Source organism: Duganella sp. GW821-FHT01E12 (genome assembly GCF_059422325.1).
The window spans coordinates 1-57671 of the sequence record NZ_JBWKWR010000005.1; the positions used below are offsets into that span (position 1 = coordinate 1).

A 57671-nucleotide genomic window follows, 5' to 3' on the forward strand; every position below is an offset into this window, starting at 1 on the left:
TCCAGCTTGAATTGCGTCGTGTACTTCGCCAATGAAAAACCCCTAAAGTTGGCGTCCAACTTTAGGGGTTCAGTTCACAGCAGTTGGCTTTTTTTGCTCTTAGCGATCAAAAGGAGCGGAGGGGAACGTAGGGTAAAGCCGAAATTATCCCAGAATTATGCCCAGAGACCAGAAAACCGCCCGAAAATGAAAAAAGCCAGCTGTTTAGGCTGGCTTTTTTTCATTGCAAATCAATGACTTGCGTATCCTTGGCGGAGAGAGGGGGATTCGAACCCCCGATAGGCTATGAACCTATACACGCTTTCCAGGCGTGCGACTTCAACCACTCATCCACCTCTCCTGCATCACTTTCCCCTTTCGGAGAAGCCGCGAATTATAGCAAAGATTCCAGAGAGTACCAACATTATTTACCCATCCAGCATCTTTAGCACCTTCAGCACCACTCTTGTGCGTCCGACGGCAGCGAACTCAGCATGGATCCCCGCTCTCGCGGGGACGACGGAACGCTGATCAGGAAGCTTCCTTCAACTGCTCCAGAATCGCCGGATTCTCCAGCGTGGACACATCCTGCGTAATCACCTCGCCCTTGGCCAGCACGCGCAGCAAACGCCGCATGATCTTGCCCGAACGCGTCTTAGGCAGGTTATCCCCAAACCGAATCTCCTTCGGCTTGGCGATCGGACCAATCTCCTTGGCGACCCAGTTCCGCAACTCCAGCGCCAGCTTCTTGGCCTCCTCCCCAGTAGGACGCGCCTGCTTCAACACCACAAACGCACAGATCGACTCACCGGTCGTATCGTCCGGCTTGCCCACCACCGCAGCCTCAGCCACCAGCGGATTCGCCACCAGCGCCGACTCGATCTCCATCGTGCCCATGCGGTGACCCGACACGTTCAGCACGTCATCGATACGTCCGGTGATGGTGAAGTACCCCGTATCCTTGTTGCGGATCGCGCCGTCGCCAGCCAGGTACATCTTGCCGCCCAACTCCTCCGGGAAGTAGCTCGACTTGAACCGCTCTGGATTGTTCCAGATGGTGCGGATCATCGAAGGCCAAGGACGCTTGACGACCAGGATGCCGCCCTGCCCGTTCGGCACGTCCACGCCAGCCTCGTCCACGATCGCGGCCATGATGCCGGGCAGCGGCAAGGTGCACGAACCAGGCACCATCGGCGTCGCGCCCGGCAGCGGGGTGATCATGTGGCCGCCGGTCTCGGTCTGCCAGAAGGTGTCGACGATCGGACACTTCTCGCCACCCACCTGCGTGTAGTACCACATCCACGCTTCCGGATTGATCGGCTCGCCCACCGTGCCCAGCAAACGCAGCGACGACAGGTCGTAGTTTTTCGGATGCACTTTCGCGTCGACGTCCGACGCCTTGATCAGCGAACGGATCGCGGTCGGCGCGGTGTAGAAGATGCTGACCTTGTGCTTGGCGATGGTGTCCCAGAAGCGGCCGGCGTTCGGGTAGGTCGGCACGCCTTCGAACACCACCTGCGTGGCGCCCACCGCCGTCGGGCCGTAGGCGATGTAGCTGTGGCCCGTTACCCAGCCGATATCGGCCGTGCACCAGTAGACGTCGTCCGGCTTGATGTCGAACGACCACTTCATCGTCAGCGCGGCCCACAGCAGGTAGCCGCCGCTCGAATGCTGCACGCCCTTCGGCGTGCCGGTCGAGCCGGAGGTGTACAGGATGAACAGCGGATGCTCGGCATCGACCCACTCCGGCTCGCATACCGACGATTGGTTGGCGACCAGCTCGTGCAGCCACAGGTCGCGCCCGGCCTGGAAGTTGATGTTGCCGCCCGTGCGTTTGTAGACGATCACGTCCTTGATGGTGTCGCAGCCGCCCAGCGCCAGCGCTTCGTCGACGATGGCTTTCAATGGCAGGCTTTTGCCGCCGCGCAGTTGCTCGTCGGCGGTGATGACCGCCACCGCGCCGGCGTCGATGATGCGCTCCTGCAGCGATTTGGCGGAGAAGCCGCCGAACACCACCGAGTGCGTGGCGCCGATGCGCGCGCAGGCCTGCATTGCGGCCACGCCTTCAACCGACATCGACATGTAGATGATGACGCGGTCGCCCTTCTTGATGCCGCGCGATTTCAAGCCGTTGGCGAATTTGCAGACTTTCTCGTGCAGCTCTTTGTAGCTCACATGTACCGACTTGCCGTCGTCCGCTTCGAAGATGATGGCGGTCTTGTCGGCGTTGCCGTTCTGCAGATTGCGGTCCAGGCAGTTGTAGGAGACGTTCAGGTGCCCGTCCTCGAACCATTTGTAGAACGGCGCGTTGTCTTCGTTCAGGACTTTGGTGAACGGCTTTTGCCACACCAGGTTTTCCTTCGCCAGACGCGACCAGAAGCCTTCGTAGTCGGCCGCCGCCTCCGCGCACAATGCGTTGTAGGCGTCCATGCCGGCCACGGTGGCTTGTGCTGCAAACGCCGCCGGTGGCGTGAAGATGCGGGATTCCTGCGGACCTTGTTGGGTAGTAGTGCTGCTCATGCTTGTCTCCAGTGTTTGTAGTCGTTTGTCATAAACATAAACTTCATCGCTTACTGAGCCCTTACAGATTGGACGTCCCCGGCGGAGGATGCGGTGCTCTGTGTGATTTTACCAATATTTCTTCAGCCATACGTAGTGTCCCGCCGCTGCGATTGCTGAGCAGCACGTGTAAAATGTCGCCATCTCGTTAGTCTGCACCAATTCAAGGAGTTCCGCCGTAATGACCCAGCCACCACCGAAGCTGCGCCCGCTGCCCGCTTTTATCTTCATGACGCGCTGGCTGCAGTTGCCGCTGTATCTGGGCTTGATCCTGGCGCAGTGCGTCTACGTCTTCCATTTCTGGGTCGAGCTTAAAGACTTGATCGGCGCGGTGCTGGGCAACGAGACGGCGCTGCAGCACATCTTCCAGGCCGTCGCCGTGCCCGGCGCGCCGGTGCCGGAAAAACTCAACGAAACCACCATCATGCTCGTGGTGCTGGGCCTGATCGACGTGGTCATGATTTCCAACCTGCTGGTGATGGTCATCATCGGCGGCTACGAGACCTTTATCTCGCGCATGAACCTCGACACGCACCCGGACCAGCCGGAGTGGCTCTCGCACGTGAACGCCTCCGTGCTCAAGACCAAGCTGGCGATGGCCATCATCGGCATCTCGTCCATCCATTTGCTCAAGACCTTCATCAATGCCAGCGTCTACGACGAGAAAACGTTGATCGCACAAACCAGCATCCACGCGGTGTTCCTGCTGTCGGCATTGGCGATCTCCTATACCGACCGCATCACCACGCTCACCCACAACGAATCCCACTAACCCTCGCGAGAACATCATGACCATCATAAAGCAAGAAGACCTGATCGAATCCGTTGCCGCCGCGCTCCAGTACATCAGCTACTACCACCCCGCCGACTATATCCAGCATCTGGCGCGCGCCTATGACGCCGAGCAAAGCCCGGCCGCCAAGGACGCGATCGCGCAGATCCTGACCAACTCGCGCATGTGCGCCGAGGGCAAGCGTCCGATCTGCCAGGACACCGGCATCGTCAACGTCTTCCTGAAGATCGGCATGGGCGTGCGCTTCGAGGGCTTCACCGGCACCGTCACCGACGCCGTCAACGAGGGCGTGCGCCGCGCCTACAACTACGATGACAACAAGCTGCGCGCCTCCATCGTGGCCGACCCGCACTTCGACCGCAAGAACACCAAGGACAACACGCCGGCCGTGGTCCACATGGAACTGGTCGAGGGCAACACCGTCGACGTCAAGGTCGCGGCCAAGGGCGGCGGCTCGGAAAACAAATCCAAGATGGTCATGATGAATCCTTCCGATTCGCTGATCGACTGGGTGCTGAAGACCGTGCCGACCATGGGCGCCGGCTGGTGCCCTCCTGGCATGCTGGGCATCGGCATCGGCGGCACCGCCGAGAAGGCGATGCTGATGGCCAAGGAAGTGCTGATGGAAGACATCGACATGTACGAGCTCAAGCAGCGCGGCCCGCAGAACAAGCTGGAAGAGCTGCGCATCGAACTGTGCGACCGCATCAACGCGCTGGGCATCGGCGCGCAAGGCCTGGGCGGCCTGACCACCGTGCTGGACGTGAAGATCATGACCTACCCGACCCACGCCGCCTCGAAGCCGGTCGCCATGATCCCGAACTGCGCCGCCACCCGCCACGGCCACTTCGTGCTGGACGGCTCGGGCCCCGCCTACATGACGCCGCCTCCGCTGTCGACCTGGCCTGACGTCAGCTGGGCGCCGGACACCGAAAAATCCAAGCGCGTCGACCTGAACACGCTGACCAAGGAAGAAGTCGCCTCGTGGAAGCCGGGCCAGACCCTGCTGCTGAACGGCAAAATGCTGACCGGCCGCGACGCCGCGCACAAGCGCATCCAGGACATGCTGGCCAAGGGCGAGCCACTGCCGGTGGACTTCAAGAACCGCGTGATCTACTACGTCGGCCCGGTCGATCCGGTGCGCGACGAAGTGGTGGGCCCGGCCGGCCCGACCACCGCCACCCGCATGGACAAGTTCACCGACATGATGCTGGAGAAAACCGGCCTGATCGCGATGATCGGCAAGGCCGAGCGCGGCCCGGTCGCCATCGAGTCGATCAAGAAGCACAAGTCGGCCTACCTGATGGCGGTCGGCGGCTCGGCCTACCTGGTGTCGAAGGCGATCAAGGGCGCCAAGGTGCTGGGCTTTGCCGACATGGGCATGGAAGCGATCTACGAGTTCGACGTGGTCGACATGCCGGTGACCGTGGCGGTGGACGCCGCCGGCACCTCGGTGCACGAGACCGGCCCGAAGGAATGGAAAGCCAAGATCGAAGCGCTGAACGTTCCGGTCGTGACGGCCTGATGCACGGCGCCCGCTCTCCCGGCGCCCCCATCGGCGTCTACGATTCCGGCGTGGGCGGGCTGTCGGTGCTGCGCCACATCCGGGCGCAGCTGCCGGCCGAGGACTTGATCTACTTCGCCGATTCCGGCCACGCGCCCTACGGCGAAAAGACCGAGCAATACGTGGTCAACCGCGCGCTGCTGGTGGCCGCCTTCCTGCTGGAGCGCGGCGCCAAGGCGCTGGTGGTGGCCTGCAACACCGCCACCGTGGCCGCCATCAAGGCGGTGCGGGCGCGCTATCCGGACCTGCCGGTGGTCGGCGTCGAGCCCGGCCTGAAGCCGGCCGCCGCCGCCACGCGCAGCGGCAAGGTGGGCGTGCTGGCGACGGCGCGCACGCTCAAGGGCGAAAAATTCCTGCAGTTGCGCGAGCAGATCAGCGCCGCCACGCAGGCCGAATTCCTGCTGCAACCGTGCGTGGGCCTGGTCGACCAGATCGAACTGGGCGACCTGGAAACGCCGGCCATCGCCGCGCTGCTGGAGCGATACGTGGCGCCGCTGCTGGACCAGGGCGCCGATACGCTGGTGCTGGGCTGCACCCACTACCCCTTCGTGCAGACCGGCATCGAACGGGTGCTGCGCGGCCACGGCCACCCGGACGTCACGCTGATCGATACCGGCGACGCCGTGGCGCGCCAGCTGGTGCGCCTGCTGGACGCCGGCGGCCTGCTGCACCCTGGGCGCGGCGACGGCGAGGCGCCCGCCTCCCTGCGCGGCTACACGACGGCGGACGTGAGCGCGCTGGCGCCGGCCTTCGCCAACCTGCTGGGCCTGCATCCGCCGGTGGAAAAGGTTGACGTTTGAGCAAGCCGGTATATTTTGAAAAAAACTTTGCATTTAGATTTGCAGGATTCAAAACTGGCTTGTATAATTCGGCACCTGTCTACGAAACAGTAGACAAAGCGAAGTAAATCAGTGGTGGCTGTAGCTCAGTTGGTAGAGTCCAGGATTGTGATTCCTGTTGTCGTGGGTTCGAGCCCCATCAGCCACCCCACCGAATTCGCAGTAAAAACATAAAGCTTACAAGCGCGTGCTTGTAGGCTTTTTTGTTTTGGGCGCACCGCATGCGCACACCTCAGTGCAGCCTGAAAAATCTCCGTATCCCCTCCAGGTAGTTCGCTTGCTGCGCTTGTTCGGGCTCGGCATGGTCGCTGCGGATGGCGCTCAGCACTTCGTTGCGGTCGCTGAGCACGTGGGCGAATTCATCGGCCAGCTCGGGACGCTCGTGCAGGATGGTTTCAAAATTTTCCTTGTCCAGCCGATAGCACAGCACGTCGCTCCGGGCGGTGACGGTGGCGCCGCGCGGCGCGCCGGTCAGCAGGCCGATCTCGCCGAACACGTCGCCGGCCTTGAGGGTGGCGCAATAGACGCGCTCGCGCCCCTCGGCCTCGAACCACACATCGGCCTCGCCGCCGACCAGCAGGTACAACCAATGCGCCACCGCGCCCTGCCGCGTGATGATGTCGTCCTTGACGAAGGGCGTGTGGCGCAGCGCCCTGGCCAGCTTGGACAGCTCCTCCTCGGTGAGGCTGGAAAACAGCGCGACCTTGCCCAGCGCCTTCCTGCGCGCGTCCATTTCCGCCGACAGCCGGGCGCTCGAACGCCGCTCCGAATCCGCGTTCAGGCGGATGTCCATGCACGGATGGGCCAGCGACAAACTCTGCCGCTGCAGGGCGCTGTAGAAATGGATGCGCACGGCCGAATCGGTGCCGTCGTCGTGGGCCGGATTGGTGAGCCAGTAGCGCACGGCATACTGGATCAAGCCTTCGCGGTAGTCGGTGACGATGCATTCGGGCGGCCGGGCAACTGACAGATGCTCGATATGGGTCTGGCGCAGCGCCGTCTGGACGGTGGCGATGACCTGCTGCGGCGGCACCGCGTCGTCGATCCAGAAATGCACCCAGCGCCGGAACTCCGGCTTGCTCTCGCGGCTGTACACCTCCACTTTCGATTTCATCAGCACGCTGTTGGGAATGACGATCAGGTTGCAGTTGTTGGTATGCACGGCGGTATGGCGCCAATGGACTTCCACCACCTTGCCGCGCACGTCGTCGATCTTGATCCAGTCGCCGATGCGCACCGAGTTGTCGAACTGGAGCGCGAGTCCGCCCAGGATATTGCCCAGCGTTTCCTGCATCGAGAAGGCGACCACGCCGGTGATGACCGCCGACGTCGTGACCAGTCCGCTCAAATCCAGGCCGGCCACGCGCAGCCACACCAGGCCCCAGACGATGTAAGTGATCACCAGCAGGATGTCTTCCATGATGCGCGGCGGATGCATGCGCAGGGCCGGCAGCAGCACGCGGAAGGCGGTCAGGCCCAGGATGCGTATCAGCAGCAGCCCGAAGCCGAGCATGGAGGCGCTTTCGAACAGGCCGGCGGCCTGGCGCTGGTCCATGTCCAACATCAGTTTGCTGGAGAGGCTGAGGATCAGGCACAGGCCGCCGAACACCAGATTGTTGCGGAACATGTGCTGGCTGTCCGGATCGGAGCGGGTCAGCAGCAGCTGCATCACGCTGCAGAAGAGAACGGCGGCAACCAGACCGGCGTGCCAGGGATTGATCCACGGGCCATCTATCGTCAGCATCCTGGCTCCTCATCCGTTGCTAGCTTGCATGTATTGTGAACTGATCGCCACCCGTGCGCAACGTGATAACGAGATAAACTATTTAGACCGATTTTTAGCGGGCAACGACGGCTGGGCTTTGCAATTATTTAAATATAAATAATCGAGTTATCCGCCCTACCACCCGTTACAAAATTTTGTTGACGGCGTTGCCTAACAGAACTAGTTTGGCGCTACAATGGTCGTCTGTGCATCCGCATGCAACGCCTCCCCCTTTCACGATTAAGCCCAGCCATGTCCCAAGAGAGAACACCCCTGCACGAAGTCAGTACCTATAGCAAGGACACGCCGGTCGGTTGTCCTGATATCAACGGACGCGCCGCCGTGTTTGTGCCGACCGCGCTGTTTGACGTGAGCAACTCCACCACCATCCGCAAGGGCGCCGGCATCGTCGGCTACGGCAACCCGGACGGCTCGCTGACGGTCTATTTCGAGGCCAACCGCTTCGACGAGACCAGCCTGCACAAGTGGGAAAACAAGGCCCGCAAGGCCTATGACCGCATGGTGGCCAGCGCGCCGACCGTGTCCAAGGCCAAGATAGACCCGAAGATGCTCGAGCAGATCGGCTACATCGACGGTTCCGGCATTCAGCTCAAGCACCCGGAACAACTCCAGCACTGGTTGCAAGTGTCGAACGCCCTGGACACCGCGCCGGCCGACGCCATCATCGTCTGGAAAACCAAATAAAGTTGGTACAAAGATAGAGACGGGCAGTTGTCCTACAAAGTATCGGACGTTCGGCTGATGCCCGTCCGACATCCCCTGCGCTATTCTGGACTCACTGGAAGTCCAACCGCACAGGGAGTTTGTCATGGCACGCTATCTCCACATCGCCTTCGGCACATTGCTGCTCAGCCTGGCCTGCGCGTCGACCTATGTGTTGTGCTCGGAAAACGTCCTGCAGGATCACACCACCTCGGTCTACCAGCTGCGCTGAGCCTCACTCGCGCAATCCCAGCATATTCACCAGACGGTTCAAATCCCCCTCTTCCCGGATAATCTCGGCCATCAGCTCGGGCAGCGGCATGCGCCCCCAGTTGACCGCGCGGCGCAGCAGGTAGGGCGTCGGGCTGTGCGGCTCCACCAGGCTCAGATAATCGGCGATCGCGCCCAGCGTCGCATAGGCTTCGTCGCGGTTCTTCCAGCCGGACAGGGCCACCGCAGGCGGCGCCTGGTCCGCCGCCACGCCCGCCACTTCCTCCTTGCCTTGCGGCTGATCCGGGATCGTCATTTCTTCTTCCTTTTGCTCGGGCACCAGCTGTTGCAGCACGCGCTCCACCGCCACCAGCGCCCCCTTCAGTTTAGACAGATTCGGCGCCTGCGCGCCCAGTTGCAGGTCGACGAAGGCCAGCATGGTTTCCAGGCAGTTCAGGCAACGCTGCACCACCTGCAGGCGGTTGGCCAGCTCGCGCCCCAGCCGCTGGTGCGCGTAAGCGATCACTTCGATGCGGGTCAGCGGCGCTTCGCCGTCGGGCCCCGTGTGCGGCTCGCCCTGACGGCCGGACAGTTCGCGCGCCGTCATGTGTTCCCAGTCGGCCAGGCTCTGCGCCGGCGGCTTGCGGCCCGGGATCTTCAGCAGCGGCACATGCAGCCGCACCGTCGCCGAGAACGATTCGTTGATCCACTCCAGCGGCGCCACGCGGGCGTCGGCGTCGCCGTCCTGGATCACCGGATGCAGCGGCTCCCAGTACTGCCGCAGCAGCCGGTCGACCAGGCTCAGGCCGCGATACAGGCCGTCGATGCCGTGCTGCCGCGTCCATGCCTCCAGCAGCCAGGCGGCGATCTGCAAATCCTTGGAGCGGCTGGTGAGCATGGCCTTGCAGCGCGTTTCGATCAATGGCCAGTCGGCCTTCTGCAGCGGCCGCTCCCACTGCCGCATCGGCAGGCTGGGGTCGTCCTCCTCGCGCGCCAGCCGGATCTCGGTGAAGATCGGGTCGTAGCGCAGCGCCGGGCCGCAAGGCTGGTCCTCGCTTATGGGCTTGAGCAACAGTTCCAGCTCCTCCTGATGCTCCATGCTCATCAGGGAAAGCGGTATCGGCAGGCTGGGTGCGTTCATAGGGGCGGTCGGGGTCGGGAAACTGGGTGCTCGTTCATCGGAAATCAGTAGGCGCGCCTTGTCGACCAGGTTGCGCAGATTGCTTTTTATGGTCGCCATGCGCCGCTCCGCCTACGGTAGCATCTTGCCGGGTTCGCGCGCAAAAAACTTGGCGGCGACCGGCGAAGAATGCAGGATGTAAAAGCCCGGCCGCGGCCACGGCTGACGTGCTCCGACTCGACGTCGTCGGTGGCCACGCCGGCCACCTGCACGCGCTGCGCCAGCGGCCCCTTGAGCAGTTCGCTCAGCACGTGAAAGCCGCGATGTAAGCTGCCGAACACGGCAACTCGCACGAGTGGAGGCAGGGTGGACATGGCAGCACCTCGTTAAAACCGGCCTACCAGGCCGGCGCCTTGACGGGAAACACCGGCGGCCACACCAGCGGCGTGCGCTTGCCGGCAGCGCTCACGGTCAGCCGCACATACACCCTGGCGCGGCTGTCGCGGGTCGGGATGCGGCCGTCGCCGAGCACACTCATCGGGAACTCGAACTTGAGCAGCTGCGAGCGCGCGCCGGAGACCGCCGCCAATCCTGCGTCCGTCTCGCGGTAGGCCGACACAAAGCTGAACAGCGCCCACGGGTCGTCGAAGCGGTAGCTGATGGTGCGGCCGTCGACCGCCATGCCGGGATGGCCGGGCTCGGCCTTCGGGATGGCCGGGCCGTCCTGCGCCACGCGCAGCGTCAGCACCAGCGGCAGGCCCGGCTCCCAGCGCAGCGCGCGCGGGGCGTCGCGCTGGTGCTGGGTCTGGCCGCCTATGGTCAGCGACCAGTCGATGATCTGGTTGCCCTCGCTTTCGACGGCGGTGTTGGCGCGGAACTCGGCCATCACGTCCAGCCCGGCGGCCTGCCCCTCCTCGCCCGGATACAGCGGCGCCAGGAACTCGCGCACCTTTTGCATCTGGTCGTCCACCTTGCGCACCGTGCTGGCCGGCGACGGCCGCGTCGGGTCGCGATCCGAGGCCAGCGCCAGCACGTGCACGCGGTCGAACAGCTTGAGCACGGAGCCGACCTCGTCGACGTCGGCCGGCACCTTGTCGGCGGCGCCGCCCTTGGCGTTGGCGTCCGGCGCCAGCGCGCGGAACGGCGCGCGGTTGGCCAGGCCGGCGTTGAAGGCGTCTGCGAAGCGGGTCCAGGCGTCCTGATAGCCGGTCTGCAGCAGCTCGCGGCAGCGCGAGTACAGGCCGGCCTGCAAGCCCTGCATGCGCTCGGAGAACACGTCGGTGGCGCGGCGCTGGGCGGCGCGGGCCGACAGCTTGTCCAGGCAGTTGCCGATGTCGAGGTCGGCCGCGCCCGACAGCACGAACTGCTCCAGCGCGCTCAGGCTGCTGGTCGGACTCTTCAGCTTGTAGCGGTTCAGGTCGGCCACCGTGGCTTGCCAGCGCGTCACCAGCGGATTGCCGGCGCCGGCGCCGCCCAGCTGCATCAGCAGCGTTTCCGCATCCTTGCCGGTGGCCTCGATGAACGCTTGCTGCTGCTGGACGTAGGCCGCCAACGCGCCGGCGTCGGCCGCGCCGAAGGCGTCCAGCAGCGGCGCCTTCTCGCCGTTCCACGCGCGGAAGGCGCGGTCGCGCGGCACGAACACCTCGGCCCGCGTCAGCGTCTCGTCGAGCAGCTGCAAACGGGTCAGCGCGTCGCGGCTGAGCACGGCCGTGAGGTTGTCGGCCACGCCGGCCGCCGCGATGTCCTGCAGCCACGAGCGGATGCGCAGCGCCTTGGCGCGATCGGCCTCGGCGGCCGGCGCCTGCACCTCGCGCGTCGAGACGATGTAGGCCTGCGACAGCAGGTCGCGCGCGGTCTCGGCCAGCGCGCCGTCGGCCAGGCGCGCGGCCGGCGCCTGCAGCATGTTGGGGAACTTGGGCAGGAAGTCGGTCTGCACCCGCTTGCGGGCGTCGCCCAGCGCCAGCACCTGGTCCAGCCGCGAGCCGTCCCAGCTGACGGTGGAGCCGGCCGGCACCTCCGGCAGGCGGCTCAGGTGGTTGACCTTCATGAACGGCTGCGACAGCAGGCCGTTCAACGCGTCCAGCAGCGCCTTGCGGTCGGCCGCGAAGGCCCAGGCGGAATTGGCCTCCGACCATTCCAGGCCGGAGCTCAGGCCCTGCGAGTGGCTGTCGGCCGACAAGGTCGCGTCCCACAGCGAGATGAACTGGTTGAAGCCGTCGTCGGTCTGCTTGCGGGCGTCGTCGGCGGCGGCCTTGCCCAGCAGCGACACGCTCTCGACCTTTTGCAGCAGGTTGTCCCAGGCCGGGCCCAGGTCCGGCGTGTTGCGGTGCATCCAAGCGCCCTTGCCGGTGGTCAGATAGGCTTCCTGCGCGCGCAGCGCGGTGCGCAGCGCCTGCCAGATGGCGATGTTGGTGGCGGCGTCGGCCTTGGGATCGGCCTCGTACAGCGCGGCCGAGGTTTCGCCTATGGTCTGCTCGGCCTTCAGCAAGCCGTTGTTGACGAACATGCGCTTGGCGGTGGCCTTGACCGCCAGCTTGAACGAACAGCTGGCCGCCTCCTGCAAGGGCTCGACGGTGAGCGACTGCACCTCCTTGGCCACCTGCCGGAACAGCGCGGCGGTGCGCGCCGGATTGCCGTTGAGCTCGGTGCCCAGCAGCACCCGCACCACCAGCCCCAGGTCGTCGCCGGACGGCGGGCCGGAGCTGGCCAACTTCAGCCTCATCATCGCCTGCTGCACCTGGTCGAGCTGCTCCATGCGCGCCACGTATTGCAGCAGCGCGGAAAACTCCGGCAAGCCCTCCATGTTCAGCGCGGTGTTCGGCGCCGCCGTCATCTCGTTCCAGCGCGCCGGCAAGGTGCAGCGGCCGCCGATGATCAGGCTGCCCGAGATCGGGTCGATGGGCACGCCGGTCAGCTCGCTCACGCGGCTGTACATCGAGCGCCGCAGCGGGTCGAAGGCGTTGTCGGCGAAGCCTTTTTCCATGCGGTTCTGCACCCGCTGGTGCAGGTTGTCGAACCACGGCCAGGAGCCGGGCATGAACAGCGAGCCCAGGCGGGCGTTGCCCATCTGCTCGATGTTCTGCAGCGCCTCCATCGCGCGCTGGCGGCTCTGCGCCGGGTCGACCACGTTGCGGCTGCTGGCCTGCAGGCTGGCGCGCGAGTCGCGGTCCAGCTTGTGCAGATAGACCACCACGTCGGAACTGAGCCGGTGCAGGTTGAGCGTGCCGAACAGCAGGCCCAGCACCCACACCGCCGGAATGCCGACGGCGCTCCAGCGCGCCATGCGGTTCATCGCCGGCCGGCGCATGCGGTGCACCGACGACGAGCGCACCAGTCCGGCCTCGGCAAATATCTTGCGTTCGAAGATGTCGCGCAGGAAGGCCGGCACGGCGCTGCCCTGCCCCGGCACGTAGGCTGGCGGCGCGCCGCCGGCCAGCGTCGGCTCGGCCCATTCAGGCAGCGTGGCGGGCGGCGCGGCGGCGGCCTGCTCGACCGGCTTGAAGCCGTCGTCGGCAGGCGCGGCGTGCTCGCCCAGCAGGGCCGCCTCGTCGCTGCAATCGCCGGTCAGGTAGATGCCGCGCAACAGGAAGGGCTCGTGGTAGGCACTGGGCCGCATCAGTTCCTCGGTGAACAGCTTCAGGCCGGCGCGCAGGCGCTCGACCTGGTTGGGCAGCAGGAAGTATTCGCTGCTGTCCGAGTCCGACGGTTCCAGCGCGCACAGCTCGGCGCAGCTGTCGGACAGCGTGCGGACGATCTCGTTCATCGCCGTCTCCATCCACTGCGCCTGGAACGGCGCGGCCAGCTCGTGCGGCGACGACCAGCCCAGCATCGAGCGGCGCAGCGGCTCCGGCAGCGCGGCGGCGAAGCGCGCGAAGCCGGGGATGGTTTCGCAATCGGTGATCGTCAGGTAGACCGGGAAGCGCAGCGCCAGCCGGTTCTGCGCCAGCCACAGGCGGCGGTGGATGGCCTTGGCGCGCGCGGCCAGGTCCAGCTGGCCGGCGCCGTCGGCGTCGAGGAAGGCGCGGGCCGGGATCGCCAGGACGATGGAATCGAACGGCCGGTCGGGACGGTAGTTGCGGCACAGGCCGAGGAAGTCGTCCCAGGTGGTGTTGGTGTGGCCGCCGGACGCCTCGGGATCGGGCGCGCCCAGGTAGTCCGACTGCAGCTGCACCGCGATGCCCTGGTCGAAGAAGTTCCAGTTGATGCCCTGGGCGCCGGCGGTCAGCGTGCTGTCCGCGCTGAGCGCGCTTTGCAGGCCCGATTGCAGCAGCGGCAGCTCGCGTCCGGCGCTGTCCTCGTTGAGCACCAGCGTCCAGGCCAGGCTGTAGCGCTCGGAGCGGGCCGCGATATTGTTTTCGATCAGCTCCACCGCCACGCGGAACGATTGCCTGAGCGAGTCGGTGCTGATCAGGCGCGGTTTCTGGTCGGCCGGCTTGTCGGCTTTTTCCGCGCCCTTCATCGCCGCCCAGATGACGACCGCGAACAACAGCATGACGAGCAGCGTCAACACCAGCAAGGTGGCAATGGCCGTGTTATCTGACAAGAAGTTCAACACTATGCGCTCGTCCCGAATGGTTGGTTACACGGTCGTGGCGAGCGCGGCGCGTACCGGCCACGATTGCCACAGCCACAGCAGTTCAGACAGTCCCAGCAATATCAGCAGCGCCAGCACGAACATCATGCCGCTGCGGTTAAACTTGGGCAGGCGCCGCGCCGCCAGGTGCGACAGCGTGCTGGCGTACGCCTGCTCGGACAGCGTGCGGTCGCGCCCCTGCAGGTCGGCCGGCCGCAGGTAGACGAACTGGAACAGCTCGCGCCGGTACTCGGCGATCTTGTCCTGCTTCTGGCCGCGGTAACGGCCCTGGAAGCCCAGCGACAGCAGATACAGATACAGCCGCCCGACGTTGCGCCGCGCGGCCTCGCGCTCGCGCAGCAGCTGATCGAGGTCGTCGAACACGCGCTCGCCGGCAAAGCTGGACTTGAACAGCGTGGTCTCGATCAGCACATGGCGCCAATAGCCGCGCCCGGCCCACTCGGTGTTGAGCAGCACCTCGTCGGCCAGCGCCGCCTTCAGGAAGCGGCCCTGCACCTCGGCCTCGATGCCGGCCTTGCCGACGATGCGGCGCGCCTCCAGCGACTGCAATTCGATCAGCTGGCACAGCTGGCGACTGAGCGCCTCGGCGGCCGCCCTGGCCTCGCCCTCGCCCACCCGCGTGGCCGCCTGCGCCGAGCGCGACAGCACATCGTAGAAGTCGCGGAACTGCACCGAGGCCAGGTCCACGCCCTCGCTGATGCTGCCGCTCCAGGCCGCCGGAGTCTGCGCCGGCGCCGCGTTGTTGGTTCCAAAGTTCACGGCATCATCCCTTTATGAACAACACCACTTCCTGCGGACGCTGCGTCTGCAGGCTTTCATTGGCGTTGCTGATCAACAAAGCCTGACCGGCCACGATGAATTCGTCCGACACTTCCACGCTGAACAGGGTGTAGCCGGCGCTGGCGCGCAGGCCCAGCTCGGGCGCGGCGTCGATGCGGCTGCGCGGCGCGCCCAGCACGCGGCGGTCGGTCAGCGAGGTCCATACCGTCTGCGAGCCGATCACCGCGCCCGCCATCCACTGCGTGGCCTCGCGCTCGGGCTGGCCGCGCAGGCCGACCACCAGCCGCGCGCCCAGCCACTCGGCCTGCATCGCCAGCGAGAACGCCTGGCCGTCGTAACCGAACACGCAGGTCTTCCACTCCTGGCTGACCTCGCCCACCAGGTCGGCCAGCGCGCTCAGCACGGCGTCGAAGGCCGGCTCGGTGTCGGCGTGCTCGTAGGCCGGCGGCATGATGGGCACGGCGCCGGGACGCAGCGTCGCCAGCGGCCCCAGCTGCGCGCACAGCGCCAGGTACAGCGGCAGCGGATGCACGGACGGGCTGCGCAGCAAGGCTTCCAGCACCGGCAGGTTGAGGATCAGGCTCGACAGCCGGGCCTTCTGTTCCAGCAGGTTGATGCGGTCCTCGGTGCGCGACGACGGCTGCGCGGTCTGGCGCGCCAGGAACACCGCCTTGTTGCGCATCTGCGTGACCAGCTGCTGCGCGCGCTGGCGCACGCCGGACGCGGCCGGCACCTCCAGCATGGCAGGCAGGTAGGCGCCGCGATGCACGATCTCGTTGCCCTTGTTGACCGTCATCAGCTGCAGCGCGGTGTACGCCGCCGACGGCACCGGCCCGGCCGCCAGCCCCAGGTTGACCGCCATGCGCGGCACGTCGGCCGGCAGCGCCTGCGACACCTCGTCCTCCACGGTCGGGCTCTCGACGCCGCGGAACATGGCCGGCTGGCCCGGCTGGCGCAGCGAGCGCGTGTTGCCCACCACCAGATACACCGCCAGGTCCTGCTGCGCCATCGCCTCGGCCCACGGCCCCAGGTCCAGCTCCAGCGGCTGCCCTTGCGCCAGCGCGCTGTCGTAGGTCACGGCCATGCCGTTGGGCAGGATCGCTTCCAGCTGCTGGATGCGCAGCAGGCCGGTGGTCAGCAGCGCCTCGTCGATGGCGAGCTCGCGCAAGCCCCAGCCGTAGGGATTGGTCGCCATCGACTGCCAGGCCAGCAGCGCGTCGATGCGCGCGCCCTCCTGCTGGAAGTGCTGCGGCGTGAGCATCATGCCCTCGTGCCACTGGATGCGATGTGAAAGTTGAGGTACGGTCATTGAGTCGCTTTCATAATCTACTGCGCCGCGCCGGCCTTGGGCTCTTTGGCGCTAAAGCCCTGCGCGTTCAGTTGCACAACATATCCCGAAGCGTTCAGCAGCAGCCGCTCGCGGTGCTCGCCGGCGTTGGCGTAGCCGGCGAACACCAGCGCGGCCCAGGCCTTCTGGTCGCTCCATTTTTTATCGTTCAACTTGATCGTCTGGGCCGGCACCAGCTCGTAGGGGTAGACGGTGAGCGCCTCCGGGAAGGTGCGCTGCAGCTCGGCGCGGGTGGCGAACCATTTCGAGGCCGGCATCGCCAGCAGGGAATCGAGGACGGCCTGGTCCTTGACCAGCACCACGTCCACCGCCACCGCGCTGTTGCTGTTGGCGTCGTCGGCGGCGCGCAGGGTCAGCGACTTCCAGCTGGGCGAGGCCATGCTGGGGCCGAACAGCGCGCGCGTGGCGCCGCAGCCGGCCAGCGCGCACAACAGCGTGAGCAGCAGCAAGCAGCGGCGAGGGATCGAGGTCATCATCAGTTGCATAAGTCAGTCTTCAAAAGGCCTTGCGCAGGCCATAGCCCACGCCGGCGCAAAACACTGTGAACAGAGCGATCAACAACAGGAACAACACGAACAGCGCTTGCTTGCGGGTGAAGACGAGCTTGAGCGTGGACGGCTGCCACACCTCGAAATCTTGCTCGTTTTTAATATACAGACCATCCGCCACCAAGGCAATCAACGCTGATGATATAAGAAAGGAAAGTAAATTCCGTGGTCCTTCGCACAACACTTCCACCAGCATAAACACCGGCAGCACCGCCTCCAGCGGCAGGCTCATCGAGGCCATCACGAAGCTGCCGAGTATCACCGACTTGCCGCCGGCGATGCCCACCGACCACAGCGCGGCGGTCCACGACAACGCGCAGATCCAGGCGATGTCGGCGGCGACCAGGGGATGGTGGTACAGGTTGGCGACGAAGATGGCCAGCACCGCGAAGAACATCGCCTCGCCGGCCTTGAGGAACACCGGCGCGATCGGCGAGACCAGCTCCACCAGGCCGCGGCTGAAGCCCAGCCGCACGCTCATGCCCTGGATGAAACCCGGCACCGCCGCCACCGCCACCGGCGAGAACAGGCAGACGGTGATCGGCTCGCGCAGCGCCAGCATCACCAGCCATGGCGACTTGTTCAGCTTCCAGCAGAGGACGGCGATGGCCGCCGCGCACACCGCCAGGGCGGCGACGAAGAAGGCCGCCAGGAAGCTGCCCAGCAACACGATGGCTTCGACACCGGCCGTGGCGGTGGCGGCCGCCGCCAGCACGAAGGCGGCCGCCGGCAGCAAGGTGTTGAAGCGGTTCACCAGCGATTCGAGCGCGCGGTACATGCCCTCGAAAATGCCGCTGAGCTGGGCCGAGCGCAGCGGGTCCTGCACCGCCACGGCGGCGCCGAAGCACAGCACGCCGATCAGCACCGACGGCAGCGAGCCGTAGGCCAGCACGCCGAACAGGTTGTCCGGCACCAGCGCGCCGATGTCCCACTGCTCGGCGGCGCCGTCGCCGCTGTCGCGCAGGGCCATGGTGAACTGCGCCTCCGAGCGCAGCGCCAGCTTGCCCAGCGCCGCCGTCTGCGCCGCCGTCATGCCGGCGCCGGCGCCGCCCAGGCCCGCCACCAGCACGCCCACCACCGCGCACAGCAGCATCGCCAGCAGCGACATGGCCGCCAGCCGCGCCAGCCGCGCGCCGGAACCCGGCTCCGACGGCAGGCGCTGCAGGCCGAAGTAGACCGCCAGGATCACGAACGGCAGCGCCGCCATCTGGATCAGCGACAGGTACAGCGCCGACACCGCCGCCAGCAGCGCCGCGCTGCCGGGGAACAGCGTGCCGGTCCAGCCGCCCAGCAGCATCGCGCCCAGCAGCGTGGCCGGGTGGTGGAAAATATCCCTGAGCTGGAACATGGCGGGTTTGACGAGTGTCTGCATGATGGGCGCTAGAGCTTGACGGGGGCGGCGCAGATGCTGGCCACGGCGGCGCAGCTGCAGATCACGGTGACGGCGGTGCGCGCCATGGCGCAGATCGGATCGACCGCCATCAACAGGATGAACGCGGCCTCGAACGGCAGCGTCAGGTAGTTGCAGATGGTGCCGACCAGCGACACCGTCACCACGCCCGCCATGCCGGCCGAGGCAAACCCGGACAGCACCGACACCAGCACCAGCACGCCCAGGTCCAGCGCCGACATCGGGCGTCCGTACAGCGCGGCGATGAACATGGTGCTACAGACGAAATACGCGACCGCGCCGACCCGCAGCAGCGAGATACTCAGCGGCACCAGCAGCTCGACCCGCGCCCGCGCGAACTGCAGCCGGTCGACCAGGCCGGTGACCATGGCCGGCATGCAGGTGGCGCTGTTGTTGGTGGCCACGCCGAGCGCGAACGGCTCGCGCATCGCCTTCATCACCGTGCCGTACGAGACGCCGGCGCGACGGCTGATGAGCGCCATCGCCATCGCCATCAGCACGCCGGACACCAGCAGGAACAGGATCACGAAGCCGGCCATCACCGCGATCGGCTGCAGGCCGGTCAGCGCCACCTGGCTGGCCGCCATGCACACCAGCACGAACGGCACCGGCAGGTTGACCCAGCGCGTGAGCGTCTGGCAGGCCTGGTAGACGGTTTCGAGCGCCTGGTGCAGGCCGCCCGAGATGCGGCTCGGCACCTGGCCGGCGGCAAAGCCGAACAGCAGCGCGAACACCAGCGCCTTGAGCGTTTCGCCGTTGGCCAGCGAGGCGAAGATGTTCTGCGGGATCAGCGACTGCAATACGTCCTTGAGCTCGGTCCTGTGCGGCGGCGCCGCCTCCTCGCGCAGCGCCATTTCGGTGTTGCTGCTCTCGCCGTCGGCGCTGATGATCTTGCCCAGCGCCGCGCGCGTCTCGGGCGGCAGGTTGCCGCCCGGCCGCACCAGCAGCGACGACAGCGTCGCCGTCACCGCCACGATCATCGAGAAGGTGATGAACACCACCACCACCCGCTTGAAGATGCGCGCCGCGCCGCCGTCGCGGTACAGGTTCTGCAGGCTGAAGATGACGGCCGAGATCATGAACGGCAGCACGATCATCTTCAGCAGGTCGACATACACCACGCCCACCACGCCCAGGTGGCGCGACAGCGACGGCGTCGCCCAGCCCAGCAGCCCGCCTGCCAGCACGCAGCCGACCACGGTCCATGGGTTCAGGGCCCATTGCTGGAAGCGTTGCATGCTGAGGGGAGCGTCCACGTGGTTTCCTTATTTGAGGGCTCGGAGCACGCTGTCGGCCGTGGGCTGCACGGGCCGCTGCGCGATCAACTCGTTGACGAAGGACAGCAGGGTCAGGTCGCCGATGCCGACGACGACGCTGAGCGGCGCCTCCAGGTCGCTGAAGGTGACGGTGCGCAAGGTCAGCGCCAGGCCCGGCTCCTCGCGCATCAGTTGCACCACCTCCATCTCATCGCGGTAGGTCGCCGTCACCTCGCCCTTCTTGGTCGCCTCGATCAGCTCGGGCCAGGTGGGATACTTAACCAGCTTGGCCTTGGGGAAGTTGCGGCGGCCAAACTCCTCCCACGACGATCCGGCCAGCACGCCCAGGGTGCCGGTGTAGTCGCGTATCACCTGCGGCAAGGTGCGGTCGCCGGCCAGCTGGGCGAAGCGCATGCGGTTGATCAGCATCGCGTGGCCCTGCTTGATGTAGGAGATGGAGAAATGCACAATCTGCGCCCGCTTGAGCGTACGGCCCAGCCGGCTGACGGCCACGTCGGCCTTGCCCACCGCCACCGCCTCGACCACGCTGTCGAAGGTCTTGTAGCTGCGGTCGAAACGCACCGATACGCCGAGTTCGGAGGCGATCGACTTCGCCAGGTCGATGTCGGTGCCGACCAGGCCGCCGTTCTTGACGGAGAAAAACGGCGGGTTGTCGGTGCTCAGCATGGCGACCAGCAATTCGCCGTGGTTGACGATGCGGGCGATGTCCGGCGCCAGCATGCGGCCATCGGCGACCTTGACCAGGGGCGAGCGGTTCGGCTCGGGTGCGACCGCCGCCGCAACGGTGCCTGCCGCGGCGGGGCGCGTCTTCTGCGCGCCCTGCGCCCACGCGGTTCCGCACAGTCCCAGCGCGGCCAGCGCCAGCGCCAAGTTGCGCAGGCGCTTCATCGGGCTGCGATGCCGAGGTCGTTCCCGCGAGAGCGGTAACCCATAGGGCACCTCCGGGGCAGAGTCAACATGGATTCCCGCCTGCGCGGGAATGACGGCGCTTGACTGTACTGAGTTACTCATTGCGCGGCCTTTTGCGCGGCCTGCACGCGTTCGGTCACGGGCGCGGCGGCGGCCGCCGCCTCGGCGCTGATCTTGCCCGCCGCCTGCTGGCGGGTGCGCTTGGCCGCGTTGTCGATCGCGTCCGGCGCGGGACGCTCGGCCATGCTGACGCCGACCTGGTAGCCCAGCGCGAACAACAGCACCAGCATCGCCACGCCGGAGAAGATGGCCAGCGCGATCAGGCGGGGAGTGAGGCTGAATCGGTATTCCATGATTGGCGGTCGCGGTAAGGGTTCAGGGGATGGAAACGGTGGTCTGGCCGGGCGCGTTAATCTCGATCACGCCGCCCCACATGCACATCAGCTTTGAAGCATTGTTCAGCGCCGGCATATTCCCGAGCAGCACGGTCGGCGAGCCCGGCACCCACGGCGCGACGGTGGCCGGGATGCACGGCATCGGCACCAGCACGCCCAGCGCCGCCGCCGTGGCCGCCGCCACCATCGGGTTGCTCAACGACTGGCACATGCCGAACGGCAGGATGTTGACCATGGGCTTGTTGTCCATGATGTTGGCGTCGGGGACGGCGGTCAGCACGGCGTTGGCCGGCAACACCATCAGCGTGCCCGGCGCCAGGCCGAAGCTACATTTGAGCATCGCGCCCATACAGGCCTGTTGTCCCATCAGCTTCCCCTCACCAGCTTTTGCAGCCGGTCCAGTATGGCGGGCGTGGCGCCGGCGTTGTCGGTGCGCTTGCCCTTGGTGTCGAAACGCGCCGGCGAGCCGACCGGCTTGCCGTCGCGGTAGTTCACTTCCTCCATCAGCTCGCCGTCCGGCCAGTAGCGGCGCAGCGGGCCGTGCAGCAGGTTGGCGCGATAGGCGCAGGTCTGCACCACATTGCCCTGGGCGTCGAAGTCGGTGGACTCGCCGTCCATCAGGCCGGCCTTGTAGTGCGACTTGCGCACCCGCAGACCTTCATGGAAAAACTCGGCGGGGCCGTGGATCTGGCCGTCCACCATGCTCAGGCGCGCGGTCAGGTGGCCGGCCTCGTCGTAGGACAGCGACTGCCCGGCCGCCACCCCGCCCACCATCGTCTGCCGCGCCACGCAGCGGCCGTTGACGTAGGTTTCCATCATGCCGTGCGCCACGCCGTGCTGGAACTCGGACTGCTGCACCAGCTTGCCGTCCGGCGCGAACACGGCCATGGCGCCGTGCATCTTGCCTGCTTCAAAGTGCGTCTTCATCAAGGTGCGGCCCTGCTCGCTGAACTGCTCGAACGGGCCGTGCAGCACGCCGTCGCGCATCCACGCGCGTTGCAGCACTTGGCCGCCGTCGCCGTGCTCTTCGACAAGCAGCGGCGCGGCAGGCGGCTGCGCGGCCTGGGCGGCGAGCGGGTCTTGGGGCAGATCGGTCTCGGTCGTCATGTCAGTTCACCTTGGTCATGGCGCCCTTGAGGGTCAGCATCGCGCCGGCCTCCACGGTCTGGGTTGCGTCGGCCTTGCTGTTGATAACGGGAGCCTTGTTATCCATCTGCACGCCGGCCTGGTTGGCCATCTTGGTGCCGGCCTTGTTGGTGAAGTCGGTGCCGGACTCGTTGGTCAACGCCGTACCCGCCTTGGCCGTCAGCGCCGTGCCGGCCGTGATGCCGTAGGTGGTGCCGGATTCCTCCGTCACCGCCGCGCTGGACTTGATGCTGATGTCGCCCGTCACCGTGATGGTCAGCTTGCCGTCTATGGTCAGCGCGTAGTCGCCGGTCACCTTGTGGGTGAACTTGGCGCTGTTGGTGTGGGTTTCGTCGCCCGTCACCGTCACCTCGCGCGTGCCCTTGACGTTGTGGACCTCCTTGCCCTTCTGCACATCGACGGTGCGGTCGCCCTCCTGCAGCGTGTGGATTTCCGCGCCCTTCTTCACCGTCGTGGTCAGCGCGTTTTCGATCTCGGTCAGCATGTCCTTCTGCGCGTGCAGGTACAGCTGCTCGGAATCCTTCTTGTCCTCGAAGCGCAGCTCGTTGCCGGCCGCGCCCTGCTTGGACGACCAGGTGCGCATGATGGTCTGCGTCTGGTTGGCCGGCAGCTCGGCCGGCGTGGCGTTCTCGCCGTTGTAGACGCAGCCCGTCACCAGCGGGCGCTCCGGGTCGCCGTTCAGGTAGGTCACCACCACTTCCTGCCCTACGCGCGGCAGGAACAGCGCGCCGAAGCCCTGCCCTGCCACCGACTGCGCCACCCGCATCCAGGTCGAGCTCTTGTCGTCCTTGGCGCCGTCGCGGTCCCACGGGAACTGCACCTTGATGCGGCCATACTTGTCGGTCCATATCTCCTCGCCGCTGGGGCCGACCACCAGCGCGGTCTCGCAGCCGACCGCGCGCGGACGCGCAGTCTGCACCGGCGGGCGGAACGGCACCGTCACCGGGAACGCCTCGAAGGAATTGGTGTACATGTCGTCGCGCGCGGTGTGGTGCACGCGGCGCAGCACGAAGGCGGCGTTGAGCGCGCTGACGAAATGCTCGGACAAGGTGAACTTGGTGCCGGCGCTGAACGGATAGCAGAAACTGTCGCCGCGCAGCACCTCGGCGTTGACCTGGCTGGCCTCCACGCGCAGCTGGGCGATGGCCGTGGCGGCCGCGGCGGCCAGGTGGCCGGTGGCGAACTCGTACACCGCGCCGCTGCCGCCGCTGGCCGAGTGCGTGCCCTCCAGCGAGGTGCTGGGCTTGGTGAAGTCGTAGTCGTTGACGGTGGCCTTCTTGACCGCGATGGTGTTCTCGTGCGCGAAGCGCGACACCGTGTCGATGGCGTTGTTCATGCCGGTGCGCGGGAAGAAGCGCACCGCCGCCGCGCCGGCGCAATCGGCGAAGTTGGACGAGGCGTCGCCCAGCACCATCGTGTGCGCGCTGCTGGTGAAAGTGAAGAAGTAGAAAATGCCGGCCTGCTCCATCAGGCGGCTGATGAAGTCGAACGCGGTTTCGTCGTACTGCACGATGTAGTCGACCGGGTCGTAGGTCTGGGTCAGCTTGTCGTCGAAGGTGATGCCGAACGCGCCCAGCACGGCCTTGATAATGTCGGCCACCGACTTGGCCTGGTAGATCTTGCGGTCGCGCGACAGGGTCAGCAGCCACAGCATCGGCACCACCTCGGCCTCGTAGGTGGCGAAGTCGCGGTCGAAGCCGCTCTGGATGAAGCGCGACACCATGCCGCTGATGTAGCGCTTGGTGCCGCCGGCCACGTCCAGCGTCACGGTCATGGTCTTGCCGACCACGGTGGCCGCGCTCAGGCCGGTGCTGCCGGAGCGCATGTGCAGGTTGAACTTGAACAGTTCCGAAATGCCCTCGCTGCCTTCGACCGCGTCGAGCAGCAGGTCGTTGTCGCCGAACGGCGACGACAGGCTCAGCAGGCCGCCCGGTTGTTCGAAGCCGGTTCTCATGGCTGGCCTCGCAACGGATGGTCGCGGAAGGCATAGGCGAACTGCTCGTCCGCGCCCACGCTCATGTGGATGGCGGTGAAGGGCTTGAGCATCGACATGCGCTCCAGCACCAGCGACGACAGCAGCGGCAGCACCGTCTGCGTCAGGATGAAATCGATGTTGCGGGCGCCGCTGTCGACCTCGGTGCAGCGGGCGGTGATCACCTCGGTCACGCGGTCGTCCCAGCTGAAGCGCGCGTTGTGGTTCTCGGCGAAGCGCGCGGCCAGCTTGGCCAGCTTGAGGTCGACGATGTTGCTGATCTGCTCGTCACCCAGCGGGTAGTACGGCACCAGCACCAGCCGGCCCAGGAAGGCCGGACTGAACTGGCGCAGCAGGGCCGGCCGCAGTTGCCCGGTCAGCTCGGCGGGATCGGGCCGCTTGCCGTTGGCGCAGGCTTGCGTGATCACGTCCTGCGCCGCGTTCGAGGTCAGCAGGATCAGGGTGTTCTTGAAGTCGATGGTGATGCCCTCGCCGTCCTCCATCGTGCCCTTGTCGAACACCTGGAAGAACAGTTCCAGCACGTCCGGATGGGCCTTTTCCATTTCGTCCAGCAGCACCACGCAGTAGGGCCGGCGGCGCACGGCCTCGGTCAGCACGCCGCCCTTGCCATAGCCGACGTAGCCGGGCGGCGCGCCCTTCAGGCTGGAGATCGAATGCGCCTCCTGGAATTCCGACATATTGATCGTGACCATGTTGCGCTCGCCGCCGTACAGCATGTCGGCCAGCGCGAAGGCGGTCTCGGTCTTGCCCACGCCGCTGGGGCCGACCAGCAGGAACACGCCGACCGGCTTGCTCGGGTCGTCCAGCTCGGCGCGGAAGGTGCGCACGCGGCGGGCGATGGCGTCCAGCGCCTGCTCCTGGCCCACCACGCGGTCTTCCAGCCGCTCCTTCAGTTGCAGCACGGTGTGGATTTCGTCGGCCAGCATCTTGCCGACCGGGATGCCGGTCCAGCCGGAGATGACGCCGGCGACGATCTTGGAATCGACGCATACCGGCACCAGCGGCTCGTCGTCCTGGATCGCTTCCAGGCCTTTTTGCAGCCGCTGCAGCTGGTCGCCGCGCGAGATGCGCTCCTCGTCGGCCAGCGAGGCGTGGTCGTCGGCGGAGGCGGAGATTTCGCGCCGCAGCACCAGGATTTCCTCGACGGCGCGGCGTTCCTCGGCCAGCTTTTCCTTCAGGCGCGTCTGGCGGGCTTGCAGCAGCGCCTGTTGCATTTCCATCTTGGCGATGGCGGCGGCCTGGTCCTCGCCGCGCGCGTGGCGCTGGCGGGCGATGCGCAGCTCTTCGCTGTTGAGGACGATGTCGTGCTCCAGCGCCTCCAGCTGCGGCGGCGCGCCGGCCTGGCCGATGGCGACGCGGGCGCAGGCCGTGTCCAGCACGCTGATGGCCTTGTCCGGCAGCTGGCGGCCCGAGATGTAGCGGTGCGACAGGCGCACGGCGTCGGTCACGGCCTCGTCGAGGATCTCGACGCCGTGGTGTTGTTCCAGCGTGGCGACCATGCCGCGCAACATGCCGATGGCGGCGTCCGTGCTCGGCTCTTCCACTTTCACCACCTGGAAGCGGCGCGCCAGCGCGGGATCGCGTTCGACGTATTTCTTGTACTCGGCCCAGGTGGTGGCGGCGATGGTGCGCAGTTCGCCGCGCGCCAGCGCCGGCTTGAGCAGGTTGGCGGCGTCGCCCTGCCCTTCGCTGCCGCCGGCGCCGATCAGCTGGTGGGCTTCGTCGATGAACAGGATGATGGGCGTGGCAGAGGCGCGCACTTCGGCGATCACGGATTTGAGACGGTTCTCGAACTCGCCCTTGATGCCGGCGCCAGCCTGCAGCAGCGCCAGGTCCAGCGTGCGCACCACCACGTTGGCCAGCGACGGCGGTACCGCGCCGGACGCGATGCGCTGCGCGAAGCCTTCCACCACGGCGGTCTTGCCGACGCCCGCCTCGCCGGTGAGGATGGGGTTGTTCTGGCGCCGGCGCAGCAGGATGTCGATGATCTGGCGGATCTCGGCGTCGCGGCCACGGATGGGGTCGATGCGGCCGGCGCGCGCCAGCGCCGTCATGTCCACCGTGTACTGGTCCAGCGACGGCGTGGCGCCGCCGGCGCCCTGCTGCGCGGGCATCATGCCGGACATGGCGCCGCCCGCGCTTGCGCCCATGCCGGCCGTGCCGCTCACGCCCATGGTTCCGCCGGCCACGCCGCCGCTCGCACCCGGCCCCGCGCCGGGCACGCCGCCGCCCGCGAACTGCCCGCCGCCATCCTCCGACGATCCGGCCAGCAGCGCCGGCAACTCTTGTTTCAACTGCTGGCGCGGGATCTTCAGCAGCTCGGGCGCGCTTTCGATCAGCATGCCGCGCAGGCTGTCCACTTCCAGCATCGCCAGCAGCACGGTGCCGGAACGCACCTGCTGGCTGCCCAGCAGCATGGAGCTCAGCATCCACGCCTCCTGGAACAGCGCGATGAAGTGCGGCGACAGCGCCGGTGTGCGGCCGTTGCCGCGCTTGAAGCCATCCATCGTGCGCTGGAGCTGCGCCATCACCGCGCTCTCGACGATGCCGTAGCGTTGCAGCGCCAGCACGAAGTCCGGCGCCCGCTCTTCCAGCAGGGTGAACAGCAAGTGCTCCAGCTCCACGTTGTACTGCGTCTGCTTTACGCACAGCTCGGCCGCATGGCCCATCGCCCGCTTGCATTCGGGGTTGAGCTTGGACAGCAAGGTGCGGATGTCGATTTCCATGACGGTCAATCCTCTTCCGTCGACAGCAGGAAATTGGCCGGCTGGTAGCGCGTGGCCGATGCGCCGGCGCTGCACAACCACGTGCTCAGGCCCAGGCGCGGCGGCAGTTCGGCGTCGGGACTCAGGCGCGTTGCCGGCTGCAGCGCCAGGTCCAGCCGCAACCGCACCTGGATATCGCTCTGCAGATGCCGCGCCACCAGCCAGCCCAACAGCGAATTGTTCTTCGCGCCCGGCAGCAAGGCGGCATACTGCGCCGGTGGCAGCGGCGGCGCGTCCAGCGCCAGGCCGGCGCCCTGATCCCACGCGCGCGCGCCGAGGCAGGCCCCCATGCCCAGCCGCGCCGTCATCGGCGCCGGCTTGCCGGGATCGTGCAACTGGGCGCGGTCGCACTGCGCCAGCGCGTGCCAGCCGCCGACGAATTGCTTGCCGCTGAAATGCACGCCCATGCGGTCGCGCACCACGGCCAGCAGCGAGGCCATCGAACGCGGCGCTGCGCCCTGCAATCCGGCGTGGCGCAGCCAGGCTTGCTGGCCGTCCGGCCCGCGCACGCCTTCGGCGCGGCCCAGGCTGGACAAGGCGTCCAGGCTGCGCACGATGGGTGCGCGGTTGATGCTGTCCGTGCTCAGCGCCAGGTGGTGCTTGCGGCGGCTGCGGTACAAAAAGCCCAGCAGGCGCTGGTTGAAGATGTCCAGGAACTCCAGCCCCGCCAGGTCGCGGGCGCGGCGGCGCTCCATCAGCAGCTCGGTGAACGGCATCGGCAGCGGGCCTTGCGAGCCGGCCAAGGTCAGCACGGGCGACTTCAATGTGAGCGGCGGGCCGGGCTGCTTGCTCTCGTGCAGGCCGCTGACGTCGCTGGGCGCGAACGCCAGGTCCACCTGCGCCGCCAGCCGCAGCGCCTCGTCCATGCCGACCGAGGTGCCGACCCGCGCGCGCGTGGGCGCGCCGCGCTCCAGGATGCTGATCGCCTGGAACAGATCGAAGGCATGCGGGTCGTCCCGCAATAGCGACATCAGATCAGACATTGGCGTCCACTCATGGCAGGCCACTGCATCCACGGTTCGCCGCCGCGCGTGACGGCCAGGCGGACGAAGGAATTGGCGGAGGTGTACAGGGCGAAGAAGCGCGACAGCACGCCGGCCAGCACCAGCGGCGAGGTGCCGACGAAGGCGTCGGCGTCGAACTCCAGCACGATGTCGGTGCCGCGGCAGTGGCCGCGCCAGGTGTCGACGCCCAGCCGCGCGGTCGCCACCGACGCCGCCATGCTCTTGACGCCGCGCACCTGCGCCTGGTCGCGCGCGCTGTCGCCGGCGAACAGCATCAGCATCTGCTGCAGGGTTTGGACGCCGGTGGTGCCGTCCACCAGCGAACGGTGGTTCAGGCGCAGCAGCGCCACCAGCGACCACAAGGCCTTGGCCTCCATCACCGGCGGGCGCTGCGCGCTGGGCGGATACAGCGCGCGGATATCGGTCGAGGTGGAGATGCCCTCGCCGTAGAAGCGCGTGCCGGGCGCGATCTGCTCGGCCAGGCCGCGGTTGGTGCACAGCAGTTGCGCGTACACCACCGGCTCGTCCGGCATGCTGTGGACGTCGCTGCGGTCGACAAAGCTCAGGTAGACGTCGGTGCCGGTAATGCCCTTGCGCAGGCTCATCTCGCGCCGCAGCGACCAGAACACCTTGGCGTCCCCGGCGTCGGCGGCCGATTCGGCGAACACGCTGGGGATGATGCTGGGCCGCTCGGCGCGCGGGTCGGAGGCCGTGACCTTGACCACCGAATGCACCTCCATCACCGCCTCGCGCTGGTAGTCGGGCACCAGCATGTATTCGTAGTGGCGGCGGTGCAGGCGGATCGGCTCGCTGGTGACGGGGAACAGGTTCACGGCCGGCACGCAGCCGAGCAGGAAGTTGTCGGCGCTGAGCTGCGACAGCACGCGCGCACTGCGGTTGAACACGAAGCGCAGCGAGAAGCCCTCGCCCGCGCCCAGCAGGCCGCGCAGGCCGCTCAAATCGAAGAACTGGAACTTGCGCGGGAAGGCGAAATATTCCTGCAGCAACGCGTAGGCCGGATGGGCGTGCGCCGGCTGCGCCAGGATGGCTTCGTTCTCGTCGAAGCCCACCTCGCTCAGGCTGTTGGGGCCGAGGCGGTGCAGCTGGCCGCCGCCGGCCAGCAGGTCGATGCGCTCCAGGCCGCTGATCAGCAACTCGTGCAGCGGCATGGTCGTCATCAGGTCGCCGGACAGGTGCAGGCGCAGGCGGTCCAGCTCCAGCTCGGAGACGTCCAGGCCGGCGTCGCAGCGCAGGTCGAGGCGCAAGGTGCGCGTGTCTTCCATCTTGATGGCAGCCACTTGCAGCGGCCACAGCGTGGTGTTCCATGCGACCTGGAAGCGGCAGTTCTCGCCGCTGGCGGCGGTGGTCGACAGCATGGCGCCGCGCGCCACCGGCATGCCGGCCATGACCTTGCCCTGCGACGAGTCCAGCGTCAGGCGCACCACCGTCATGGCCGGTACCGGCTGCGTCAGGCTCGGGCACAGGTTGTCCAGCATGGCGCCGGCGATGGTGGGGAAATCGCGGTCGAGGTCGCGGTGCACGCGGGCGGTCAGGAAGGCCACCGATTCGATCAGGCGTTCGGTGTGCGGATCGGCCGATTCGCCACCGCTCAGCACCAGCCGCTGCGCCACCTTGGGATAGCGCGCCGCGAAGTCGGCCGACTGCGTGCGCAGGTAGGACAGCTCGCGCCGGTAGTATTCCAGGATATCGTCGCTCACGGCATGGCCTCCAGCTGCCCGACCGTCATGCGGCCGCCTGCATTGCGGCTGAACGGGCATCCAGCGCGACATCGAAATTGACACGGCACATCTGCTGCCCCAGCAGCACCACGGCGGCGATGGCGACGCGCGCGCCAACCGGCTTGGCCGGATCGGCGCTCACGTCCACCTTGACGTGCGACAGCCTCGGCTCGTAAAGCGCCAGGCTGCGCTCCAGCACCTGCGACCAGACGAGCAAATCCTGGTCCGACTGCGGCGACAGGCTCAGCATGTCAGGCAGGCCGTAATCGAGCACGGTGGGATCGCCGTCCAGATACTCGCGGATGGTCAGCGCGTTGCGCACGTTGAAGAGCCGCATCAGATCCTGTTGCAGCGAGTGCTGCAAGCCGCCGCCATCGAGCAGCCTGCCGTCCGGCGAGGCGGGCGCCACGCCGCTCAACCGGTCGAACAGCGGAACAAGCGACGCCGTGAGGGCTTTAGACATAGTGTTCTGCACGAGCAGCGCTCATGATGGGACGAGCGGCGGCGCGCCCTCGGGCGGCCGCCGTCATGCCGCATCAATCCGCTTTCATCGTCTCCAGGTTCCAGTTCCAGGTGCCGGTGCCCTTCGAGGTCGAATCGGCCTGCTGCTGGGTGTAGTCGCACTTGATCTTGGTGAAGTTGATCGAGAACGAATCCGACGGAATGCCGCCGCCGCCCGAGGTGCTGATGTTCGAGATCATGGCGTTGGTCATTTCGTACGTGAAGAAGTTCATGTAGTTGCCGTTCTCCACCCGCCCCACGTGCAGCTTGGCGACGCCGATCTTGGTGCCCTGGGTGCAGGCCTTGTACATCTCCGTGGTCGACAGGTCGGACATCTTCGAGAACGAGATTTCGGAAAACACCGGACGGCCGGAAGTGCGCTCGGTGTTCGATGCATCCATCTGCAGCGGCATCGAGGCGCTGTGCGAGTACGACAGCACGATGATCTTGGCGGCGTAGCCTGTCACCATGCAGTTGCCCACGATGGTGGTGCCCAAATCCAGAATAAGTACGTCTGACATTGCTGGCTCCAAATTTTAGGGACCCACCCGGCGGCTGCGCCGGATGGGCGGGGACATCAGTGAGTACAGCGGGGCATCAACCGATGGCGGCCGGCAGTTCGGCCACCAGGCGGATCGACGTGGTCAGTTCTTCCATCTGGAAGTGCGGCTTGAGGAAGACGGTGGCCGAATAGGCGCCGGGCTTGCCGGGCTTCTCGGTCACGTCGACCCGGCCCTCGGCCAGCGGGAAGCGGGCCTTCTCGCCCTGCGTCGCGTTCTGGCTGAGCAGCACATAGCCGCTCAGCCAGGTGTTCAGGTAGTTCTCCACGCTCTGCCGGGTCTGGAAGCTGCCGACCTTGTCGCGCATGATGACCTTGATGTAGTGCGCGAAGCGCGAGGCTGCCAGCACGTACGGCAGGCGCGACGACAGCGCCGCGTTGGCGTTGGCCGCGTCCATGTTGTAGACCTTGGGCTTGTTGAGCGTCTGGCCGCCGAAGAAGGCGGCGAAGTCCGAACCCTTGGAGTTGACCACGGCGATGAAGCCGAGGTCGTTGAGCTCCTTCTCGCGGCGGTCGGTGATGGTCACCTCGGTCGGGCACTTGAGCACGACGTCGCCCTCGTCGGTCTTGAAGGTGTGGGCGGTCATGCCCTCGATCTTGCCGCCGCCCTCGACGCCGCGGATGGCGGTGGTCCAGCTGTGCTTGGCGAAGGCGTCCGTGATGCGCAGGCCCAGCTGGTAGGCCGAGTTGGCCCACAGGTATTTGCTGTGGTCGCGGCCGTCGACGTCTTCCTCGAAGCTGAAGCTCTCCACCGGCTTGGTCTTGGCGCCGTACGGCAGGCGCGCCGAGTAGCGCGGCAGCACCATGGCGATGTAGCGCGAGTCTTCCGATTCGCGGAAGCCGCGCCACGAGGCCAGCTCGGCGCTTTCGAAGATCTTCGACATGTCGCGCGGCACGCCCAGGTCGGTGAACTCGGTCATGTCGAACAACGATGGCGCGGCGGCCGTGATGAACGGCGCGTGCGCGGCCGCGGCCACCTTGGACAGGCGCTGCAGCAGCGCGATGTCCTGCGGGTGGCGGCCGAAGTAGTAGTCGCCGATCAGCACCGAATACGGGGCGCCGCCGAAGGTGCCGTACTCTTCCTCGTAGACTTTCTTGAACAGCACGCTCATGTCGTGGTCGACCGCGCTCTCCAGGTCCTTGAGCAGCTCCTTCTTCGACACGTTCAGCAGACGCAGCTTGAGGGTCGGGCCGGTTTCGGTGCCGTACACCATGTCGTGCAGGCCGCGCCAGGAGCTTTCCAGCTTCTGGAACTCCTCGTGGTGCATGATGGCGTTGAGCTGGTCGCTGAGGATGCGGTCGATCTCGGCCACGCGTTCGTTGATCATTGCGACCACGCCCTTGTCGGGCGCGGTCTTCATGCCTTCGTCCAGCACCTGCGTGGCGAACTGGCCCAGCAGTTTTTTGGCGTAGGCGCTTTGCGACGGTTCGACCGCCATCTTGCCTTCCTGGACGATGCGGTCCAGCAAACTCAGTTCGCCGGCCGATTCCGTCGACTTGGCGCCGCCCTTGGCGGATTGACTAGTAGCCATGATTTAGCTCTCTCTGTGGTCGATGAGGGGAAGCACGCACACGGCGCGCTATCAGGATGGGGTCGCTTCCGCGTCCGCCGGCGGCGCCGCGTCGGCGGCCGGTTCCTGGTCCTTGAGGGTCTTCAGCTCTTGCGTGTTCTGGACGATGTTTTCCAGCAGCGCGTCGAGCTCATCGTTGCCATCGAGTTTGCCCAGCAAGTCGCGCAGTTGCTGGCGCACTTCCAGCAGCTTGGCCAGGCGCGGCACTTGCGCGACGATGGATTCGGGATGGAAGTGGTCGAACTCGACGAAGTTCAGTTCCACCTTGAGATTGCCTTCGCCCTTGAGCGTGTCCGGCACCGAGATGTCGAGACGGGGGGCGATCTTGCTCATGACTTCGTTGAAGTTGTCGCGGTCGATTTCAATCAGGCGACGGGCCTTAAGTTTGGGCAGCGGCACCAGCGGCTGGCCGGACAGATCGGCCAACAAGCCCACCACCAGAGGCAACTCTTTTTTTTCAGTGGCGTCACCGATTTCGACGTCGTACGTGATTTGCACACGTGGGGGACGATTGCGTCCTACCCATTTTTGTAAGCTATCTGACATTCACATCCTCACATTATGGTGACTAGCGGCCGACGATACGTATTTCAAAAACAGGCGGACTGAGCACGAAGCTGCTTCTCATGACACCACCACTCGTTGCGCCGCAACGTAATTGATAGGTACAAAGATTTCCGATACTCAATTGATAATAAATGTAAAGTCTTTAACGAACAAGCTTTTTAAAAATTTATCTTGTTAAATTTTTGCGACGATGTTGAGGAAGATCAATATGACAAATTCGTGACCTTGTTTTCAGCTGGCAGGTGGCGTGGTTGCAGGTGGTGGGATTGCATCTTTGAAGTTTTGTAGTGCTGAGCTCGGATCGTGTGCGGGCAGTTTTTCAGCGGCCTGCTTGGCGGCCTTGAGTTTGTCGGCGAGAGTTTGGACTGCGGCGGGATCGATCGCTGCGTGGTCGGCGACGGCTTTGCTTGCGGCGTCCTTGGCGGCGAGCGGGTCGAGTTCTTTGATGCCGGGTTTGATGGGCGCGGCGCTTGCAACGCCGGGGGGTGCTGGCATCTTGCCAGTTACCGCGTCTGGTGCTGCGGGCATGGCGGTAGCGGATTTAGCTTGCTGCGCTGGTGCTGATGATGAAGGCGGTTTGGCAGGATCGACCGTTGGTGTGGCGGAAGCTTCCATTGGCGCTGCGGTCGCGGGCGCACGCGGCGTTGCGGGCGCGGGCGCGGCCGATGCGGCGACGGTCGCCGGAGCGCTTTTTGGCGCGTCGCTAATCGGCATTTTGAATGGCGGCGCCGCGCCTTGAGCAAGGTCCGCAGCCGGCGAGGCGCTTGCAGGAATGGCGACTTCGGGTGCGTCCGCTGCTGGCGATTTGGCTGTTGGGGCGACAGCTTTTGGCGCGTCCGCGACGGGCGCGTCGATTGCCGGGGCTTTGGCTTTTGTGCCGTCAGGCGTTGGCGCGGCGGCTGATGGCGTTTCGATTTTCTGCGTTGCGGTGGCATCTGCAGGTGACGCGCTTGCGGGCTTGCCGCCGGTCGCGCCTGGCGAAGTGGCTGCATCGACTGCCGGCGCAGCGGTGGCGGCATCGGCGACTGGCGCATCTGTGGCCGGTGCGCCGGAGGCGGCGGTTTCGGCACCAGCAGCTGGGGCACCGGCGGCTGTTGCGGCAGCGGCTGCTGGCGCATCTGTAGCTGGCACGCTGGCGGCGGCTCCGGCATCACCGGCTGGTGCGCTGGCGGCGGCTCCGGCACCACCGGCTGCCGCGCTGGTGGCGGTTGCGGCACCCGCAGTCGACGCACCAGTGGCTGCCGTTGCGGCATCGGTCGCTGGCGCACCGGTGGCGCTGGATGCGGCATCGGCTGCGGCAGCGGCGGCCGCGGCGGCTGGCGCGGACGCAGTAGCAGCATCGGCAGCGGCTTTCGCGGCGGCGTCGGCATTGGCTGACGTGCCTCCGTGCTTGACCACTTCCGCATCGACGATCGCCTCCGCCTTGATCGCCTCGCTGCGCGCCGCGTTGACCTGCGCCTGCACCGACTCCACCTGCGCCACCGTCTTGTTGATCCCTGCCTGCGCCTCGTCCTTCATCGCCGTCGTGCGCGATGCCGCGTCGTCCGCCGCCGCGCCCACATCCTTCTCGCTGGCCACCACCTGCGCCGCCAGCGCCTGCTCCGATTCCTTGGCCGCGTTGGCCGCCTGCTCCGCCTTGTCCGCTTCCGATTTCACATCGGCCAGCACGGCGTCCGGATCGGGCGCATACGGCTCCATCGCCGTATCCGATTCCTTCTGCGCATCGTCCAGCGAGCCCGACATGTCGGCCAAGGCCGCATCCGAATCCGCCGCCACACTCTGCGCGTCCTGCTTCATGCCGTCGAACGACGCCTGCACCTGCTCCGCCACCGGGCTATCGCTCATCGACTCGCCCGCGCTCTGCGCGCCGGACGCGGTGTTGTCGGCCGCCGTCTGCACCTCGTTCACGCCTTGCTGCGCCTCGTCCGCCGCCTGCCGTGCGCGGTCCAGCAAATCGTTGGCGGCCTGCTGCGCTTCGGCCTTCCAGCTGTTGACGGTGGCGCTCACGTCGGCGGCGCTTTGCACCTGCGATTGAAGCTGGTTGAAGGTCCCCGCCACGTCATCGTAGAACTGCGCATACGGCGCGATCTGGTCGCCCACCGCGCGCACGTTCAAGCCGGAGATCGCCTGCGACACCTGGTCCACATACGACAAGGCCTGGTCCGCCGCCTGCCGCACCTGCTGCCGCGCCGAGCCGCTCACCGAGTCCACCTGCCCGCGCGCGGCGCCCAAGGTATCGGTCAACTTCTGCAGCGGCTGCATGGCCTGCTGCTTCACCGACGATAGCGCCGCGCTGAGCTTGCCCAATCCATCCTGCGCCATCGCCGCCGCCTTGCCCACATCCGCCTTCCCCTGCTGCAGCACATTCTGCAAAGGTGCGCCGGCGGCCTGTATCTGCGCCTCCAGCGGCTTGAAGGTGCGGTCCAGCAGATCCGACAGTTCCTGCTGCAAGCGCTGCACCAAGGGCTCGCATTGCAGCTTGGCCAGGCACTGCTCGGCGGCGTCGCGCACCTTGTCCAGCACCTGCTGCACCGCCTCCCCCGCCTTGTCCAGCTGCTCCTGCATCAGCGGCGGGATTTTTTCGGCGGCGTCGGAGACCTGCTTCAACGCCGCCTGCATCTGTTCCAGCAAGTTGATGAGCGCGTCAATCGCCTCCTGCACCTTGGCGATGGCCTGGTCCAGCAAGGGGTTCAAGGAATCGACCAGCGTGATGGCCTGCTCCATCAAGCCGGTGGCCTGGTCGCCGGCCGCCTTCACGGCCGTGCGCGCGCTGGCGATCGCCGTCTTCACGCCGGGGATCATGGCCTTGATGCCGACGAACAGCGTGCGCGCCATCATCAGCGGCGGCGCCTTCATCATGTAACGGGTGCAGATTTCTATCGCGCCGGTGCACAGGCCATCGGCCTGATCGAGCTCGCTGGAGGCCGCGTCGAGCGTGCCGTTGGCCTCCGAGACGAACGCGGGTATGTTGCTCTTCACCTGCTCCAGCATGGCGATGGCGTCCGCGATCATGGTGCGCACCGGGACGAAGTTCTCCGGCAGTTGGCGCAGGGTGGTCTTGGCGTTTTCCGCTTCCTCGTCCAGCTCGGCCATCAATTGCAGCACCGTCTCCACCTCGGCGCGGATGGCGTCCAGCACTTCCTGCAAGGCCTGCTTGATGGCTTCCACGCGCTGCTCCAGCGCGTCCAGCGGTTCCATCGCCTTCTTCACCATGCCGTCTATCGTGGCGGCCGCCGCGGCCAGTTGATCGATGACCAGATCGACCTGCGAGCGCGCCGCCGCCAGCGGCTTGATCAGGATATCGCTCAGGTGGCTCAGCTGCGACGTGGCTTCGTCAAACAGCGCGTCGCAGTTGCGCGCCTCATCGCCCAGGGCGCTGTTGAGGTTGTCCACCAAATCGATCTGCGCCTGCAACGGCGCCAACAGCGCATTGCCTTTCTCGTCGAGCAGGTCGGACACGCCACTGATCGTTTGCGTGGCTTGCGCGGTGGCGTCCTGCATTGCCGCGTCGAGGTCGCTGACGTTGCCGTCCAGCGTATCGCGCAACGCCTTCACTTGCGCCAGGCTGTCGGCTTGCAGCGCCTCGGCGCGCGCCAGCACGGCTTGCACCGCGTCGTTGCCGGCCCCGCTCTGCATCGCGGCCAGCTGCTTCAACTGACTGGACAGCGGCAGCAGATCGCGTCCGTACTGCTCGACCATCGCGCCGGTGCGCTTGGCCAGATCGGCCAGCGCCTGGCCCCGGCCCGGCAGGCTGTTGAAGAAGGTCATCTGTGCGCCGAAGTCCGGCACCAGTCCGGACAGCTCGGGCAGCAGCGTGCTCATCGCTTCGACGGCCTGGTTGGCCGAGGCGATCACCGTCTGCACGCCGGCCGTCTGCGCCAGCAGGCGCTGCGGGATGGCGGCGGCGTCGTTGGCCAACTGGCGCAGGTCGCCGGCCGCCTGCTCCAGCACGCCGGTGCAGCAGTCGACGATGGGTTGCGGATTGAGCAGGTCCGGAATGGCCTTCATCTGCTCGGCCACCTTCTGCATGTCCTGGTTCAGCGAGGCGGCGGTGGCGGTGACTTCCGTGGCGAAAGTCTTGCCCTGCTCGACGATGGTGTCGGCCGCCTTCTGCACCGCCTTGCCGATGTTGACCGGGCATTGCGGCAGCACCTCGATGGAGTGGTCGATGACTTTCATCTACAGCGCGCCCAGCGTGGACGTGGTGCGCGAGGTGGCGTCCGTGAGCGCGGTCTTGATCGCCGCCACCTTGGACGGCGCCGGCTCCAGCGACAGCGAGGCCGAACCCACGGTGGCGATGGTCGCGTCGACCTGCGCCAGCGCCTGGTTCAGCTCCGGCAGCACTTCCGCGCCTTCGATGCGGATGTCCTCCAGCGCCGGCAGCAGCTTGGGCGCGGCCGGGATGGCCGGCACCTCGCTCAAGGCCGGCAGCGACGACAGCGCGGCGGCCGCCACAGCGGCGCTGGACGGCGCCACCAGCCGGCCCGGCTGGGCTTGCCTGCTCAGTTCCTCCAGCACGATGACGGCGCCGCTCATCAGGCGCCCGGCCAGCGCGTGCAGCCAGCCGTCCACGCCCGCGTGGGCGGTCGCCAGCGAGGGGCCGGAGCGTTGCAGTATCCACTTGAGTTCGGCGCGCGCGGCCGGTTCGCCCAGCCAGTAGCGCAGGTAGGTGTAGGCGTCGTCGGACGAGGAGAAGCGGCGCCGCGCGCCCTGCATCCGCCCGCCTCCTTGCAGCAATGCCTGCCCGGCCTGGCCGCCAGATTCATAGAAGGTGACGCGGCTGGAATGGCGCCATAGGCTGGCCAGTGGATGCAGCATGGATGCCTCGGGAGGACAAGGTCGGCTGACAATAACATGAGCAGCTTGATAAGGCAATCGGCCGCCCGGCGCTGGACGCCATCCGCAGGAACGGCGTGCTGCGGGTCGGCGTCAAGACCGACTTCAGCCCCTACAATTCGCTCAACGCGCAGGGCGAGGTGGTCGGCTTCGAGAACGACAGCCTGTTCAACTACGCCGAAAAAGCCTGGCCGCCGGCGGCGGAGCGGCCATGAACAACGAGGCCCTGAGCTTCCTGCTGACGTGGACGCCCGTTCTGCTGCAGGGCTTCCTGTGGAATATCTTCATCGCGGTGTGCGCCGTTGTCGTTCACGTCCGAGAGCCTGGTGGTGGCGCACCGCGCATGGCGGCGCGGCGACATCGGCGCGGCGCCGCTGTTCATCCCGACGTGGATCAATGTGTTCCTGATTTCCTTCATCGCCTCCAGCGCTTCATCGCTGGTGGGCGTGAGCGAACTGGTGAGCCGCTGCAACACGGTGATCGCCGCCACCGGCACCAGTGTCATGGTGCCGGTGTACATTTATTGCAGCTTTTATTGCGTCGTCACCGCGCTGGTCGGCCGCTTCAAGACGTCGGCCTTCATGGCCGGCATCCATCGCAGGCTGACGCTGTCGCACGCGCAATCCGTCCGCGGCTGAGCGCGGCGCGCTTGCGGCGGTCAGCGGCGGTGGTAGCCGCGTCCGCCCCAGCCGCGATAGTGGCCGCCGCAGCACCAGTGGCCGAACGAGAAGTCCAGGCCGATGCTGACCGGTGGGTAGTAGTAAGCGGGCGCGGGGGCGTAGTAGACCGGCGCCGGCTGGATGTAGGTCGTGGTGTAGGCCGGTTCGCTGACGTAGACTACGCGCGAGCTGGGGGCCGGCATTTCCTCGTAGGTGGTGGTCGACGAAGCGCTGGCATACCCGCGATCCGACGGCGATACCTCCACGGTGTGCCACTGGTAAGGGTCCTGGACTACCCTGGTGGTGGTGGCGTAATAGCCGGGCTGCTGGACTGCGCACCCGGTCAGGGCCGCCACTGCGGCGGCAACGGCGATGATGGTTTTCATGGCACTCCTCCTAGTTTCTGATCTTACTATATAAGGAAGCGCGGCGCTGCCGGAGCCCGATTACAGCTTGTTACATCGGTTGCCACAGGCGAAAAAAAAGGAACCGCATACGGTTCCTTTTTTGATACTTCAAGGAAATTAGTCCAGCTTCCAGGCGTAGTCGACCTTGGTCCAGGTTTCGGCCGGGGCGCCGTCCTTGGTGCCCGGCTTGAACTTGCAAGCGCTCAGGGACTTGATGGCCGCCTTGTCCAGGTTCTTGAAGCCGCTGCTCTTATCGATCTTGGAATCTGCCACGGTGCCGTCGGCTTTGATCAGGAAGGACATCGACACCGTACCCTGCTCTTCGTTCATCAACGACGCTTTCGGGTATTCGGCCTTGCAGTTTTTGGCATCAAAACTGGCCGGGACTTCGGCAGCGTACACTGCCGGTGCGCTCGACACGAGCACTGCTGCGATCACACTTAACCAACGCTTATTTGTAGACATGATTTCCCCAAGTGTATGTATCCGGCACTCAGGCCGCGCGTCGCCGCACGGCCTCGTTGACACTGATTACAGCTTCCAGCTGTAGTCGACTTTGGTCCAGGTCTGGGCCACGGCGCCATCCTTGGTACCCGGCTTGAACTTGCAAGCGCTCAGGGCCTTGATCGCAGCACGGTCCAGATTCTTGAAGCCGCTCGACTTCTCGACCTTCGATTCGACGACGTTGCCGTCGGCCGCCACCAGGAAGGACATGGTGACGTCGCCCTGCTCTTCATTGATCAGCGATGCTTTAGGATATTCAGCCTTGCAGTTCTTGGCATCCAGCGATGCAGGCACTTCACCGGCAAAGGCGGTCGAAGCGGCGGACAGGATGACGGCGGCGAATACACTGGTCGAAAACTTATTCATTTATACAATTTCCCAACTAAATTATTATTAATAACTGGTTTATCGAAACCCACAGCGGGCCTATGTGCCGCACAAAAGCGCGACGGCAGACTGCGGCAAAGTTTTAAAACTCTTCCCACTCATCGCTGCCGGCTGCGCTAGCGGCCGAGGCGACTTTCTTCGGTTTGGCTGCTGCGGCAGGCGCCGGCGCGGAGGCCAGTTTCTTGACAGGAGCGCGGGCCACGATCGGCTTGACCGTTGCCTTGACGGCGGCGGGCTGGTACACCGGAGCCGACACGCGCTCCTCGCCTTCCACCAGTTTGAAGATGCTGACCACGCGCGACAGTTCGGCGGCCTGGTCCTGCAAGCTTTGCGCGGCGGCGGCGGCTTCTTCCACCAGCGCGGCGTTTTGCTGGGTCATGCTGTCCATCTCGATGATGGAGTGGTTGACCTGCTCGATGCCGGCGCTCTGTTCCTGGCTGGCGTTGGCGATCTCGCTCATGATGTCGGTCACGCGGCGCACCGAGGCCACCACTTCGTCCATCGTCACGCCGGCCTGGCCGACCAGCTTGGTGCCGGCGCCGACTTTTTCCACCGAGTCGTCGATCAGCATCTTGATTTCCTTGGCGGCGCCAGCGGAACGCTGGGCCAGGTTGCGCACTTCCGACGCCACCACCGCGAAGCCGCGGCCCTGTTCGCCGGCGCGGGCAGCTTCGACCGCCGCGTTCAGCGCCAGGATGTTGGTCTGGAAGGCGATGCCGTCGATCACGCCGATGATGTCCACAATCTTCTTGGCCGAGGCGTCGATCGAGCTCATGGTGTTGACCACTTCCGACACCACCTTGCCGCCCTTGATGGCGACGTCCGACGCGTCCGAGGCCAGGCGGTTCGCTTCGCGGGCATTGTCGGCGTTCTGTTTCACGGTCGAGGTCAGCTCTTCCATGGCCGACGCGGTCTTCTCCAGCGAGCTGGCCTGCATTTCGGTACGCGACGACAGGTCGATATTGCCGGCGGCGATTTCACGCGAGGCGGTGCCGATGGTCTCGGTGCCCGAGCGGACCTGGCCCACGATGTCGACCAGGCTGTTGCGCATTTCCTTCATCTCGGACAGCAGGCTGTCCTTGTCGTTGCCGTCGGTGTCGATGGCGATCGACAGGTCGCCGTTGGCGATGCTGCCGGCGATCGAGGCGGTGTAGTCCGGCTCGCCGCCCAGCTGTTTCAGCAGGCCGCGGGTGATGACGTAGGCGGCGGCGACCGAGATCGCGACGGCCAGCACGCCCATGATGATCATGAAGCTGCGGGCGGCCGAGAAGCCGGAGGCGGCGTCGGTCTGCACCTGCGCGTTGAGCTTGTCTTCCAGCGTGCCCAGCTGATCGAGTGCGGCCATCCATTTTTTCTGGGCCGGACGGATTTCCTTGATCAGGACCTTGGTCGCTTCTTCGGCCTTATTGGCCAGCCACAGTTCGGACGCCTTGGCGATGGCCGGCATGGCGACCGCTTCCTGCTCCTTGACCGTTGCCAGCAACGCTTTTTCCTCAGCGGTGGCTTCCACGGCGAACTGCGAGCTCAATTTGTTTTGTGCATCGGCGTACTTGGCGGCCAATTCCTTGATGCGATTCATTTCCGGTTCCATGTCGCCGGCATCGGTCATCAGGGTCAGGATGCGCAGCGAGGTCACGCGGTCGCCCACGTTGGAACGCATGTCGACCACCAGGCGCGACACCACGTTGTTCACCGTGATCACGTGATCCAGACGATCCTGAATCTGTGCCATGCGGAAGATACCGACGGCGGTCACAGCCACCAGGAATAAAAGAACCAGCGCGAATCCAAGACCCAGGCGCGTTCCGACTTTCATTTTTGCTAAATTCATCTCGTCTTCTTCGTAAGTGACACAGTTGATAAGAGTGCCCTGGATAGTCTCGTCTCGTGCACGACCCAACCCACCCGGCCCTTGCTGCTAGGTAATCTTATATGACAGTAGCAAACAATGACTGCGAATGCAAAATTAGCGGCTCCACCAGCTGCTTGCATGTAGTTTTACCGCAATATACAAACGGAGAATAACGGTGGATATGTGTGTATATTCAGGAATTATAGATGCAAATTTTGCCTCAAAGCAAGCAAAAACTGCCCGAAAAATACGCAAACGAACTTTCTGCGTGGAAATACCAACAGTCCGATATATTGTTTGCCAGAAACGCCAGTTTGTGCTGTGTACTACGCAGCAATACGTAGACGGGCCGCCGCTTCGCGCAGCAATGCGGGGTCGCCGAGGGCGAGTTTTTTGGAATCGGACAGCACCTGGCGGAATGCGCGGGCGCCGGGCAGGCCCGTCATCAGGCCCAGCATGTGGCGGGTGATGGAGTTGATTTTCAAGCCCTGGGCGCCGTGCTGGGCCAGTTGGGCTTGAATGTAGGGGATCATGGCTTCGAGCACGTCTTCGCGGCTCTTGGGCGCGCGCGTGTCGCCGTAGTAGCGCTGGTCGAAACCGGCCATCACGAAGGGATTGTGGTAGGCCTCGCGGCCCAGCATGACGCCGTCCAGGTGCTGCAGGTGCAGGTCGATTTCCGCTTCGGTCTTGATGCCGCCGTTGATAATGATTTCGAAGTCAGGGAAATCGCGCTTGAGCTGGTAGGCGAATTCGTACTTCAGCGGCGGCACTTCGCGGTTCTCCTTGGGCGACAGGCCCTTCAGGATGGCGTTGCGGGCGTGCACGATAAAGGTCTTGCAGCCGGCCTCGGCCACGGTGCCGACGAAGTCGCGCACGAAGTCGTAGCTTTCGGTCTGGTCGATGCCGATGCGGTGCTTGACGGTGACGTCAATGCTGACGGCGTCGCGCATGGCCTTGACGCAGTCGGCCACCAGTTGCGGCTCGGCCATCAGGCAGGCGCCGAACGCGCCCTTCTGCACGCGCTCGGACGGGCAGCCACAGTTGAGGTTGATTTCGTCGTAGCCCCACTGCTCGCCCAGCCTGGCGCTGGTGGCGAGGTCGGCCGGGTCGCTGCCGCCCAGTTGCAGCGCCACCGGATGCTCCTCGTCGTTGAAGCGCAGGTGGCGTTCGACGTCGCCGTAGACCAGGGCGCCGGTGGTGACCATCTCCGTGTACAGCCAGGTGTGCTGGCTGATGTGGCGGTGGAACACGCGGCAGTGGCGGTCGGTCCAGTCCATCATCGGCGCGACGGACAGGCGGCGGCTCGCTTTCACGGGCGCGGTGTCGGTGGTCGGCAGGGTGATGATGGTCATGGCGGCAACTATGGGAATCGCTTGGGGGTCGACATTATATCGCAAACGGCAGCGTCACCAGGCCGACCAGATAGCGCGCCGGGTGCTTGCCAGGATTGGCGTAGCTGATGTGCTGGTCTTCGCGGATGGCCAGGCAGTCGCCCGCCTCCAGCCGCCATTGCCGGTCGCCGGCGGCGATGTCCATCGTGCCCTCCAGCAGCCATATCTGCTGGTGGACGTCGGACTCGCGTACGACCTGCTCGTAGCTCACGCGCTGGCCCGGCGGGAACACCACCTCCACCAGCTGCAGCGGCGAGCGCAGCGGCGGCGACAGCTGGCGCCGCACGTAGCCCGACGCCGGATCGGTCCACAGCGGCTGGTCGGCGGCCCGCCGCAGCGGCGACGGCGGACTGGGCTCGCCCTGCCCCGCCTCGAACAGCGCGGCCAGGGTGACGCCGAGCGCGCCGGCCAGCTTGTCCAGCACGGTCGCGGTGGCGCTGCTTTCGCCGCGCTCGATCAGCGAAATATTCGAGCGGCTCACGCCGCTGCGCTCGGCCAGCGCGGTCAGCGACAGCCCCCGGCTGTCGCGCAGTGCCAGCACGCGGCTGGCGATAAGTTTGTTGATGTCCATGAAATCCATTATACTGGATTTTTACGTCCACTAAAATGTCCGCCATGTCCATCGCCTTTGAATCCCCCGACCAGCCGGAAGTCATCGCCCTGATCGCCGACCTCGACGCCTACCAGCTGTCCCTGTATCCGCCGGAAAGCGTGTACGCGCTGGACCTGCCGTCGCTGATGCAGCCCCATGTGCGCTTCGCGGTGGCGCGCGACGCGGCCGGCGCCATCGTCGGCTGCGGCGCCATCGTGCTGACCGCCGAATATGGCGAGATCAAGCGCATGTATGTGCAGCCGGCCGCGCGCGGCCAGGGACTGGCGCGCGGCGTGCTGGCCCTGCTGGAGCAGGCTGCGCTGGACCAGGGCTGTCCGGAGATGGTGCTGGAAACCGGCCCGTCCCAGCCGGAGGCGCTGGGCTTGTACGAACGCCACGGCTTCCAGCGCTGCGCGCCCTACGGCGGCTACCCGGACGATCCGCTGAGCGTGTTCATGCGCAAGCCGCTGCGCCGCTGATCACACCTTGCCGCGCTTGCCCGCCACCGCCAGCTTGGGCACGCGCGCCTCGAACGCCGCCACCACCCGCTCCAGCCGGACGGCGCCGTCGCCGGTCAGCGTGCCGGTGGCGCCGGCCACCTGGCGCACGATGGCCAGCGCCGCCGCGCGCGCTTCCGGCGAGGCCGGCAGCAGCAGCGGCAGGTCGCGCATCGCCGCCTCCTCGTCCACCTGCAGCATCAGGTATTGCTCGCGCAGGATGGTCTTGAAATGCGTGACGCTCAGTTCCTTGTCGTCCGAGGTGCGCAGGCGCAGCTGGCGGATGGTGGCGAAAGCGCGTTCGTCGGCCGCGCTCATTTCCGGACTGCGGTAGATGTACAGCAGGCCGCGGATGATGGCTTCGGTCACGCCGCCTTCCGCCGTCTTCAGGGCGGCCGCCGCGCGGTGCGCGCTGAGCGCCGCCTCGCGCGCGATGTCGCGGCCGATGCGGCGCGGGCGGCCGCCGTCGGTGCGCAGGCCCACCAGCGCCTGCAGCAGCGGCGAGCCGTACACGCCGAGGAAGATGTTTTCGGTGGCCTGGTCGCGCAGGTCGCGGTAGCGGTCCAGCGCTTCGACGATCTGCTGCGACATCGCCTCCTGCATCTGCAGGAAGACGTTGTCGGGCGCCACCGGGCGGCGCTCGGCGCGCACCTTCTCTGCCATCGCCGGAATGCCGTCGAGCAGGGGATTTTTGCTGGAGAACATGCGGTAGCGCAGCCGCAGCGGATGCGACTCGCGCTGCTGCTCGGCGCTGGCCTCGCTGACCATGGCCTTGACCAGCGGACTGGCGTAGGTGCGGTACAGCCCGGTGTTGATTTCCGATACGCGCGCCACGGCGGCGAAGCGGCGGTCGTCCTCCGCATCGTTGCCGCCCAGCGCGCGCAGCGCGTCCAGGCCGCGCCGCTCGAAGCGCATCACGTAGTCGCCGCCCGCCATGTCGCCGGCGGCGATCTCCGCCTGCAGCATCTCCTCGTCCTTGTCGAGGAACACCGCCTCGTACAGGCCGGGCGGCATGACGTCGATCATGTCCATCGCCGCGGTGAATTCCTCGTGCTCCTTGTTGGCCACCGAGGCCGAGACGAAGATGCCCAGGTGGCCTATGCTCTGGTGCATCGAGTAGATGATGGTCTGGCCGCCGGCCACCAGCGCCGCGTCGTCCTCGTACAGGTCCAGCACCCAGCCCAGCGCCTGTTGCGGCGGCGTGATGTCGTCGCCCCACGAGCAGAACACCACGATCGGCGACTTGATGTTGCGCAGGTCGATGCGGTGGCCGTTGCTGTCGAGCAGAGCCGCGTCGCTCAGGCGGTTGCCGACGAACAGGGAGTCGGCGATGTACTGCATTTCGCCGGCGTTCAGCAGCACCGGATTGCCCCACCAGCGCTCGAACTCCAGGAAGCGCTGGGCCTCGGTGTCGATCTTCGAATACACGTTGTAGTTCTTGCTCCACAGCGTGTTGGACGGATTCATTTTCTCGAAGTTGGCGACCAGCTGCGCGCCGTCGAAGATGCCGTTGCCGAGGTCGCCCGCCAGCGCAGTCAGCCACGTGCCGCCGAGCACGCCGCCCAGGTAGCGCAAGGGGTTCTTGCCGCGCACGCCGGCCCAGTAGGACAGCGGCGCGCCGGCCAGCACCAGCGGGCCGACCAGGTCGGGATTCAAGGCGCTGGTCATCATGATCTGCCAGCCGGCCTGGCAGTTGCCGATCAGCGCGGGCTTGCCGTCGGCGTGCGGGTGCAGCGCGGCCACCTTGGCGATGAACTGGGCCTCGGCGCGGCACACGTCCTCGATGGTCTGGCCCGGCACCGGCTGCGGCAGGAAGCCGACGAAGTAGCAGGGATGGCCGGCCTTGACCACCACGCCGATCTCGCTGTCCTGCTTCATGCCGCCGATGCCGGGGCCGTGGCCGGCGCGCGGGTCGAACACGATGAAGGGCCGCTTGTGCGGATCGGGCGCGATGCCGTCCGGCGGCGTGATGTACAGCAGGCCGTAGTTGACCGGGCGCTCCAGGTGACGGCCGTCGAGGATGGTCTCGAATTCAAAGCTGAGCACATGCGGCGCGGGCTGCTCGTCGCGATGGTTGCGCTCGTCGCCGCGCTGGCGCAGCACGTCCATGAACAGCACGCTGCGCTGGCAGGCGTCGATCCAATAGTCGGTCGCCTGCTGGGCCAACGCAAAGGGATGGCCGGGCCATTGCGGCTGCGGCTTGGTCTGGTCGTCGCTCACGGAACTTCCTCCCTGCGGTTTATGCTGGCATGCACCAAAGTACCGCAGCGGATATAAAAACGCAAACGAAACCGGCGCGGCGGCCGCGCAAAAAAAAACCGCAGCCGAAGCTGCGGTTTCGTCAGGCTACACGCGGATCAGAACTTGTGGTTGTATTCCACCGTGAACTTGGCCGAGCGCGGGGTCTGGAAGGTGTCGTACTGATGGTAACGCGGATCGATCACCGTGCTGTCGCCATCGTCGTAGGTTGCCAGCTGCGACAACGGCTTGTGGGCGTTCAGCGCATTGAACACTTCCACCTTCACCGCCAGGCCCTTGGCATAGGCAGGCGCATAGACCAGGTTCAGGTCCAGACGCTTTTCCCAAGGCAGGCGGCCCATCGAACCGCGTGGCCGTGGAATGCCGCCGCAGTTGAAGTACTCGGCGCCATAGCCGGGACCACCATAGTTGATGCCGTTCGGGTAGGCCGGATCCGTACCGCCGTCCGCTGCGTCATTGGTACCCAGGCAAACGACCGGGCGACCGGACTGGATCAGCACATTGCCGCCGACCGACCACTCAGGCGTGAGCTGGTAGAAGCCGTACGCCTTCAGCTGATGCTTGCGGTCGTTGGGCAGCTCGCCGTTGTTACCCGGAGCGAACTCCGGGAAGTCCCAAGCGGCCGAGGTGCCGACGTCCTTCTGGCCGGTGTCGGAACGGGTCTGGCCTTCCATGTTGCCCTTGCTACGCGACAGCGTGTAGAACAGCTTGCCATACCAGCCGTTGCGCAGCGGATGCTCCAGGAAGAAGTCCAGTGCGGCGTAGGTGCGTTCCGCGTTCGGTTCGCCGATTTCGGCGGCCGTGAAGTGCGCCAGCTGACCCTTGCCGGTCACCAGCGGATTGCCGTTGGCGTCGTGGCCATCGACCCATACCGTCACGTCCTTGCCCGGATTGTAGATGAAGCAGTTCATGAACTGCGTGCCGTGCACTTCGATGCCGTGCGCCAGCGCGAAGGCGTACAGCGGACGGGTGTCGCAGCTGTCGTCGATGCCGGCGCCCAGTTTGCGGTAGGTCGCCTTGACGCCGAAGTTCAGGTCGGGGCTGTAGGCTTTCTCGAAGCCCAGGGTGATTTCATCCTGGTAGTTTGGCTTCAGGTCGGCCATCACCACCGCGCGTGGATTCTTCAGCGTACCGTATTCGCCGTCCACCGAGACCGGCACGTTGATAGGATTCAGGCCCAGCGGCGCGCCGTTGGTTGCACTCACGCCGGTGTAGGTGAAGTCCTGGGTGGTCAGCGTCGAGCGGCTCGCTGCGCGGGCGGCAACGCCGGTTGGCAGTTGCAGGAAATAGCGGCCAGCGCTACCGTAGATCTTCAGCGAGGCGTCGCCGTTCACGTCCCACGAAGCGGCCAGACGTGGCGCGATTTCGTTCTTCATGTCGATGAACTTCTCGCCGTCGCCGTTCGAGTTGCTGTACGCATCGTTACGCAGGCCGGCGGTGACCAGCACCTTCGGCGTGACCTGCCATTTGTCCTCGATGTACTGGGCGGACTGGGTGGCCGAGGCATCGGTGATCGAGCTGAAGATGCTCTGGCGGGCATAGTAGCCATCCACGCCGGAACCGCCGAAGTTGGCGACCACGCCGGGACGGGAACCCGACAGCGGCACCGGCTGGTTGGCCTTGCCGATGCCGACGAAGCGGTAGGTCCACGAGGAGCCGCCGCTGGTCGCATAGCCGGCGCTGACGGTTTGCATCTTGCTCGAATCGATACCGGCGCGCAGCAGGTGGGTGCCGAGTTTGTATTCGAGGTCCAGACGGCCGGATTTGACCTCATCGGAGCCCGGCGTGGCGCGGCTGCCATTGAACACGTTGTAGTTGCGATACAGGCTGGACGGAACTTGTGGCCACTGGTTGGCCGCGGACGTCACGCCGATACTCGGTGGCAGACCGGCCGTGCTGCCGGTGTAGGCGCCGCCGATTTCGTAGCTGGTGCCGCGGTCGGTTTTCATCTTGCCGTACAGGGCGTTGATGCTCAGGTCGTCGGTAACCTGGCCGGTGTACTTCAGCATGTTCAGCACGGCGCCCGGCGTTTGGTTCGCATAGGCCGGATCGGTGGGGCCCAGATTCTTGCCGGTGGCCGAGTTGTACAGATTGCTGGTCGGGGTACCGTCGAGCATCGCCGCAGCGTTCGGGTTGTTCGGGTTCAGCGCGAAGCCGTATTTCTGGTAGCGAGTATGGTTGCTGTTACCGGCGCTGGTGAACTCCAGGCGGTGGTTATCGGTGATGTTCCAGTCCAGCTTGCCCAACCAGCGGTTGTCCCACGTGCGGTTGGAATTGAAGCCCTGCTGGCCGATGGTGATTGGATTGGTGACCGAGGTGACGCCGATGTACGAATCCTTGGTGATGGTCTGGTCGAACGCCGCGAACATGAACAGCTTGTCCTTGATGATCGGGCCGCCGACGTAGGCGCCGTACTGGTTCGCGGTGATGCTGCGGGTATCGTAACGATTGTCCAGCTTGCCATCGGTGGTGACGTTGTTCTTGTCGCCGGTGACCGGGTAGTACAGGTTCTGGCGCTTGGCGCGCAGGCCGTTGGGCTGGACGCTGTAGGTGGCGCCCGCTTCCCAGGTGTTGGTGCCGCTCTTCGAGGTCACGCTCAGCACGCCGCCGATGGAGCGGCCGAATTCCGCGCCGAAGCCGCCGGTCATCACCGACGCCTGCTGGATGGCGCCAAACGGCAGTTCCATCGCGCCCAGTTGCGACAGCGAGTTGGTGATCGGGAAGCCGTTCAGGTAGAACGCGTTCTCCGACTGGCCGCTGCCGCCGAACGAGGCGGTGTTGCCGTAGGCCGAGTCGCCCTTGGTGGTGTTCGGCGCCAGCAGCACGATCGAGTTCAGGGTCTGCTGGACCGGCAGCTTGGCCAGTTCCTTGGCGGTGAACACGGCGCCGTTGTTGGTGTTGGAGACGTCGATGCGGTTGCGGCGCCCGGTCACCTGCACCGTCTGCACCACGGCGCTGAACGAGGCGTTGGTACCCTGGCCTGCCAGCACGTCGACTTCAGTGGTCTGGGCCACCTTGCCGTCGCGGACCAGGTCGACCCGATAGTGGCCGGCCGGGATATTGGTGGCCGAATAGCGGCCGCTGGCGTCGGCGCTGATACTGCGCTTCAGGCCGGTCTCGGTATTGGTCATCGTGATGGAGCTGCCCGCAGGCGACTCCACCGTACCGAAGATGATGCCGGAGGCATTCGACTGCGCCATGGCCGGCTGAACAACGCCGCCCATAACGACCGCCGTGCCAAAGGCGATGGTTAACGCGCGAGCAATGACAGTTTTTCTTAACATGTGATTTTCCCGATTTCCGATTTAGAAAAAGCTTGGTTGACGGCCGGTACGTGGGTAAGCACGTCCGACCGCCACCAGCTTGTTTTATATTTGCCCCAACTTTTTCCAGTCACGGAAGCGCCTGTTCGGCGACCCCGTTGAAGCTTGCTTGCGCCACGCAAGGCAAGCTCAAGCATCGATAAAACCACGCGGGCTAAAATAGTGTCAATTGCGCATTCTAAATTTCATCAACAAAACAACGTTTATTTTTACATCAGAATATATTGCACCATTTTGGTGCAAAAGCCGCCATGCTGGTGCACGGAAAATCCTGATTTTACGAAACTATATTAAGTAAATTTGTGCGAAAACCGCATGAAGAAATGCTATTTCCTCATATCGCTGAATTTCACATTGTCACCCCCTCTCGCCAACAGCCCTCCAGAATGACAAAAAGCCGCCCAGTTTGCACTGGGCGGCTTTCTTCAGAGAACTATCCGGAAGCGGAATTACGCTTCGCGCGATGCCTTCTTACGCTCGTGTTCTTTCAGGAAACGCTTGCGCAGACGGATAGATTTCGGGGTGATTTCCACCAGTTCGTCGTCGTCGATGAATTCCACGGCGTATTCCAGCGACATCTGGATAGGCGGCACCAGGCGCACGGCTTCGTCGGTACCGGACGAACGCACGTTGGTCAGCTGCTTGCCCTTGATCGGGTTGACGACCAGGTCGTTGTCGCGCGAGTGGATGCCGATGATCATGCCTTCGTACACCGGGTCGTTGTGGACCACGAACATGCGGCCGCGATCCTGCAGCTTCCAGATCGCGTAGGCCACGGCGGCGCCGTCGTCCTGCGAGATCAGCACGCCGTTGCGGCGGCCGCCCAGTTCGCCCTTGCTGTTGTCCACCGGCGCGTATTCGTCGAACACGTGCGACATCAGGCCGGTGCCGCGGGTCAGGGTCATGAATTCGCCCTGGAAGCCGATCAGGCCGCGCGCCGGGATCTTGTATTCCAGACGCACACGACCCTTGCCGTCCGATTCCATGTTCTGCAGGTCGCCACGACGACGGCCCAGTTCTTCCATCACGCCGCCCTGGTTGGCTTCTTCGACGTCAACACTCAGTTGTTCGAACGGCTCATAGCGCACGCCATCGACCATTTTGAACACCACGCGTGGACGCGACACGGCCAGCTCGAAGCCTTCGCGACGCATGTTTTCGATCAGGATGGTCAGGTGCAGCTCGCCGCGGCCCGACACTTCGAAGACGGTGTCGTCGTCGGTTTGTGCAACGCGCAGAGCGACGTTGGCTTTCAGTTCCTTGTCCAGACGGTCGCGCAGCTGGCGCGAGGTGACGAACTTGCCTTCGCGGCCGGCCAGCGGCGAGTTGTTGACCATGAAGTTCATGGTCAGGGTAGGCTCGTCGACGGTCAGCATCGGCAGCGCTTCCGGGGTGTCCAGCGCGCACAGCGTCGAACCGATGCCGATTTCGTCGATACCGTTGATCAGGCAGATGTCGCCGGCGACAGCTTCGTTCACCAGCACGCGCTCCAGGCCCTTGAAGTTCAGCACCTGGTTGATGCGGCCTTTGATCGGGGTGGCGCCTGGGCCATTGATGACCAGAACGTCCTGGCCAACCTTGACGGTGCCGCGGTTGACGCGGCCAATGCCGATCTTGCCGACGTAGGACGAGTAGTCCAGCGAGGTGATTTGCATCTGCAGCGGGCCTTCCGGATTGTCGTCGCGCACAGGCACGTGTTCCAGGATGGCGTCGAACAGCGGCTTCATGTCGCCGCCGCGCACGTCTTCGGTCAGGCCGGCGTAGCCGTTCAGGCCCGAGGCGTAGACGACAGGGAAGTCCAGCTGCTCGTCGGTGGCGCCCAGCTTGTCGAACAGTTCGAAGGTCTGGTTGATGGCCCACTCAGGACGCGCGCCCGGACGGTCGACCTTGTTGACGACGACGATAGGCTTCAGGCCCAGCGCCAGCGCCTTGCGGGTCACGAAGCGGGTCTGTGGCATCGGGCCTTCCTGCGCGTCGATCAGCAGCAGAACCGAGTCCACCATCGACAGCACGCGCTCGACTTCGCCGCCGAAGTCGGCGTGGCCTGGGGTGTCGACGATGTTGATGTGGGTGCCTTCGTATTCAACGGCGCAGTTCTTCGACAGAATCGTAATGCCGCGCTCCTTTTCGAGGTCGTTCGAGTCCATGACACGGGTGTCGACCGCTTGGTTTTCACGGAAGGTGCCGGACTGACGCAGCAGTTGATCCACCAGGGTAGTTTTACCGTGGTCAACGTGGGCGATGATGGCGATATTACGAATTGCGCGTTTTGTAGTAGACATGGTCGTTATATTTGCTGAAAAACTGCGGGTGCGTACGTGACGTACGGGAGTGGCCAATTTCTGGAACCGCGTAGTATAGCATGTTGCGGTGCAACTCTCCCGGAAATCCTGAATATTTTCAAAGAGTTGCTTTATTGGGGCTTAGGACTGCACAAAGGCGATCAGGCGCTCCGGCGCCAAGATGCTGTACTCGCCCAGCTGGGCGGTGCCAAGCAGCTTGTCGTCGAGGTAGACGCGCACCCTGCCCTGTTCGGCCGGCACCGGGTTGGCCAGATTCACGGGTTCCTTGCCCAGCGCCAGGCGCTGGCCGTTGAGGAAGCGCTTGGCCAGCTCGGCGTTCAGGTGCACGGCCGGGAAGCTCGACAGCAAGGCATCGACCGGCGCCAGCAGGCTGAGCGGCGCTGGATGCGCGCTCAGCTGTTCGAGCGTCAGCATGCCTTCCGTGGTCAGCGGGCCGACCTGGATGCGGCGCAGCGCGTTCAGGTGGGCGCCGCAGCCGAGCGCTTCGCCGATGTCCTGACCCAGCACGCGGATGTAGGTGCCCTTGCTGCACGTGACCACCAGCTTGAGCATCGGCGCCTCGTAGGACACCAGCTCCAGCTTGTGGATGACGACGTTGCGCGCCTCGCGCTCCAGCGTGATGCCGGCGCGCGCGTATTCGTACAGCGGCTTGCCGTCGCGCTTGAGCGCCGAGTACATCGGCGGCACTTGCGCGATCGGGCCGCGGAATTTTTCCAGCACGGCGTGGATTTGCTCCAGCGTGACGTTGACCTCGCGGGTGTCGATGACTTCGCCCTCGGTGTCGCCGGTGTCGGTGGTCTGGCCCAGGTGCACCGTGGTCTCGTAGGTCTTGTCGGCTTCCAGCAAATCCTGCGAGAACTTGGTGGCCTCGCCAAAGCACAGCGGCAGCAGGCCGGTGGCGAACGGATCGAGCGTGCCGGTGTGGCCGGCCTTCTTGGCGTTGAGCACGCGCTTGGCCTTGATCAGTGCATCGTTGCTGGAGTAGCCGACCGGCTTGTCGAGCAGCAGCACGCCGTCGACCAGGTCGCGGACTTTTTTAGGATGGTTTTGCTTCATGGGTGCAGCCGCAGCTTATTCCTCGGCCTTGCCTTCGTCATCGTCCAGCGAGCGGGTGCTGTTGGCCTGGTCGATCAGCGCCGACAGCTCCATGCCGCGCGCGGTCGAGGTGTCGTGCACGAAGTGCAGCATCGGCAGCGTGTGGATGTGCAGACGCTTGCCCAGCTGGCCGCGCATGTAGCCGGCCGCGGCGGACAAACCGTCGACGGTGTTCTTGACCTGCTCTTTGCTGTCCTTGAGCATGGTGAAGAAGATCTTGGCGTGCGCATAATCCGGGGTCACCTGCACTTCGGTGATGGTGATCATGCCCACGCGCGGATCCTTCAGCTCGAAGGCGATGATTTCGGACAGGTCGCGCTGGATCTGGTCCGCCACGCGCTGACCGCGCTGGGGTATGGTTTTACTGTGTTTAGCCATGATATACGGTACTGCTTTCCATAAACGCCAAGTGGACGGTAGCAAGTATGCTCCCGTCCACCCGGTTAAAACTACTCTAATCGCAACTGATTACAGCGTACGAGCGATTTCCTGAACTTCGAACACTTCCAGGGAGTCGCCCACCTGGATGTCGTTGTAGTTCTTCAGCGACAGGCCGCACTCCAGGCCGGCGCGCACTTCTTTCGCGTCGTCCTTGAAGCGTTTGAGCGAGTCGATCTCGCCGGTCCACACCACGATGTTGTTGCGCAGCAGGCGTACCGAGGACGAACGCTTGACCACGCCATCGGTGACCAGGCAGCCGGCAACCGCGCCGACTTTCGAGACCAGGATGACCTGGCGAATCTCGACCTGACCGATAACGGTTTCGCGCTTCTCCGGCGCCAACATGCCCGACAACGCCGATTTGATCTCGTCGATCGCATCGTAAATGATGTTGTAGTAGCGGATGTCCACGCCGTTCGACTCGGCCAGCTTGCGCGCCTGTGCATCGGCACGGGCGTTGAAGCCGATGATGACCGCTTTCGAGGCCACCGCCAGGTTGACGTCCGACTCGGTGATGCCGCCCACCGCCGCGTGCACAACCTGTACGCGCACTTCGGAGGTCGACAGTTTCTGCAGCGAGCCGACCAGCGCTTCCTGCGAACCCTGCACGTCGGTCTTGATGATCAGCGGCAGATTCTTCACTTCGCCTTCGGCCATCTGGTCGAACATGTTTTCCAGCTTCGCGGCTTGCTGCTTGGCCAGCTTCACGTCGCGGAACTTACCTTGACGGAACAGGCCGATTTCGCGGGCCTTGCGCTCGTCCGCCATGACCATGACTTCCTCGCCGGCTTGCGGCACTTCGGTCAGGCCCTGGATTTCGACCGGGATCGATGGACCGGCTTCGTTGATCGGCTTGCCGTTTTCGTCCAGCATCGCGCGAACGCGGCCGAAGGACGAACCAGCCAGGATCACGTCGCCGCGCTTCAGCGTACCGGACTGCACCAGCACGGTCGCGACCGGGCCCTTGCCCTTGTCCAGACGGCCTTCGACCACCAGACCGCGCGCAGGCGCGTCGATCGGGGCTTTCAGCTCCAGCACTTCGGCCTGCAGCAGCACCTGTTCCAGCAGGGCGTCGATGCCCTGGCCGGTCTTGGCCGACACCGGCACGAATGGCGATTCGCCACCGTATTCTTCCGGCACCACTTGTTCCGCCACCAGCTCCTGCGTGACGCGGTCCACGTTGCCGCCCGGTTTGTCGATCTTGTTGATCGCGACAACCAGAGGCACGCCGGCCGCTTTCGCGTGGGCGATCGCTTCCTTCGTTTGCGGCATCACGCCGTCGTCGGCTGCCACCACCAGGATGACGATGTCGGTAGCCTTCGCACCGCGGGCACGCATGGCCGTGAAGGCCTCGTGACCCGGCGTATCGAGGAAGGTGATCGTGCCGCGCGGGGTGTCCACGTGGTACGCGCCGATGTGCTGGGTAATGCCGCCGGCTTCGCCCGACGCCACTTTGGCGCGGCGGATGTAATCCAGCAGCGAGGTCTTGCCGTGGTCGACGTGACCCATGACGGTGACCACCGGTGCGCGCGGCACCGATTCAAAGTGAGCGTGCTCACCCTGGTCGGCCAGCAGCGCTTCCGGATCGTCCATCTCGGCGGCGAAGGCTTTGTGGCCCATTTCCTCGACCAGAATCATCGCGGTTTCCTGGTCCAGCACCTGGTTGATGGTGCACATCTGGCCCAGCTTCATCAGCTGCTTGATGACCTCGGATGCCTTGACGGACATCTTGTGCGCCAGTTCGGCAACGGTGATGGTTTCCGGCACGTAGACGTCTTTGACGACGGCTTCGGTCGGCGCCTGGAAATTGGTTTCGCGGTCGTCTGCATGGCCGCCACGACGGCCGCCCTTGCCACCACTGCGCCAGCCATCGCGGCCGCCGGTCGAACCGGTGTTGCCGCCACGGCCCTTGCCGGCTGCGCCGCCAGGGGCGCCGCGCTTCTTGGCGTCGTCCTGCCAGGTCGACGAGACATTGGCCGACTTGATCGACTTCTTGTCCGCGCTGACCGGCTTCTTGTCGCCAGGCTTGTCGCCCGGTTTGGCGGCGGCGCCGGTGGCTGGCTTGTGCAGCGTGCCTTCGGCAACCTTGGCCTTGACCGGCGCAGGCGCCGGTTCAGGGGCTTTGATGGCGCGGCGTGGCGCGTTCATCATGGCCTTGATCTGTGCTACCTCGTCGGCCACGGCCTTGCGTGCCAGCTCGGTGGCGGCCGCTTTGTCGGCGGCTTCCTTGGCGGCTGCGGCGGCCTTCTTCTTGGCTTCCTCGGCGGCGGCTTTTTTCTTCTCTTCGGCAGCGGCGTCGGTCGCGGCTGGCGCGGCGCCGGCTGCGGTGGCGGTCGCGGCGGCAGCGGCCTTGGCGGCGGCTTTCTTCGCTTCGGCGTCGGCTTCCTTGGCGGCGGCGGCTTCGGCGGCGGCGGTGGCTTTCGCTTGCGCTTCCTTCTCCGATTCCAGCTTGGCCAGGCGCTCCTGCTTCTCGCGCAGTTCCGCTTCCTGACGTGCGATCAGTTCCGCTTGCTTGCGTGCTTCTTCCTCGCGGCGTGCGACCTCGGCGGCGTCGACCACCGGGGCGGCAGGCGCCACCGGCGCGGCGGCGACCGGCTCGTCGCGCTGGACGAAGGTGCGTACCTTCTTCACAGCGACCTGAATCGTGCGGGCCTTGCCATTGGCGTCGGCCTGCTTGATTTCAGTGGTTTCTTTGCGCGTCAGCGTGATCTTCTTCTTTTCGGTATCAGCCGATGCACCGTGGGTACGGCGCAAGTGATCAAGCAGCTTATCCTTATCATCTTTCGACAATGGATCTGACGTCGAACTTTTTTCGACGCCGGCAGAACGCAGCTGCGTCAGCAGCAAATCTGCAGGCATCTTCAGTTCGGTGGCAAATTGGGCTACGTTGTTACTCGCCATTCAGTCCTCTTTTCTATGTGTCGCGGAGATGATAAAGATACTCAAATTAAGCCTTTGCGGATTCGGCAAGACTCCATGCCTTGGCTTGCAAGCCTTTGGCACGGTCGTCGTACTTTGAGTCAACCAACTTCATCTCATCGTCGGTCACATCTTCAAATTCACTCTTAATCAGTTCTCGTGCACGGTCGGCGGACAGGGCCAGGATGGCGCCAAATTCGTCGTAGGCCAGTGCAGCAAATGCTTCTACAGTCTTGATACCAGCCAGGCCCAGCTTGCCGGCGGTGACGCGGTCCATGCCTTCCAGACCGACCAGCGCCTCGTCCATGCCTTCCAGGCCTTCTTCCGAAGCGATCGCTTCGGTGACCAGGGCGTCACGGGCGCGGGTGCGCAGTTCGTTGACGGTATCTTCGTCGAACGATTCGATTTCCAGCATTTCGGAGATCGGCACGTAGGCGATTTCTTCCAGGCTGGCAAAGCCCTCTTCCACCAGGATGTCGGCGACTTCCTGGTCGACGTCCAGTTTTTCCATGAACAGTGCGCGCACCGCCGCGGTTTCCTGGGCTGCCTTGTCGGCCGATTCCTCGGCCGTCATGATGTTGATCTTCCAGCCGGTCAGGTCGGAGGCCAGGCGCACGTTCTGGCCGGAGCGGCCGATGGCGATCGCCAGGTTTTCCTCGTCGACCACGACGTCCATCGCGTGCTTCTCTTCGTCGACCATGATCGACGAGACGTTGGCCGGAGCCAGCGCGCCGATGACGAACTGCGCCGGATCTTCGGACCACAGCACGATGTCGACGCGTTCGCCGCCCAGCTCGCCGGTCACGGCCTGCACGCGCGAACCGCGCATGCCGACGCAGGTGCCGATCGGATCGATGCGCTTGTCGGCCGTGTAGACGGCGATCTTGGCGCGCACGCCAGCATCGCGCGCCGCCGATTTAATTTCCAGCATGCCTTGCTCGATTTCCGGCACTTCCAGCTCGAACAGCTTCATGATGAACTCTGGCGCGGTGCGCGACAGGATCACCTGCGGGCCGCGCATATTGCGGTCGATGCGCAGGATGAAGGCGCGGACGCGGTCGCCGATGCGCAGGTTTTCCTTCGGGATCATCTGGTCGCGTGGCAGGCGGGCTTCGATCTTGCCCGACTCGACGATCGCGTCGCCGCGCTCCATGCGCTTGATGGTGCCGGTGACCAGCGAGTCGCCGCGTTCCAGGAAGTCCACCAGGATCTGTTCGCGCTCGGCGTCACGCACGCGCTGCAGGACGACCTGTTTGGTGTCTTGCGCAAAGCGGCGGCCGAATTCGACGGATTCGATAGGCTCTTCGATGTGGTCGTCCACTTCGATGTCCGGAATCTGTTCCTTGGCTTCGAAGTGCAGGATTTCCTGGTCCGGCAGTTGCAGGCCGGCCTCGTCGGGCACGACGTGCCAGCGGCGGAAGGATTCGAACTCACCCGACTCGCGGTCGATCGAAACGCGAATATCCACTTCACCTTCATAGCGTTTCTTCGTGGCTTGCGCCAACGCGAATTCCAGCGCGCCGAAAACCACATCCTTATCGACGTTC

At 65.3% G+C, this 57671-nt stretch carries 45 protein-coding genes and 2 tRNA genes (1 of these 47 running past the window's edge); 9 read left to right on the forward strand and 38 right to left on the reverse strand.

What is annotated here, in order from left to right:
• Nucleotides 1-249: 249 nt before the first annotated feature.
• Nucleotides 250-340: transfer RNA gene (locus AC07WS_RS15845), tRNA-Ser, on the reverse strand.
• Between the two features lie 170 nt (nucleotides 341-510).
• The gene (gene acs, locus AC07WS_RS15850) at nucleotides 511-2499 is read right to left on the reverse strand and encodes an acetate--CoA ligase (RefSeq protein ID WP_494730018.1); all 1989 of its coding nucleotides are present in this window, start codon (nucleotides 2497-2499) and stop codon (nucleotides 511-513) included.
• Between the two features lie 220 nt (nucleotides 2500-2719).
• Between acs and AC07WS_RS15855 the strand changes: the two genes are divergently transcribed.
• The 4 genes from AC07WS_RS15855 (at nucleotide 2720) to AC07WS_RS15870 (ending at nucleotide 5885) form a co-directional block, all read left to right on the forward strand.
• Nucleotides 2720-3310, forward strand: a complete 591-nt coding sequence (locus AC07WS_RS15855; RefSeq protein WP_494730019.1) for a YqhA family protein — start codon at nucleotides 2720-2722, stop codon at nucleotides 3308-3310.
• Nucleotides 3311-3326: 16 nt separating this feature from the next.
• Nucleotides 3327-4856 carry a fumarate hydratase gene (locus AC07WS_RS15860; RefSeq protein WP_494730020.1) on the forward strand — a complete coding sequence of 510 codons (1530 nt, stop codon included), beginning with the start codon at nucleotides 3327-3329 and terminating at the stop codon, nucleotides 4854-4856.
• The gene (gene murI, locus AC07WS_RS15865; protein WP_494730021.1) at nucleotides 4856-5695 is read left to right on the forward strand and encodes a glutamate racemase; all 840 of its coding nucleotides are present in this window, start codon (nucleotides 4856-4858) and stop codon (nucleotides 5693-5695) included. The genes AC07WS_RS15860 and murI overlap by 1 nt, the downstream gene beginning before the upstream one ends.
• A 114-nt stretch (nucleotides 5696-5809) precedes the next feature.
• Nucleotides 5810-5885: transfer RNA gene (locus AC07WS_RS15870), tRNA-His, on the forward strand.
• 81 nt (nucleotides 5886-5966) lie between these two features.
• On the opposite strand, the gene AC07WS_RS15875 is transcribed toward AC07WS_RS15870, so the two are convergent.
• Entirely contained in the window at nucleotides 5967-7478 is a 1512-nt protein-coding gene (locus tag AC07WS_RS15875) for a mechanosensitive ion channel family protein (protein WP_494730022.1), read from the reverse strand.
• A 273-nt stretch (nucleotides 7479-7751) separates the two neighbouring features.
• Between AC07WS_RS15875 and AC07WS_RS15880 the strand changes: the two genes are divergently transcribed.
• Both AC07WS_RS15880 and AC07WS_RS15885 read left to right on the forward strand, forming a co-directional pair.
• Complete coding sequence (locus AC07WS_RS15880; RefSeq protein WP_494730023.1) at nucleotides 7752-8204, forward strand: hypothetical protein; 453 nt, start codon at nucleotides 7752-7754, stop codon at nucleotides 8202-8204.
• Between the two features lie 124 nt (nucleotides 8205-8328).
• Nucleotides 8329-8454 (forward strand): hypothetical protein, encoded by a 126-nt coding sequence (locus AC07WS_RS15885; RefSeq protein WP_494730024.1) that lies wholly within the window; start codon nucleotides 8329-8331, stop codon nucleotides 8452-8454.
• A gap of 3 nt (nucleotides 8455-8457) precedes the next feature.
• On the opposite strand, the gene tssA is transcribed toward AC07WS_RS15885, so the two are convergent.
• The 22 genes from tssA to AC07WS_RS15995 form a co-directional block, all read right to left on the reverse strand.
• The gene (gene tssA / locus AC07WS_RS15890) at nucleotides 8458-9672 is read right to left on the reverse strand and encodes a type VI secretion system protein TssA (RefSeq protein ID WP_494730025.1); all 1215 of its coding nucleotides are present in this window, start codon (nucleotides 9670-9672) and stop codon (nucleotides 8458-8460) included.
• Complete coding sequence (locus tag AC07WS_RS15895) at nucleotides 9660-9926, reverse strand: hypothetical protein (protein ID WP_494730026.1); 267 nt, start codon at nucleotides 9924-9926, stop codon at nucleotides 9660-9662. The genes tssA and AC07WS_RS15895 overlap by 13 nt, the downstream gene beginning before the upstream one ends.
• Nucleotides 9927-9949: 23 nt before the next feature.
• The gene (locus tag AC07WS_RS15900) at nucleotides 9950-14095 is read right to left on the reverse strand and encodes a type VI secretion system protein (protein ID WP_494730027.1); all 4146 of its coding nucleotides are present in this window, start codon (nucleotides 14093-14095) and stop codon (nucleotides 9950-9952) included.
• A gap of 36 nt (nucleotides 14096-14131) precedes the next feature.
• On the reverse strand, nucleotides 14132-14905 hold the full coding sequence (locus tag AC07WS_RS15905; RefSeq protein ID WP_486066631.1) for a DotU family type IV/VI secretion system protein: 774 nt from the start codon (nucleotides 14903-14905) through the stop codon (nucleotides 14132-14134).
• A gap of 4 nt (nucleotides 14906-14909) precedes the next feature.
• The gene (gene tssK / locus AC07WS_RS15910) at nucleotides 14910-16235 is read right to left on the reverse strand and encodes a type VI secretion system baseplate subunit TssK (protein ID WP_494730028.1); all 1326 of its coding nucleotides are present in this window, start codon (nucleotides 16233-16235) and stop codon (nucleotides 14910-14912) included.
• A gap of 17 nt (nucleotides 16236-16252) precedes the next feature.
• On the reverse strand, nucleotides 16253-16759 hold the full coding sequence (locus AC07WS_RS15915; RefSeq protein ID WP_494730029.1) for a hypothetical protein: 507 nt from the start codon (nucleotides 16757-16759) through the stop codon (nucleotides 16253-16255).
• Between the two features lie 10 nt (nucleotides 16760-16769).
• A complete protein-coding gene (locus tag AC07WS_RS15920) occupies nucleotides 16770-18194 on the reverse strand; it encodes a cation:dicarboxylate symporter family transporter (RefSeq protein WP_494730030.1) in 1425 nt (474 codons plus the stop codon).
• An 8-nt stretch (nucleotides 18195-18202) separates the two neighbouring features.
• Nucleotides 18203-19489: a dicarboxylate/amino acid:cation symporter gene (locus AC07WS_RS15925; protein ID WP_494730031.1), complete on the reverse strand. Its 1287-nt coding sequence runs from the start codon at nucleotides 19487-19489 to the stop codon at nucleotides 18203-18205.
• Between the two features lie 9 nt (nucleotides 19490-19498).
• Complete coding sequence (locus AC07WS_RS15930) at nucleotides 19499-20398, reverse strand: ABC transporter substrate-binding protein (RefSeq protein WP_494730032.1); 900 nt, start codon at nucleotides 20396-20398, stop codon at nucleotides 19499-19501.
• A 119-nt stretch (nucleotides 20399-20517) separates the two neighbouring features.
• Nucleotides 20518-20772, reverse strand: a complete 255-nt coding sequence (locus AC07WS_RS15935; protein WP_494730033.1) for a hypothetical protein — start codon at nucleotides 20770-20772, stop codon at nucleotides 20518-20520.
• Nucleotides 20773-20794: 22 nt separating this feature from the next.
• On the reverse strand, nucleotides 20795-21181 hold the full coding sequence (locus tag AC07WS_RS15940) for a DUF4280 domain-containing protein (protein WP_494730034.1): 387 nt from the start codon (nucleotides 21179-21181) through the stop codon (nucleotides 20795-20797).
• On the reverse strand, nucleotides 21181-21921 hold the full coding sequence (locus AC07WS_RS15945; protein WP_494730035.1) for a toxin-antitoxin system YwqK family antitoxin: 741 nt from the start codon (nucleotides 21919-21921) through the stop codon (nucleotides 21181-21183). Before AC07WS_RS15945 ends, AC07WS_RS15940 begins: the two co-directional genes overlap by 1 nt.
• Before the next feature lies 1 nt (nucleotide 21922).
• Nucleotides 21923-23914 carry a type VI secretion system Vgr family protein gene (locus tag AC07WS_RS15950; protein WP_494730036.1) on the reverse strand — a complete coding sequence of 664 codons (1992 nt, stop codon included), beginning with the start codon at nucleotides 23912-23914 and terminating at the stop codon, nucleotides 21923-21925.
• The gene (gene tssH / locus AC07WS_RS15955) at nucleotides 23911-26679 is read right to left on the reverse strand and encodes a type VI secretion system ATPase TssH (protein ID WP_494730037.1); all 2769 of its coding nucleotides are present in this window, start codon (nucleotides 26677-26679) and stop codon (nucleotides 23911-23913) included. Before tssH ends, AC07WS_RS15950 begins: the two co-directional genes overlap by 4 nt.
• Before the next feature lie 5 nt (nucleotides 26680-26684).
• On the reverse strand, nucleotides 26685-27701 hold the full coding sequence (tssG, locus tag AC07WS_RS15960) for a type VI secretion system baseplate subunit TssG (protein ID WP_494730038.1): 1017 nt from the start codon (nucleotides 27699-27701) through the stop codon (nucleotides 26685-26687).
• On the reverse strand, nucleotides 27689-29440 hold the full coding sequence (tssF, locus tag AC07WS_RS15965) for a type VI secretion system baseplate subunit TssF (RefSeq protein ID WP_494730039.1): 1752 nt from the start codon (nucleotides 29438-29440) through the stop codon (nucleotides 27689-27691). Before tssF ends, tssG begins: the two co-directional genes overlap by 13 nt.
• Before the next feature lie 25 nt (nucleotides 29441-29465).
• Complete coding sequence (tssE, locus tag AC07WS_RS15970; protein ID WP_494730040.1) at nucleotides 29466-29924, reverse strand: type VI secretion system baseplate subunit TssE; 459 nt, start codon at nucleotides 29922-29924, stop codon at nucleotides 29466-29468.
• A gap of 73 nt (nucleotides 29925-29997) precedes the next feature.
• Entirely contained in the window at nucleotides 29998-30483 is a 486-nt protein-coding gene (locus tag AC07WS_RS15975; RefSeq protein ID WP_494730041.1) for an Hcp family type VI secretion system effector, read from the reverse strand.
• Between the two features lie 76 nt (nucleotides 30484-30559).
• Nucleotides 30560-32053: a type VI secretion system contractile sheath large subunit gene (tssC, locus tag AC07WS_RS15980; RefSeq protein ID WP_494730042.1), complete on the reverse strand. Its 1494-nt coding sequence runs from the start codon at nucleotides 32051-32053 to the stop codon at nucleotides 30560-30562.
• Between the two features lie 51 nt (nucleotides 32054-32104).
• Nucleotides 32105-32638 carry a type VI secretion system contractile sheath small subunit gene (tssB, locus tag AC07WS_RS15985; RefSeq protein WP_494730043.1) on the reverse strand — a complete coding sequence of 178 codons (534 nt, stop codon included), beginning with the start codon at nucleotides 32636-32638 and terminating at the stop codon, nucleotides 32105-32107.
• Nucleotides 32639-32890: 252 nt separating this feature from the next.
• A complete protein-coding gene (locus AC07WS_RS15990; RefSeq protein WP_494730044.1) occupies nucleotides 32891-36838 on the reverse strand; it encodes a hypothetical protein in 3948 nt (1315 codons plus the stop codon).
• The gene (locus tag AC07WS_RS15995; RefSeq protein WP_494730045.1) at nucleotides 36839-37477 is read right to left on the reverse strand and encodes a hypothetical protein; all 639 of its coding nucleotides are present in this window, start codon (nucleotides 37475-37477) and stop codon (nucleotides 36839-36841) included.
• Nucleotides 37478-37572: 95 nt separating this feature from the next.
• On the opposite strand from AC07WS_RS15995, the gene AC07WS_RS16000 reads away from it, so the two are divergent.
• Both AC07WS_RS16000 and AC07WS_RS16005 read left to right on the forward strand, forming a co-directional pair.
• Nucleotides 37573-37710, forward strand: coding sequence for a hypothetical protein (locus AC07WS_RS16000; protein WP_494730046.1), 138 nt, complete (start codon nucleotides 37573-37575; stop codon nucleotides 37708-37710).
• An 87-nt stretch (nucleotides 37711-37797) separates the two neighbouring features.
• On the forward strand, nucleotides 37798-38133 hold the full coding sequence (locus AC07WS_RS16005; protein WP_494730047.1) for a hypothetical protein: 336 nt from the start codon (nucleotides 37798-37800) through the stop codon (nucleotides 38131-38133).
• 20 nt (nucleotides 38134-38153) lie between these two features.
• Here the strand turns inward: AC07WS_RS16005 and AC07WS_RS16010 are convergent, their stop codons facing one another.
• The 6 genes from AC07WS_RS16010 to AC07WS_RS16035 form a co-directional block, all read right to left on the reverse strand.
• Nucleotides 38154-38540, reverse strand: a complete 387-nt coding sequence (locus tag AC07WS_RS16010; protein ID WP_494730048.1) for a hypothetical protein — start codon at nucleotides 38538-38540, stop codon at nucleotides 38154-38156.
• A gap of 138 nt (nucleotides 38541-38678) precedes the next feature.
• Nucleotides 38679-39026 (reverse strand): energy transducer TonB, encoded by a 348-nt coding sequence (locus AC07WS_RS16015; RefSeq protein ID WP_494730049.1) that lies wholly within the window; start codon nucleotides 39024-39026, stop codon nucleotides 38679-38681.
• A 66-nt stretch (nucleotides 39027-39092) separates the two neighbouring features.
• Nucleotides 39093-39431 carry an energy transducer TonB gene (locus AC07WS_RS16020; protein WP_494730050.1) on the reverse strand — a complete coding sequence of 113 codons (339 nt, stop codon included), beginning with the start codon at nucleotides 39429-39431 and terminating at the stop codon, nucleotides 39093-39095.
• 103 nt (nucleotides 39432-39534) lie between these two features.
• On the reverse strand, nucleotides 39535-41283 hold the full coding sequence (locus AC07WS_RS16025) for a methyl-accepting chemotaxis protein (RefSeq protein ID WP_494730051.1): 1749 nt from the start codon (nucleotides 41281-41283) through the stop codon (nucleotides 39535-39537).
• 347 nt (nucleotides 41284-41630) lie between these two features.
• On the reverse strand, nucleotides 41631-42656 hold the full coding sequence (gene dusA, locus AC07WS_RS16030; RefSeq protein ID WP_494730052.1) for a tRNA dihydrouridine(20/20a) synthase DusA: 1026 nt from the start codon (nucleotides 42654-42656) through the stop codon (nucleotides 41631-41633).
• A 34-nt stretch (nucleotides 42657-42690) separates the two neighbouring features.
• Nucleotides 42691-43266, reverse strand: a complete 576-nt coding sequence (locus AC07WS_RS16035) for a helix-turn-helix domain-containing protein (RefSeq protein ID WP_494730053.1) — start codon at nucleotides 43264-43266, stop codon at nucleotides 42691-42693.
• Between the two features lie 44 nt (nucleotides 43267-43310).
• Between AC07WS_RS16035 and AC07WS_RS16040 the strand changes: the two genes are divergently transcribed.
• Nucleotides 43311-43766, forward strand: coding sequence for a GNAT family N-acetyltransferase (locus AC07WS_RS16040; protein WP_494730054.1), 456 nt, complete (start codon nucleotides 43311-43313; stop codon nucleotides 43764-43766).
• On the opposite strand, the gene AC07WS_RS16045 is transcribed toward AC07WS_RS16040, so the two are convergent.
• From AC07WS_RS16045 to nusA, 7 genes are all read right to left on the reverse strand, one after another.
• Nucleotides 43767-46004 carry a DUF3141 domain-containing protein gene (locus tag AC07WS_RS16045; protein ID WP_494730055.1) on the reverse strand — a complete coding sequence of 746 codons (2238 nt, stop codon included), beginning with the start codon at nucleotides 46002-46004 and terminating at the stop codon, nucleotides 43767-43769.
• 137 nt (nucleotides 46005-46141) lie between these two features.
• Nucleotides 46142-49267, reverse strand: coding sequence for a TonB-dependent receptor (locus tag AC07WS_RS16050; RefSeq protein ID WP_494730056.1), 3126 nt, complete (start codon nucleotides 49265-49267; stop codon nucleotides 46142-46144).
• 548 nt (nucleotides 49268-49815) lie between these two features.
• Entirely contained in the window at nucleotides 49816-51648 is a 1833-nt protein-coding gene (typA, locus tag AC07WS_RS16055) for a translational GTPase TypA (protein WP_494730057.1), read from the reverse strand.
• Nucleotides 51649-51789: 141 nt separating this feature from the next.
• The gene (gene truB / locus AC07WS_RS16060; protein ID WP_494730058.1) at nucleotides 51790-52725 is read right to left on the reverse strand and encodes a tRNA pseudouridine(55) synthase TruB; all 936 of its coding nucleotides are present in this window, start codon (nucleotides 52723-52725) and stop codon (nucleotides 51790-51792) included.
• 15 nt (nucleotides 52726-52740) lie between these two features.
• Nucleotides 52741-53142, reverse strand: coding sequence for a 30S ribosome-binding factor RbfA (rbfA, locus tag AC07WS_RS16065; RefSeq protein WP_494730059.1), 402 nt, complete (start codon nucleotides 53140-53142; stop codon nucleotides 52741-52743).
• A gap of 90 nt (nucleotides 53143-53232) precedes the next feature.
• Nucleotides 53233-56106 (reverse strand): translation initiation factor IF-2, encoded by a 2874-nt coding sequence (gene infB, locus AC07WS_RS16070; RefSeq protein ID WP_494730060.1) that lies wholly within the window; start codon nucleotides 56104-56106, stop codon nucleotides 53233-53235.
• Nucleotides 56107-56152: 46 nt separating this feature from the next.
• Nucleotides 56153-57671: the 3' portion of a transcription termination factor NusA gene (nusA, locus tag AC07WS_RS16075; RefSeq protein ID WP_494730061.1), read on the reverse strand. It continues 47 nt past the right edge of the window; only the last 1519 of its 1566 coding nucleotides appear in the window; the start codon falls outside the window, past its right edge; it ends in the stop codon at nucleotides 56153-56155.

What these genes read in the sequence shown, in the direction of transcription:
- AC07WS_RS15895 (WP_494730026.1), bottom strand. Translation starts at nt 9,926, where the DNA reads ATGTCCACCCTGCCTCCACTCGTGCGAGTTGCCGTGTTCGGCAGCTTA.
- AC07WS_RS16010 (WP_494730048.1), bottom strand. Translation starts at nt 38,540, where the DNA reads ATGAAAACCATCATCGCCGTTGCCGCCGCAGTGGCGGCCCTGACCGGG.
- AC07WS_RS15930 (WP_494730032.1), bottom strand. Translation starts at nt 20,398, where the DNA reads ATGAAGCGCCTGCGCAACTTGGCGCTGGCGCTGGCCGCGCTGGGACTG.
- AC07WS_RS15995 (WP_494730045.1), bottom strand. Translation starts at nt 37,477, where the DNA reads ATGCTGCATCCACTGGCCAGCCTATGGCGCCATTCCAGCCGCGTCACC.
- AC07WS_RS16050 (WP_494730056.1), bottom strand. Translation starts at nt 49,267, where the DNA reads ATGGGCGGCGTTGTTCAGCCGGCCATGGCGCAGTCGAATGCCTCCGGC.
- AC07WS_RS15875 (WP_494730022.1), bottom strand. Translation starts at nt 7,478, where the DNA reads ATGCTGACGATAGATGGCCCGTGGATCAATCCCTGGCACGCCGGTCTG.
- infB (WP_494730060.1), bottom strand. Translation starts at nt 56,106, where the DNA reads ATGGCGAGTAACAACGTAGCCCAATTTGCCACCGAACTGAAGATGCCT.
- rbfA (WP_494730059.1), bottom strand. Translation starts at nt 53,142, where the DNA reads ATGGCTAAACACAGTAAAACCATACCCCAGCGCGGTCAGCGCGTGGCG.
- dusA (WP_494730052.1), bottom strand. Translation starts at nt 42,656, where the DNA reads ATGACCATCATCACCCTGCCGACCACCGACACCGCGCCCGTGAAAGCG.
- tssC (WP_494730042.1), bottom strand. Translation starts at nt 32,053, where the DNA reads ATGGCTACTAGTCAATCCGCCAAGGGCGGCGCCAAGTCGACGGAATCG.
- AC07WS_RS15950 (WP_494730036.1), bottom strand. Translation starts at nt 23,914, where the DNA reads ATGAGAACCGGCTTCGAACAACCGGGCGGCCTGCTGAGCCTGTCGTCG.
- AC07WS_RS15860 (WP_494730020.1), top strand. Translation starts at nt 3,327, where the DNA reads ATGACCATCATAAAGCAAGAAGACCTGATCGAATCCGTTGCCGCCGCG.
- truB (WP_494730058.1), bottom strand. Translation starts at nt 52,725, where the DNA reads ATGAAGCAAAACCATCCTAAAAAAGTCCGCGACCTGGTCGACGGCGTG.
- tssH (WP_494730037.1), bottom strand. Translation starts at nt 26,679, where the DNA reads ATGGAAATCGACATCCGCACCTTGCTGTCCAAGCTCAACCCCGAATGC.
- AC07WS_RS15915 (WP_494730029.1), bottom strand. Translation starts at nt 16,759, where the DNA reads ATGCAACTGATGATGACCTCGATCCCTCGCCGCTGCTTGCTGCTGCTC.
- AC07WS_RS16040 (WP_494730054.1), top strand. Translation starts at nt 43,311, where the DNA reads ATGTCCATCGCCTTTGAATCCCCCGACCAGCCGGAAGTCATCGCCCTG.
- AC07WS_RS15885 (WP_494730024.1), top strand. Translation starts at nt 8,329, where the DNA reads ATGGCACGCTATCTCCACATCGCCTTCGGCACATTGCTGCTCAGCCTG.
- tssG (WP_494730038.1), bottom strand. Translation starts at nt 27,701, where the DNA reads ATGTCTGATCTGATGTCGCTATTGCGGGACGACCCGCATGCCTTCGAT.
- AC07WS_RS16025 (WP_494730051.1), bottom strand. Translation starts at nt 41,283, where the DNA reads ATGAATTTAGCAAAAATGAAAGTCGGAACGCGCCTGGGTCTTGGATTC.
- tssB (WP_494730043.1), bottom strand. Translation starts at nt 32,638, where the DNA reads ATGTCAGATAGCTTACAAAAATGGGTAGGACGCAATCGTCCCCCACGT.
- AC07WS_RS15880 (WP_494730023.1), top strand. Translation starts at nt 7,752, where the DNA reads ATGTCCCAAGAGAGAACACCCCTGCACGAAGTCAGTACCTATAGCAAG.
- typA (WP_494730057.1), bottom strand. Translation starts at nt 51,648, where the DNA reads ATGTCTACTACAAAACGCGCAATTCGTAATATCGCCATCATCGCCCAC.
- AC07WS_RS15940 (WP_494730034.1), bottom strand. Translation starts at nt 21,181, where the DNA reads ATGGGACAACAGGCCTGTATGGGCGCGATGCTCAAATGTAGCTTCGGC.
- acs (WP_494730018.1), bottom strand. Translation starts at nt 2,499, where the DNA reads ATGAGCAGCACTACTACCCAACAAGGTCCGCAGGAATCCCGCATCTTC.
- AC07WS_RS15990 (WP_494730044.1), bottom strand. Translation starts at nt 36,838, where the DNA reads ATGAAAGTCATCGACCACTCCATCGAGGTGCTGCCGCAATGCCCGGTC.
- AC07WS_RS16035 (WP_494730053.1), bottom strand. Translation starts at nt 43,266, where the DNA reads ATGGACATCAACAAACTTATCGCCAGCCGCGTGCTGGCACTGCGCGAC.
- tssA (WP_494730025.1), bottom strand. Translation starts at nt 9,672, where the DNA reads ATGGCGACCATAAAAAGCAATCTGCGCAACCTGGTCGACAAGGCGCGC.
- AC07WS_RS15855 (WP_494730019.1), top strand. Translation starts at nt 2,720, where the DNA reads ATGACCCAGCCACCACCGAAGCTGCGCCCGCTGCCCGCTTTTATCTTC.
- tssE (WP_494730040.1), bottom strand. Translation starts at nt 29,924, where the DNA reads ATGTCTAAAGCCCTCACGGCGTCGCTTGTTCCGCTGTTCGACCGGTTG.
- AC07WS_RS15920 (WP_494730030.1), bottom strand. Translation starts at nt 18,194, where the DNA reads ATGCAGACACTCGTCAAACCCGCCATGTTCCAGCTCAGGGATATTTTC.
- AC07WS_RS15945 (WP_494730035.1), bottom strand. Translation starts at nt 21,921, where the DNA reads ATGACGACCGAGACCGATCTGCCCCAAGACCCGCTCGCCGCCCAGGCC.
- AC07WS_RS15975 (WP_494730041.1), bottom strand. Translation starts at nt 30,483, where the DNA reads ATGTCAGACGTACTTATTCTGGATTTGGGCACCACCATCGTGGGCAAC.
- AC07WS_RS16015 (WP_494730049.1), bottom strand. Translation starts at nt 39,026, where the DNA reads ATGTCTACAAATAAGCGTTGGTTAAGTGTGATCGCAGCAGTGCTCGTG.
- AC07WS_RS16020 (WP_494730050.1), bottom strand. Translation starts at nt 39,431, where the DNA reads ATGAATAAGTTTTCGACCAGTGTATTCGCCGCCGTCATCCTGTCCGCC.
- murI (WP_494730021.1), top strand. Translation starts at nt 4,856, where the DNA reads ATGCACGGCGCCCGCTCTCCCGGCGCCCCCATCGGCGTCTACGATTCC.
- tssK (WP_494730028.1), bottom strand. Translation starts at nt 16,235, where the DNA reads ATGACCGTACCTCAACTTTCACATCGCATCCAGTGGCACGAGGGCATG.
- AC07WS_RS15935 (WP_494730033.1), bottom strand. Translation starts at nt 20,772, where the DNA reads ATGGAATACCGATTCAGCCTCACTCCCCGCCTGATCGCGCTGGCCATC.